The following is a 57180-nucleotide window of genomic DNA, read 5'->3' on the forward strand; positions in this document are numbered from 1 at the left end:
GGCGACCCTGCATGCGAACAGCGCCAACCAGGCCATCGACCGGATCATCAATTTCTTCCCCGAGGAGCGCCGGCAGCAGTTGTTGATGGATCTGTCGCTCAACTTGCGGGCGATGATTTCGCAGCGGCTGTTACCGAAAAAGGACGGCAAGGGGCGGCGGGCGGCGATTGAGGTGATGCTCAACTCGCCCTTGATCGCTGACCTGATCTTCAAGGGCGATGTGCATGAGATCAAGGAGATCATGAAGAAGTCGCGCGAGTTGGGCATGCAGACCTTCGATCAGGCCTTGTTCGACCTCTACGAGGCCGGTGAGATCAGCTATGAGGATGCGCTACGCAATGCCGATTCGCTCAATGACCTGCGCCTGCAGATCAAGCTGCATGGCAAGGAATCGCAAGACCGCGACCTGGCTTCCGGGATCGGTCATCTCGATATCGTTTGAGCGGCAATGTGCGTGACAAGGGAGTATTGAGATGTTGAAAAATGGCATTTTTGCCCTGTTTGCCTGGTTGACCGTGAATCTGGCCTGCGCTGCCGGCCTCGAAGGCATTTCCGGTGCCGATGCCGGCGCCGGGGTGCGCGAGGCGTTGGCCAAGGGCAGTGAATACGCGGTAGCCAGCCTGGGCAGGGACAATGGTTTCATGGGGAACGCCAAGGTCAGGATTCCGCTGCCCGGCTTCCTGCAAAAAGCCGAGAAAGGCTTGCGCATGTTCGGCATGGGCAAGCAGGCCGACCAACTGGTCGAAACCATGAACCACGCCGCCGAGCAGGCGGTGGCCGAGGCGCGGCCCATCCTCGGCGACGCCGTGCGCAAGATGACCCTGCAGGACGCCAAGGCCATCCTGACGGGGGGCGAGGACAGCGTCACGCAATATTTTCGTCGCACGTCCAGCGAGGCCTTGACCCAGAGGTTCGCGCCCATCGTCAAAGGTGCGACCGGGCGTCTGCAACTGGCCGAGAAGTACAACCAGTTTGCCGGCAAGGCAGCCGGTGCCGGGCTGATCGACCAGAAAGATGCAGACCTTGACGCCTACGTTACGCAGAAGGCTATCGATGGCCTGTTCCTGATGATTGCCGAGGAAGAAAAGCGCCTGCGCAGCAATCCACTTGAAGCCGGCAGCAGTCTGCTGAAAAAAGTGTTCAGCGCTCTCTGAGTTCGGTTGCGGAGCGGCGGCGCGGGCTGCTCAAGAAGGTTATGCGACGCTCCCTCGGCAGACCGGGGGGCGCCATCAGCCGTTCTGCGGCAAGAGCAAGCTTGTTCAGGCGATTCAAGTTTGCAGGTATTTGCGTCGTTGATTCGGGCAAGGAGTCTGCAATGAAACTCGAGCGCCTGGCCTCAACCACCGAAACCCTGAGTCGTGAAGCTCGCGAGCGAGCCCGCAACGCAGCCTCTGCGCCTCGGGTCGAGGCCATGGAAGGCGTCGAGGGCGACCGCCAGCGCAGCCTGCGGCAAGAGCTCGATAGCGTCGAAGCCTTGGCCGTCGGCGAATTTTCCGGACAATCCCGGCAGCTTGAGCAGGCCCGCCAGGTTGCAGATCAGTTGCGAGTGGTCTGTAGCGGCGGCGGTTGTCGCCTGCTCCAGTCGGCCGGACTGGTCGGGCGGGCTGTTCGTCTCTTGCACCTCGATACAAGTGCCTGATTTCAGATCATTCGCTGGCTATCGGCCGGTAGCGGCCCTGCGTTAGAATGCCGTCCCCTTCCCGACTCTTGCCTATCCCTTGTCGATGTCCGGTCTCAATCCGCAGCAATACGAAGCCATCCACTATCTGAACGGCCCCTTGCTGGTGCTGGCGGGGGCGGGCTCGGGCAAAACCCGGGTGATCACGCAGAAAATTGCCTACCTGGTTCAGGACTGCGGTTTCCAGCCCCGCAACATCGCGGCGATCACCTTTACCAACAAGGCCGCGAAGGAAATGCAGGAACGGATCGGCAAACTGCTCGGCAAGGCACAGGCGGGGGATTTGCAGATTTCGACTTTCCATTCGCTGGGCGTCCGTATTCTGCGTGAAGAGGCCAAGGTGCTGGGCTACAAGCCGCGCTTCTCGATCTTCGATTCGGCCGATTGTGCCGGGATCATCGGCGAGGCGGCCAAGACCGTGGATAAGGCGACCCTGCGGCAACTGCAGTCGATCATCTCGAACTGGAAGAATGCGTTGATCACGCCTGAGCGAGCCCTGCAGATCGCAACCAGCGAGCATGAAAAACTGGCAGCCCATGTTTTTCTGACGTATGAGGCAACGCTGAAAGCTTATCAGGCGGTCGATTTCGACGACCTGATCGGCCTCCCGGTCAAGCTTTTCTCGGAGCATCCGGAAGTCGCCGACAAGTGGCAGAACCGCCTGCGCTATCTGCTGGTTGACGAATACCAGGACACCAATGCCTGCCAGTACCAGTTGCTCAAGCTGCTGACCGGGGTGCGCGCCCAGTTCACCGCCGTGGGTGACGACGACCAGGCGATCTACGGCTGGCGCGGTGCCGACATCGAGAACCTCAAACGTTTGCCGGCCGAGTTTCCGACGCTCAAGGTGATCAAGCTGGAGCAGAACTATCGCTCGACCGAGCGCATCCTGCGTGCTGCCAACAACGTTATCGGCAACAACGAGAAATTGTTCGACAAGAAACTATGGTCGGATATCGGCGTCGGCGAGCAGATCGCCGTGCAGGCCTGTCGCGACAACGAGGCCGAAGCCGAAGGCGTGATCATGAAGCTGCAGTCGCATAAGTTCGAGAACCGCACCAAGTTCAAGGACTACGCGATCCTCTACCGTTCCAATCACCAGGCAAGGCTGTTCGAGACCCACCTGCGCAACCACAAGATTCCCTACCTGTTGTCCGGCGGCCAGTCCTTTTTCGACAAGGCCGAGATCAAGGACATCATTGCCTATTTGCGTTTGTTGACCAACGAGGACGACGATCCCGCCTTCATCCGCGCAGCGACTACTCCGAAGCGCGGAATTGGCGCCGCGACGCTGCAGGTGCTCGGCCAGTATGCCGGTGAGCGCCACGTCTCGTTGTTTCAGGCTGCCTTTGAAGAGGGTTTTGCCCAGCGAGTTCAGGCGCGCCAGCTGGAACCGTTGCACGAGTTCTGCCAGTTCATCAACCGCTTGCAGTCGCGCGCCAGTCGTGAGCCGGCCAACCAGGTCCTGCCCGATTTGCTCAAGGCCATCGATTACGAAGCCTGGCTTTACGACCAGGAGGAGCAGCGGGCGGCGCAGACGCGCTGGGCCAATGTCTGTGAATTTGCCGAGTGGATCAACAAAAAGGGCTCCGAGGACGGAAAAACCTTGATCGACCTGACGCAGAGCATTGCGCTGATCAACATGCTCGACAAGCAGGTGGCCGACGAATTCGATGGTGTTCAACTGTCGACCTTGCATGCCTCGAAGGGGCTGGAGTACCCGCATGTTTTTCTGGTGGGCGTCGAGGAGGGGATTCTGCCGCATCGCGAATCGCAGGAGGCGGACAAACTGCAGGAAGAGCGGCGGTTGATGTATGTCGGGATTACCCGGGCCAAGCGCTCATTGCATATCAGCTACTGCGAGCGGCGCAAGCAGGCGCGCGAATTCATCACCTGCGAGCCCTCCCGTTTTATCGATGAAATGGGCCGCGACGATGTCCGCTTTCTCGGCGGCAAGGCGGCCGAGAAGCCCGACCGGGCGACCGGCAATGCGCGGCTGGAGGCGATGAAGGCAATGCTGTCGGGCGGGCGTCCGAAAGGCGAAGAGAACTGACGGAGCTATTCGCCGGGGCGCTTGATCGGTCGGAGAGTAATAAAAAAGGACACCCGCAGGTGTCCTGTTGCCGGAGCCGGGTCGCTTACTTGACCTTGCCCAGAATGTAATCGACGGTAGCCTTGATTTCAGCGTCGGAGAGGTCGGCTGCGCCACCCTTCGGCGGCATGGCATTTTTGCCGTTCAGCGCGCTCTTGTAGAGCGCTTCCTTGCCCTGACCGACACGTGCTGCCCAGGCGCTCTTGTCGTCGACCTTGGGGGCGCCGGCGGCGCCGGAGTTGTGGCAGGCGCCACACACCGAGTTATAGATGGTGGCGGCATCTTTCGGGGCGCCGCCGCCGGCCGGTGCAGCCTTGGCCAGTTCGAAGCGGGCAACCGGCTGGATGCGTGCGTCGGCATCGTCCGCGCCCTTACTGTTGTCGGCAGCCGAGCCGTGATTACGGATCGAGAAGGGAACCACAACGGCCATCAGTACAACTGCGGCAACAATCGTCGCCCACATGATGCCTTTGGAAGAGTGTTGCTCAGCCATGCTGATTACCTCGCAGGAATGAATAAAGTCCGCAATTATAACGGCTGCACCCGGCGACTGAGCAAAAAAAACCCCGCCAGCGGCGGGGTGGGAATTCTCGAAAGGGGGGTTTCGAGAGGAGGGGTTCAATGCACAAGACGAAGTATAGGGAGGTTGCACAAGGGCGTCTGTCGTCCCTTTGTCGTCTTGTGTAACGGTCTGTAGCGGGGTCGCCGCATGCACCCGGGCGGTCTCAGCAGGCGAGATCGTCGAGGCTGTTGAAATTGGCGAAGGCAGCCGGATCGGGGAAATCAACGCTGACGGCTCCGGCTTGCTCGCACCACTGCATGACCCGTCGCCCTCCTCTTGCGAGGTAGTCGGCCAGATCGTCGGCGAGATCGCGATGGCAGAGGCAGAACACCGGATGGGCTTTACCTTCGGCCCGGGCGAAGGCGATTCGCTGGCCGTCGGCTTTGATGGCTGCGAACAGGCGGCTGGCCAGGTCGGCGGGGAAATGCGGCGAGTCGCAGGGCACGCTGAGTACCCAAGGGGTGCTGGCGGCACAGAGGCCGGCGTGCAGGCCGGCCAGCGGCCCCGGGTAGTCGGCAAAGGCATCGCCGATCAGCGGCAGGCCGAAGCCGGCATAGGCCGCACGGTCGTGATTGACGTTGAGCAGCAATGTTGCCACCTGTGGCTGCAGGCGTTCAATCACGTGCGCCAGCAAGGGGCGTCCGGCGTAGCGTTGCAGGCCTTTGGCGACCCCCCCCATGCGGCGGGCCAGACCGCCGGCAAGGATCACACCGGTCAGTTTTTGGCTCGGCTCAGCGGCCACGCGGGCGACCTCCGGTTGTGGTCCGGCCGGTCAGCTTGTTGCCGGGGGCGCCTGGTCGGGCTGCCGGGCCTGGGCGCGCACGCTTGATCCCGCCGGGGTGTCCCGGGGTTTTGCCCGCAGCGGCCGGTCGACCGTGGAAATCAGCGGTTTTGGTCGGCTTGCCCGGCTTTACCGGTGCGGCTTGCGGCAATTCGTGCCTGGGTTCGAAGCCGGGCTCTTCCTCGCGGCTCAGGCGGCGTTGGAGCAGACGTTCGATGGCGGCGAGTTGCGGGGCTTCGTCGGCGCAAACCAGTGAGACGGCGGTGCCGCTGGCACCGGCTCGGCCGCTGCGGCCGATGCGGTGCACATAGTCCTCGGCGGCGAGCGGCAGGTCGAAATTGATCACTAGCGGCAAGTCGTCGATGTCGAGTCCGCGCGCTGCCACATCGGTGGCGACCAGCAGGTCGACGCGGCGCTCGCGAAAAGCAGCCAGGACTTCGCGCCGTGTTTCCTGGTCGCGTTCGCCGTGCAAGGCGTCAGCGGCGAGTTCTTTGCCGCGCAGGTAGGTGACCAGATCGTCGGCGCCTTTGCGGCTTTTGACGAAAATCAGCGCCTGTCGCCAGCCACGGTCGCGCAGCATGAACAGCAGCAGGCCGGGTTTGCGTTTCTTGTCGACCGGCACGACCCATTGCTTGATTTTGGGGGCCGGGCGGTTGTGCGGGGTTGCGGAGATTTCGAGTGGTTGTCGCAGCCAATCCTGGGCCAGGCGGCGAATCGCCGGTGGAAAGGTTGCGGAAAAAAGCAGGCGCTGGCAGTGGTCTGGGAGTTGCTCGCCAATTGTTGCCAGTTCGCGGGCGAAGCCGAGCGCCAGCAGGCGGTCGGCTTCGTCGAGCACGACATGGTCGATCGCCGAAAGATCGAGAATTTCGTTGGCCAGCAGGTCAAGCAGGCGCCCGGGGGTGGCGACCAGCAGGTCGCAGCCGTCGCTCAAGGTTTCGACCTGCTCGGCCAGCGGCACGCCGCCATAAACTGCAACGCAGGCCAGGTCGAGATTGCGGGCGTAGGCGGTGCATGCGTCGGCGACCTGTTCGGCCAATTCGCGGGTCGGCACCAGGATCAGCGCCGCGCGTTCGTGCTGGCCGGCCAGACGCTGCAGGAGCGGCAGCGCGAAGGCGGCGGTCTTGCCACTGCCGGTGGCGGCTGAGGCCAGCAGGTCGCGCCCGGCGAGAATCGCCGGAATGGCCTGTTGCTGGACCAGGGTGGGCTGACGGTAATCCAGATGGTGCAAGGTCTGCTGCAGTTCGGGCAGGAGGCCGAGAGAGGTAAAACTCATAAGCGGATGGTGGGGGCAAAAACCGGGTTTAGTCGGCGAGTTCGATTTCGCCATGCACATTGACGCTGACCAGGCTTTCCCCGGCCTCCAGCGGCATCGGGGCGCGGGCCTTGGCTTCCATGGCCATCGCCATGCCGCGCAGCATCGGTGGCGCCATGCTTTCCTGGGCGATGTTCAGGCGTTTGAGCTTGTAGGCTTTGCCCAGAGTTTGGGCAATTTGTCCGGCGCGCGCCTCAAAGGCGCGGATGGCGTCTTCGGTAGCGCCTTCTTCGGCCGTTTTGCGGGTGGCTGCCGAAGGTTGCTGGCTGATTCCGGAAAGAGCAACCCGCTGCTGCTGCAAAGCAGTGACCGCCGCCGAGAGGGTGGCTGGGTCGTTGGCTTCGAGTTGCAATTCGCCGCGCATCCGCCAGCTTTCGATTTTCTGCTCGCGGTTGAATACCGGGTAGGCGTGCTGGTTGCCGCTGCGGACGGTCAGGTGGCGTGTCTGGCGCGCGATGCGCAAGGCTTCGCCGAGTTCGCGGTTTAGGCGGTTGGCCACCTCGGATGCATCGGCCGCGCTGGCTTCGACGTACAACTGGGCGTGGAAGCGGTCATTGGCCGCCGGACGACTGGCCGCCGCCGAAAGCTCGACGATGGTGCCGGCTTGGGCCGTGCCAATTAGCGCCACGAAGAGTGGAAGGCAGATGATGGGACCTGGCTTCATGGCGATTCTCCGCGAGGGTTAAAGATGCATTATCGCGGAAAACCCGGCGTTTACGTGTGGCGACCGGTCCGGTGCGGCGGCTGCGATGGTTAGAAACGCTTCGGCATTTGAATTGAGAATCCAGTGGTGGCTGGCTGCGCCAAGGAGGCAACCGGTTATCGACGGGCCAGGGCCGCCGGCGCTTGTTACCCCAGCCGCCGGCGCAGCCAGGCGCTACCCTGATCGACCGCGAGCGACAGTCCGAGCATCGCGAGGATGACTGTCGACGCTTGCGCGTGATGAAACAGCGACAGTTCGACATAGAGCAACTGGCCGAGACCACCGGCACCGACAAAGCCCAGCACTGCCGCCATGCGGATATTCATTTCCCAGCGGTAGAGGGTGTAAGCCAGCAGTTGCGGCAGGGCGCAGGGCAGGGTGCCGTAGAGAAAAGGCAGCGGCCCGCCGGCGCCGCTCAGGCGCAAGGCCTGTGCGGCTGCGGCAGGGGCGTTGTGGAGGGCTTCGGCGTAAAGTCGGCCGAGCACGCCGGCGGTATGCAATGCCAGCGCCAGGGCGCCGGCAAAGGGGCCGAGGCCGACCGCCAGCGCGGTGAGCGTGGCCCAGACCAGCTCCGGCACCGAACGCAGCAGGTTGAGCAGCAGGTTGCGCAGGGCTCCCAGCGGCGTCCCCGCCACCGGCAAGGCGAGGAGCAGCCCGGCGACGGCCGCGAGCAGGGTGCCGACGACCGAGATGGCCAGGGTTTCGCCGATGCCGTGTGCTACCCGCTGCAGCCAGTCCGGGTGCAGGTCAGGGGCAAGGAAGTCGCGGGCGAACTGGCCCATGCTGTCGGTCGCTTCCACGGTCAACAGCAGCGAAAGGTCGATTTCCAGGCCGCGAAAACTGGCCGCGATGGCGACTGGCAGGGCCGCCAGCAAGGCCAGGCTGCGGCCGCCAAGGGCTGCGGCACGGGCTGCCGGCGGCCGCTCCAGGCTGCGGCGCAACCAGGCCGAGAGTGCATCGGCGGCGAAGACCAGCGCCACGAAAGTGAGCAGGATGCTGGCGGCTTCGCCGCCATTGAGCATCTTCATCGCCTGATCCATCAGCTGGCCGAGGCCGCCGGCCCCGACAAAACCCATCACTACCGAGGCGCGAATCGCGCATTCCCAGCGGTAGACCGTGTATGAACTCAATTCCCGGGCGGCCAGCGGCAGCGCACCGTAGAGCAGGGCCAGCGGCCGGCTGGCGCCGGCCAGACGCAGCGCCCGGATCGGGGCCGCCGGCAGCGATTCGAGAATTTCGCCATATACCTTGCCCAGCATGCCGCCGTAAGTCAGCCCGAGCGCCAGGACCCCGGCGCTCGGGCCGAGGCCGAAAATGCGCACGAAGAGCAGCGCCCAGACCAGTTCTGGTACCCCGCGCAGCAAGGTCAGCAGCAGTCGGCTCAGCGGACTGAGGCTGGGGTGTTCGCGCCCGGCCGCGCTGGCGCAGTAGGCGAGCGGCACGGCCAGGACAAAGGCGAGGGCCAGGCCGGCAGTGGCGATGGCCAGGGTTTCCAGCGTGGCGCGGGCAAGCAGGGCGAGAAATTCCGGGCTGCGTTCTGGTGGCAGGAAAGCCGCAAGAAAGTTGCCGATGACTTTTAGGTTGCCTGGATCAAACAGCGTTGCCGGACGGACATCGGCGGCCTGGAACAGCGGCCAAAGGATGGCCAGCGCGCCAAGTACCCCCCAGACACGGGGAGGTGCAGCGGGGTCGCGCAGGGGGGCGGTTGTGTGCTGCATGTTCAGCAACAGGCGGCGCGGGCGGCGGCTAACTCGCCGGCGGCATAGCCGGCGCCTGGGGCAGCGTTGGCCGGGGCTGGGGTTTCGCCGGCGTACAAGTCTTGCAGCAGGGACTCGCTGACCTCTGCCGCCGGCAGATCGAACGCGATGCGTCCGGCCCGGAGGCCGACGATGCGGGAAAAATGCCCGAGTGCCAGGTCGACCGCGTGCAGGCTGGCGACCAGTGTGGCCTGGCGTTGCTCGGCCTCCGCCACCAGCAGCGCGATGCTCTGGCGAGCCAGTGTCGGGTCAAGGGCCGAGACCGGCTCGTCAGCGAGGATCAGTTCCGGCTGCTGGTAGAGCACGCGGGCGATGCCGACCCGTTGCAACTGGCCGCCGGACAACTGGTCGCAGCGGACAAACAGCTTGTCGGCGAGGTCGAGGCGGGCGAGTGCCGCCTGGGCCCCGGCCAGGTCCTGCGGGTAGAGTAGCGACGCGAGCGATTTCCACAGCGGCCAGCGGCCAAGGCGACCGGCGAGGACGGCGGTGACCACCCGCTGCCGGCCGGGCAGGGGCGGTGCCTGATGGATCAGGCCGAGGCGGGGGCGCAGGGTTTGCAGCCGATCCACGGTCGACGCGCGGTCGACCGTGACATCAAGTACCTGGCAGCGGCCCTGGCTGGCCCGCTGGGCGGTGGCCAGCAGCGACAGCAGGCTGGTCTTGCCGGCCCCGGAGGGGCCAATCAGCGCGATCCGCTCGCCGGCAACGGCCTTGAGCGAAATCTCGCTCAAGGCGGTAAAGCCGTTGGCGTGGGTCAGGCCCACGCCGTCGAGAGCAAAACTCATGCGCTTACTTGAGCAGGCCGGCCGCGTGGGCGGCCTTCTCGATCCCGTCGTAGTTCTCCTTCTTGCTCGGGATGAACTTGCTGGCGCGTTGCAGAGCCATGATCTCGGCGTGTTCCGGGTTCTTCGGGTCGAGCTTGAGGAAGGCGTCGGTCAGTTTCTTGACCAGGGCCGGGTCGAGGTCGCCGCGTACCGTCCAGTTGTAGTCGAAGTAGGTCGGGGTGGTGGCGAAGACGCGGACCTTGTCGGTATCCACTTTCCTGGCTTCGACCAGCTTGTCCCAGACCGAGGTGTTGAGCACGCCGGCCTCGGCCTTGCCGGCCGCGACGAAAGCGACGGTGGCGTCATGGGCGCCGGAGAAGGCAATGTTCTTGAAATCCTTTTCCGGGTTGAGGCCGGCCTGCTGCAGGAAGAAACGCGGCATCAGGCTACCCGAGGTGGAAGACGGCGCGCCAAAGGCGAAAGTCTTGCCCTTGAGGTCGGCCAGCGACTTGATCGTCGGGTCGGCGGTAATGAACTTGGAGGTGAACTTGGCGTCTTCCTCGCGCTGGACGATGGGGATCGCCGTACCGTTGGTGCGGATCTTGGCCTGGACGAAGGTGAAACCACCCAGCCAGGCGAGATCGAGCTTGCGGGTCGCCAGCGATTCGACCACGGCAGCGTAGTCAGAAACCGGGGTGAAGATGACCTTCATGCCGGTCTGCGCTTCGAGGTACTTGCCCAGTGGCGCGAACTTGCGCTGCAGTTCGGTTGGCGCTTCGTCGGGAATCGCCGAGACACGCAACACGTCGGCAGCGGCATGGGCGGAGAGGGAAAGACCGGTGCTGAGGGCGCAGGCAAACGCCCCCTTGAGCGCCATGCGGCGCAAGGAGAAGGACGACATCGACAGGACTCCGTTTTCGACAACAACCGTCGCCGCGCGGAATCGCGGCAACTTACATGGCGCCGGGGGCACCGCTCGGGTGCGGTACGCAGACCGCGCCGGGATTATACGCCGGGTCCTGCGATGCTCTTCCTTCGGGTTTTTGCCATCTGTGTCAAAATGGCGTAATTCGACAGGCGTATAGTTTTTTACGGATTTCCCATGTTGCAGCGCACGCTGGCTTACCTGACGCAAACCCTGCGCGGTTTCGTGTTCTCATCGACCATGGTCGTTGCCGTGCTCGCATTTACCGGTGCGGCCCTGTCGGCTACCCTGCTCTATGAACATCTGCTCGATCAGCGGGCGCGCGACACCTCGGCACAGATCACCCGCCAGACCTATCTCGCAGTGCAGGATGCCTTGCGCCAGCCGGATGGGCACCGCGAGGCGCAGCAGTTGATCGATACCTTTCGCCTGGTCTTTCCGCAGAATCTGAGCCGCCTCCGCATTCAGGGTATCGATGGCGAGATGGCGGCACTGCTGCAGGCACAAGGCGTGGTGGTTGAGGCGCTGGGGGATACCCTGCGCTATTCCTATCCGCTGGCGCCGGCGGCCCAGTGCCAGTCTTGTCATCGGCAGCTCGACAGCGGCCAGTTGCCGTTCGGAGCGGTGGTGATCGACTATGCCCGGCCGCGCCTGACCGACGAATCGCGCCTGCATTACATTGCCTTGTTTGTTGGGCTGGGGGCTCTGGCCCTGCTGACCTCGCTGGCTGTTTCGTTGTCGTCCACGCGCAAGATACATCGGTCGCTTGACCTGCTTGCGGCGCGGGTTGCCGAGGTGAACAGCATCCGCGATGTCGAGCGCTTGCAGTTTGGCGATGTCGATCTGGGTTTCCGCGAATTGAACGATACCTTCGCGCAGGTCAGTCAGCTGGTTCAGCGGCTCAAGGATGTGGCTGTCGACCGCGACATCCTCGAATTTGAAATCAGCTTGCTCGAAAAACTGATCATCACCACCAACGTGGTCAAGGACTGGCGGGCCTTCATCAAGAATCTGCTGGTCGAGATCAACCAGATCGTCGATGCCTACGCCCTGGTCACCATCTTCAAGGTGGATGAGGAGGCTTACGAGTGCGAGGTGTTCTGGCGCTACCCGCCGAGCGAGAGCACCCGCCGCCAGTTCGAGACCGTGCTGCAGCGGCGCCTCGACGAAACTCCGTTCATGGCTGGTGCGGTGTTTCTGCCGGTGGCGCACAACATCGCCGAGGAGGGCGGGGTGGTCGAACTCGACGAACGTCAGATCGAATTGCAGACCAAATCGCTGGTGCTCGAAACGCCGCGGATTGGCGGGATCGCCGGGATTGGCCTGCAGACCACCATCCTGGCGACCGATAACGTGCGCAAGATGGTGATCGGCAGCATCCTCACGGCAATGCTCAACTTGGTCGGCTCGGTCAAGGCGATCTACAAGTACACCAAGGATCTGGAACACTATGCGACTCGCGACCCGCTGACCGGTCTCTACAACCAGCGGATGTTCTGGGAGTTGCTGGCCGCCGAGGAGAAGCGCGTGCAGCGCAGCGCCGATTCCTTTGCGCTGATGGTGATCGACCTCGACAACTTCAAGCAGATCAACGACGGTTATGGTCACCATATCGGCGATATTTTCCTGCAGAGCTTTGCCGGTGGCCTCAAGCAGGCTGTGCGCCAGGCCGACCAGCTGTGCCGTTATGGCGGCGACGAGTTTTGCGTGATCCTGCCGCAGGCCGACGAGGCCGAGGCCCACGGGGTGGCCAAGCGGGTTGCCGAAATGCTCGAAAGCTTTGTCTGCCAGGCGCCGGACGGTACCCCGCTGAAAGCCACCGCATCGATCGGGATCGCTGTTTATCCGCAGCACGGCAATACCCCCAAGGACATTTTCCTGATTGCCGACAACATGATGTACAAGGCCAAGCGCTCGGGGAAGAACGCGATTGCCGCGCCCAACGCCGATGAACTGGCCGAGGCCTTCCGCAAGCTGGCGGAAAAAATGGCAATGATTCAGCGGGCGTTGGAGCAGAAACGCATCGTCCCGTATTTCCAGCCGATTTGCGCGGTCGGCGACGGACAGGTGGCGATCCACGAACTGCTGATGCGGATCGACATCGACGGGCGGATCGTCCCCGCCGGCGAATTCATCGCCGAGGCCGAGCGGATGGGGCTGGTGCACCAGATGGATTATCTGCTGATCGAGCAGGCTTTTGCCCAGGTGCAGGCCTTCGGTTATCGCGGCATGCTGTTCATCAATCTCTCGCCCAAGTCGCTGATCATCGGCGAGTTTGTCAGCAAGGTCCGGCATCTGGCTGAACACTACGGGGTTCAGCCGGGGCAGATCGTGTTCGAGATCACCGAACGCGAAACGGTCGGCAACCTTGCCGTACTTGAAGCCTTTGTGCTGGAGCTCAAGGAGCAAGGCTTCTGCTTTGCGATCGACGACTTCGGTTCAGGCTATTCGAGCTTCCATTACATCAAGCATTTCCCGGTCGATTTCATCAAGATCGAAGGCGAATTTGTCCGTAATATTGTCGATGATGAGGTCTACCGCGCCTTTATCAAGAGCATTGCGACCCTGGCGCAGGAGTTGGGCATGCGCACCATCGCCGAATTCGTCGAGGATCGGGCGATTCTCGACGAATTGCAGACGTATGGGATCGACTATGCCCAAGGCTATTACCTGGGGCGGCCGCAGGCTTCCCTGCATCCGGCCGGCACCCGCTTGCCGGTAAACAGCGAGGGGGGCTGATGACGACTTCTCCGGCAGTTCTGGTCGAATCGTTGGCTGCGCTGCTGCTGGCGCGTGGCGAATGGCTGGCGGTCGCTGAATCCTGTACCGGCGGCTGGCTGGCGCAGGAACTGACGGCCGTTGCCGGCAGCTCACAGTGGTTCGAGCGTGGCCTGGTGACCTATTCGAACGCCGCCAAGCGAGACTTGCTCGGGGTTGGCGAAGAAACGCTGGCAGCGCATGGGGCGGTTTCCGAGGCAACAGTCGCGGCGATGGCGCAGGGCCTGCTGCAGCGGGCGCCGGTGCACTGGAGCGTGGCGATCAGCGGTGTTGCCGGTCCTGCCGGTGGTTCGCCGGAAAAACCGGTGGGAACGGTCTGCTTGGCCTGGGCGGGAAAGGATTGGGGGTGCGAAGTGAGTACCTGCCATTTTTCCGGTAACCGTGAAGCCGTCCGCCGGCAAGCCGTGGCGCATGCCTTGCAGGGTTTGCTGGCGCGAGTCGGGAATGCCGGAGTGAGCGCCTGACCGCGAGGGGGGGCTACCGCTCGGCAGATTTCTCCCGAATTGACGGTTGACCGTGGCGGACAGAGGCGGCGGCTGGCTCAGGTCAGAGGAGGCGCCAGCACGACGCGCCCCTTGCCCGCACGTTTGGCCATGTACATGGCGCTGTCGGCGGCGGTCAGCAGGACCGTGCGCGAGTGCCCGTGCATGCCGCCAAGGGCAACGCCGATGCTGGCGCCGAGGCGGCAGGTGATGGCTTCCGGCCCCAACTGCATCGGTGGTTGCAGGGCCGCAATAATGGCATGGCCGGCGTCGATGGCAGCTTGCGGGCCGCTCACATCAAGCAGTACGACGACGAACTCATCGCCGCCAAGACGGCCGACAAAGGCCTCGTTGCCGAGCCCGGCCTGCAGGCGCCGGGCGACCTCGATCAGGGCCTGGTCACCGATTTCGTGACCGTGGTTGTCGTTGATCGGCTTGAAGCCGTCGAGGTCGATGAAAAGGATTGCATCGCAGGGCGGATTGCGGCCGCAGAGGCGCTGGTCGAGCAGTTCGCCGAGGCGGGCGCGGTTGGGCAACCCGGTCAGCGCGTCGTGCATGGCCAGGTATTCGATCCGTTCGCGCGCCGCTTCCTCTTCCGAGATGTCGCGGATCAGGCCGATGAACAGACTGCCGTTGTCGCGCTCGATTTCGGTCACTGAGAGCTGCATCGGAAAGATTTCGCCGTTGCGCCGGCGGCCACGCACCTTGCGGCCGGCGCCAATGATGTGCGGCGTGCGCTCGCGCTGGTAGCGGGCAAGGTAACCGTCGTGTTCGTTGCGGTAAGGCTGCGGCATCAGCAGCTTGACGTTCTGGCCGATGACTTCTTGCGGGCGGTAAGCGAAGATTTTCTCGGCGGCTTGGTTGAAGGTTTTGATGATGCCGCGTTCGTTAATCGCAACGATGCCTTCGAACACATTGTCGAGAATGCCGAACAGGCTGTCCTGGATCAATTTGATCCGTTGCATCACGTTGATCCGTGCCTGCAACACGGCGAAATTGATCGGCTTGGTCAGGTAGTCGTCGGCACCGGCATCAAGGCCCGCCACCACTTCCTCGGTCGAATTGAGCGCCGTGATCAACAGCAGCGGTACCCAGCGGTCGCTACCCTGCGCCTTGATCTGCCGGGTCGCTTCGATTCCATCCATTTCCGGCATCACCACGTCGAGCAGGACCAGATCGGGGCGGGCCTGCTGATAGGCGTCCACCGCTGCGCGTCCGTCCATCACGTAGGTCACCTCGTGCCCCCACTCCTCAAGTGTCCGGGTGATGTGCAGTCCAATGGCTTTGGAGTCTTCGGCGAGCAGGATTTTCATCGCGGGAGCCTGGGAGTGTCGCCTTGACGGGCGGAAATGGTCGGTTGTGGATTATAAGGATGGCGGCTACCGCAGCGCGAGGTGTGCTGTGGATTTTGTCATTTTTTGCGGTTGACCGTGAATGGCGGGGACGGTCAGCCCGGTAGCGGCTCGAACAATGCTGCCAGGTCGTCGTTGCCGAATTTGACATCGACCTGATGATCTTCCGACAGAATCCCGGCAGCCAGTTCGGCCTTGCGCTCCTGCAGGGCGAGGATTTTTTCCTCGATGCTGCCCTGGACGATCAGCTTGTAGACGAACACCGGTTTGTCCTGGCCGAGGCGGTGGGCGCGATCGGTGGCCTGGTTTTCGACTGCCGGGTTCCACCACGGGTCGTAGTGGATGACGGTATCGGCAGCGGTCAGGTTGAGGCCGACGCCGCCGGCTTTCAGGCTGATCAGGAAGATCGGTACTTCGTTGTTCTGGAAGCGGCGGATCGGAGTTTCGCGGTCGCTGGTGTCGCCGGTCAGGGTGACATAGGTGAGGCCAGCACGGGTGAGCTCGTCCTCGATCAGCGCCAGCATGCTGGTGAATTGCGAGAAGAGCAGGATGCGGCGTCCTTCCTCGACCAGTTCGGGCAACATCTCCATCAGCAGGTCGAGCTTGGCGCGCTCCTTGACCTTGCGCGCGGTGGTGCCTTTGACCAGGCGCGGGTCGCAACAGACCTGGCGCAGCTTGAGCAGGGCGTCGAGGATCACGATCTGGCTGCGGGCAAAGCCCTTGCTGGCGATTTCCTCGCGGACCCGGGCATCCATCGCGGCACGCACGGTTTCGTAGAGGTCGCGCTGGCTGCCTTCGAGCTCGACGCTGCGCACGATGATGGTTTTCGGCGGCAGTTCGGTGGCCACGTCTTCCTTCTTGCGGCGCAGAATGAAGGGACGGATGCGGCGGGCGAGCAGGTCGCGGCGGGCAGTGTCGCCCTGCTTTTCGACCGGCGTGCGCCAGAATTTGGTGAATTGGCGGCTGCTGCCGAGAAAGCCGGGGAGCAGGAAGTCGAACTGGCTCCACAGTTCGCCGAGGTGGTTTTCCAGCGGCGTGCCGGTCAGGCACAGGCGGTGCCGCGCATCCATCTTGCGCACCGCTTCGGCACTCTGGCTCTGGGCGTTCTTGACGGTTTGCGCTTCGTCGAGGATCAGCAGGTGGTAGCTGTACTTCATCAACTCGTCGGCGTCGCGCCAGAGCAGCGGATAGGTGGTCAGCACCACATCATGCTCGGCGATCTCGGCAAAGCGCGTCTTGCGTTCCGGACCGTGCAGCGAGAGTACGCGCAGTTCGGGGGCGAAGCGTGCGGCTTCGTTCTTCCAGTTGAAGATCAGCGAGGTCGGCAGGATGATCAGTGCCGGTTTGTCGAGACGGCCGCTTTCCTTTTCGAGCAGCAGGTGGGCCAGCGTCTGGGCCGTTTTGCCCAGGCCCATGTCGTCGGCCAGAATGCCGGAAAGGCCTTGCTCGCGCAGGAACTGCAGCCAGGCCAGGCCTTCCTTCTGGTAGGGGCGCAGTTCCAGGCCGAGGCCGGCCGGTGGCTGGATGTCGCGGATGCCCTGGGCCGCGACCAGGCGTTCGGCCATCGCCATCACATCGCGCTCGCCGCGGAACTGCCAGCGCGCAGTGTCGGTCAGCTCGGCCAGGCGCGGTGCGTCGAAGCGCGAAACGCGCAAGGTGTTGCCGCCGCTGAAGCCGTCGAACAGGTCGATCAACGTTGCCGCCAGCGGCTTGATCCGCCCGGCCGGTGCGCGCAGGCGCTGGCCGCGCGGCGAAATCAGTTCGACTGCTTCGTCGTCCGGGATGTAAGACAACTCGATGGCATCGAGCCAGCGCGCGTCCTGGCGGAACAGGTTGGCGAGCAACGGCGCCAGAGCCAGACGTTCGCCTTCGACGACAATCCCCATGTCGAGGTTGAACCAGCCGTTCTCTCCCTCGTAGAGGTCGGCCTCCCAGGTCTCGACTTCGATCACATAGTGGCGGAAGTCGGGCGGGAAATCGATTTCCCAGCCGGCCGCTGTCAGGGCGTCGAGGCCATGCTGCATGAAGGTGGCCCAGCTGTCTTCGCCAGCCAGTCCGTAAATGCCCTCCGGTGGCGTCCCGAAGGTGTGCAGGGTATAGGGAGGGACGGCTGCAAAGCCGCGTTCGGCAAGCTGTTGCAGGGCCGCTTTTTCGCTGTCCGGGCGCCGCTTGATGCGCACCGTTTCGCCCTCGGGCAGGGTTACGTATTCCCCCTGATCGCCGGCTCGCACCTCGGCATCGGCGTAGCGGAAAAAGACCTGGCCGAGATCGAACAGGCCGCCGGTGAAGTTCTGCATATAGCCGCGCCAGGCCCGTTGACCGTGGATGTGCAGGGTTTGCAGGCGCAGCACCGGCTGTGGCGGGCTGTCGATCAGGCGCAGTCGCTCGTTGGCATCCTCGGCCGGCGGCGGCAATTCCGGCGCCAGTTCGGACAACGCCTCGGCAACCAGGGCGGCTTCCTTGGCCGACAGCGGCGGCAGCGTGAACAGCCGACGCAGTACGGTCGGGTTGCCGCTGACTTCCAGCGGCCCGGTTTCGCCGCCGTCCGGGTCGATATACCAGGGTGGGTCACAGGCAACAATCAGCTCCGCCGCCGGTTCCGGGCGCAGGCAGGGGCGCTGCAGGCCGCGGTTGTCGATCTGCCAGCCGACGCTGGCCGGGCGCGAGGCCGCCAGGTTGAGCGGCAGGCTGAGATCATCCTGCAGATAGAGGCGATGGCTGTCGGCCATCCGGCGCAGCAGTTCGGCACCGTGCTTTTCGCCCAGGGCAAAGGCCCGCAGGCCATGGTCGTTGCCGCGTGCGGCCCAGAGCAGGCGGAGGATGCCGAGATCTTCTTCGGCGACGAATTGCGGCGGCGTCATCAGCGCCCGGTCGACCTTCCACCATTCTTCGGCAGTTTCCGGGTGTTTGCCTTTGCGTAGCTCGATCCCGAAATGACGCTTGTCCGGAGTCCATTTGAGGATGTAGTACAGCTGCTGTCGGGCACCGGCCGGCCTGGCCTTTTTCTTGGCCACGGCAATCGAGGTGCGGCGCAGGTCTTCGACCCAGGACAGCACGCCAGGGCGGACATTGTGGCTGACCGAGCGCTCGGCAATCGCCCGCAGCAGGATCGCGGCAACGTGCTTGCAATGGCCGCCGACTGGGCACGAGCAGGCGCTGTACAGTTCACCGTCGGCAAGGCTGGCGACGGTCAGGTAGGGTTCGCGGGCGGTACCGGGAACGCTGGCCCGGATGCGGTGCCCTTCGACTTCCAGATTGCGCACCAGGTCGACGTAGGGGCGGGCTTTGGCGACTTCGCCGGCGCCCAGCCAGGCCAGGACGTCATCTTCGTCGTGGGACAGCAGGGTGGTGGCCATGGGATTCAGTAGGGAGCAAACAGGAAGGGTTCAAGCAGCAGCAGGGCTAGCAGGAGCGCAATCAGCGCCAGCCAGCGGTTGCGCCGCTGCTCGCTGCGCAGTAGTTGCTGCAGCAGTGGCGTCGGGTCTTGGCGCTGCGGTTGGGCCAGGACCTGGTGAATCAGGCGCGGCAGTTGCGGCAGGTTGCGCGCGAAATACGGGGCTTCATGCTTGAGTCCGCGCCACAGGCCGCGCCAGCCGACCTGTTCGCTCATCCAGCGCTCGAGGAAGGGTTTGGCGGTTTTCCACAAGTCGAGTTCGGGGTCGAGCTGGCGGCCGAGGCCTTCGATGTTGAGCAGGGTCTTTTGCAGCATCACCAGTTGCGGCTGGATTTCGACATTGAAACGGCGCGAGGTCTGAAACAGGCGCAGCAGCACCTTGCCGAAGGAAATATCCTTGAGCGGCCGGTCGAAAATCGGTTCGCAGACCGCGCGGATCGCCGCTTCGAACTCGTCGACGCGGGTGTCCTTGGGCGCCCAGCCGGACTCGATGTGGGCCTCGGCGACGCGTTTGTAGTCACGGCGGAAGAAGGCGAGGAAATTCTGCGCCAGATAATTCTTGTCGATGTCGGTGAGGGTGCCGACGATGCCGAAATCGAGCGCGATATAGCGGCCATCCGGGGCGACGAAGATGTTGCCGGGGTGCATGTCGGCATGGAAAAAGCCGTCGCGGAAGACCTGGGTGAAGAAGATCTCGACTCCGGCAGCCGACAGTTTCTTGAGGTCGATACCGTCGGCGACCAGGCGTTCTGTCTGCGAAATCGGCACGCCCTTCATCCGTTCCATGACCATCACGGTCGACGTGCAGAAATCCCAATAAACCTCGGGCACGATCAGCAGTTCGGAGCCGGTGAAATTGCGCCGCAGCTGCGAGGCATTGGCCGCCTCGCGCATCAGGTCGAGCTCGTCGCGCAGGTATTTGCCGAATTCGGCGACCACCTCGCGTGGCTTGAGGCGCTTGCCGTCCGACCACAGGGTTTCGAGCAGCAGCGCGAAATTGTCCATCAGCGCCAGATCGTGCTCGATCACCGAAAGCATGTTCGGCCGCAGGATCTTGACCGCCACTTCGTGGCCGCCGTCCTCGTCGCGCAGGCGGGCGAAATGCACCTGGGCGATTGACGCCGAAGCGACCGGGACTGGATCAAATTCGGCAAACACCTGATCGGCCGGGCGGCCGTAGGCTTTTTCGATTTCCTTGAGCGCCAGTTCCGAGCCGAAGGGGGGGACGCGGTCCTGCAGCTTGGCCAGTTCGTCGGCAATATCGGCAGGCATGAGATCGCGGCGGGTCGACAGGACTTGCCCGAACTTGACGAAGATCGGTCCGAGGGCTTCAAGTGCCAGGCGCAGGCGTTCGGCCCGGGGAGCCGACAGATTGCGCCAGAACTGCAAAGCCTTGGCCAGGCGCACCAGGCGCCCGCTGGGCTCGTGCTCGAGCACCATTTCATCGAGGCCGAAACGGCTGGCGACGGCGGCAATCTTGAGCAGGCGGAAGAGGCGCATGGGCGGCGGTTCGGGAAAAACAGCGATGTTAACACGCTCGCTACCAGCGGTCCGGCATTTCCACTGTTTTGGCTGCTGTGGACAGGTGTTTACGCTGTGCCCAGGTCGGTGCATGTCGCACCAGCCCGCTTATGCGTTACGATAGCCAATCAGTGTGATGACTGGCCAAAAGCATAATGTCCGATACGGAAAACCCTCTGGAAATCGCCCGCAAAGCCCTCCGGTTGCTGGCCGGGCAGCATTGCGCGCCGACCCCGGAGAATTTCCAGCGGGCCTATGCGCAAGTGGCAGGCCTGCCACTTGCGCCGTCGGCGATGAACGGGACTTTGCCGGATGAGTTGTCGGGAGTCCTGGCTGATCTCTGTCAGCAATTGCAGCCCCTGTTCGAGGATCTGGCCGGTAGTACCGCCGGCGGGGAGTTCCTGCCCCTGTTGAGCCTGTTGCGGCAGCCACCGGTCGCGGTTGAGCGGGTGCAGCAGCGGCTGCTGCGTCTGACCCGGCAGTTGCCCATGGCAGTCAGCGAGCAACTCGAGGTGCGTCGGGCTTTGTTCGACCTGCTGCATTTGCTGGTTGAGAATATTGCCGACCTGGCCACCGAGGACCAGTGGCTGCGCGGGCAACTGGACCGGGTGCGCGGGGCGATGCGGCCACCGTTCATGTTGCGGGCCATCGATGAGGCACGCGAGCGCTTGCAGGACGTCGTGCTCAAGCAGCGTCAGGCGCGGCAGGGCGCGGATGCGATCCATGCCGAGATGCAGCAGATGCTGGATGCGTTTATTCATCGGCTGGCAACGATGAGCGAATCGAGCAGCGGCTTTCATAACGAACTTGAGGACGCGGCGACCCGGGTCGAGCGGGCCAGTTCGTTGGCCGAGTTACGCCCGCTGCTCGGCGAGGTCGTGGGCACCGCGCGCCAGATGGCGGCCCAGTCGGCCGAAGCCGGCAAGGAACTGCAAGGGATGCAGCAGCGGGTGCAGGAGGCCGAGTCGCGGCTGCAGCAGTTGCGTCTGGAGCTCGATCAGGCGAGTGCGCAGGCTCGGCACGATCCGTTGACCGATGCACTCAACCGGCGCGGTCTCGACGAGGCGCTGGAACGGGAAATTTCCCGGATGCGCAGGCAGGACGGGGTGTTGTCGCTGTGCCTGCTGGATATCGATAACTTCAAAAAGCTCAACGATCGGCTCGGGCACCGCGCGGGCGATGCCGCCCTGCAGCATCTGGTTGAAGTGGCGCGTGGCTGCATCCGGCCTACCGACTCGCTGGCGCGCTACGGTGGTGAGGAGTTCGTCATCCTGATGCCGGCTACGCCGCAGAGTGAGGCGGTCGATGTGATCGTCCGGCTGCAGCGTGAATTGACCCGGCGTATCTATCTCTCCGGGCGTGAGCATGTATTGATCACCTTCAGCGCCGGTCTGGTGCAATTGCTGCCAGAGGAGAGCGGTGATGCGGCACTCCAGCGTGCCGATGCGGCCATGTATCTGGCCAAGCGCTCGGGCAAGAACCGGGTAGTTACGGCTTGAACGAGGTGCGCTGTTTTGCGCCGGCGGTGCAGGCCGGCGCCCGGGTATTGATCCTTGGCAGCATGCCCGGCGAGGCCTCGCTACGTGCCGGTGAGTATTATGCGCATCCGCGCAATGCCTTCTGGATGTTGATCGACGACTTGCTGGGGATCGAACGGCATTGGCCCTATGCGCAGCGGCTGGCCGCATTGAATGCGGCAGGCGTGGCGCTGTGGGATGTGATTGCCGGTTGCCGGCGAGAGGGGAGTCTGGATGCCGCGATTGTCGGAGAGAGCGTGGCGGTTAACGACTTTGCGGCGTTTTTCACGGTCCACCCGGGAATCCGGCAAATCTTTTTTAACGGTGCCGCCGCCGAACATGCCTTCCGGCGGCATCTGGTGGTTCGTCCCGACTGGCCGGCTGCGCAGCGCCTGCCTTCTACCAGCCCGGCGCACGCTGCCTTGTCGTATGCTGCCAAGCGGGCAGCCTGGGCCGTGCTGCCCGCCGCCCTGGCGCGATTGAGTCCTAGCCCTTGAGGGTTTGACGCATCGAATTCATTTGCGCCTGCAGTTTCTGCAGGGTGGCCTGGGTTGCGGCGGTGGCGTCGTAGATCAGGATCAGCTTCTGGGTTTTCTGTTCGATCAGGTCGAGGATGCTGTCTTCCTGCAGTTGGTTCATCCCCAGATGGGCAAAGGTGCCGTGCATTTCCTCGGTGAGTTCGCGCATTACCTCGCGGCCGGCGGTTTGAGCAGTGCGCTGGCGCAGGGTGAACTCCTCGGTGGCGGTCGCCAGCAACTGCAGGGTTTCGTTCAGGTTATGGTCGGCGCGGCTGTTGGCCGAAGCTGCCAACAGCCCGGCGAGGCGGGCGTCGGCGGTTTCGATGGCGATTGCCAGGTGGTCGCGCAGGCGGCCGCAGCGCTCGGGGTCATCGACCGGCATGTTGTCGACAATCATCGTGATCCGTTCGAAGTTGTAGACGCCGCGCTTCTTGAATTCGAAAATCCGGTTCATCAGCCGCACATGGTTAAGGATGGAGGCGACGATCGGTGTTGCCTCGCCGTCGGCCGAGGTGTTCAGGGTGGTGTCCGGCAGGCGCAGCTGGACCGCGCCGGAGAGGCCGAAGCCACGCAGCATGGCATGCGTCATCTGCGCCATTTCCTGCGGCGAGGTGCACGAGTTCAGGTCGCGCAGGTACTTGAGCACGACTGCGTATTCGTCGAGATTGGACAGAATCAGCGTCGTCAGCAGATCCGATTCTTCCAGCCGGGTATTCAGGCCGGCGCGTTCGCGCAGGCTGTCGAGCAGGCGGCTGATCTTGCTGCGGACTTCGGTGACGTCGAACGGCTTGACGATGAAGTCGTGGGCGCCGAGCTCGTAGGCGCGAATCCGGGCTTCCATTTCAACATGGCCCGAAATGAAGATCACCGGGATGTCGGCGGTATCGGGGCGCTGCTTGAGCTGTTCGCACAGCGCATAACCGTCGATGCCGGGCAGCCCGACGTCGAGCAGGACGATGCTGGGTTTGCCTTCTTCCAGGCGCATCAGGCAGTCTTCTGCCTGTTCGAACACTTCGATCTCGGCCTCGTTTTTCAGCATCATCTGCAGCAGGCGGGCTGAGGCAGGGTCGTCTTCAATCAGAAAAATGGTCGGGTTCATGGTCGTGCTGTTCCTGAATTAGGCGGTTTTTTCCGATGTTAGCCTTTTTGGCGGGGGCTGTCCGTGCTTCATTGGTAATAGTGCTGCGGCTGCGGCCCGATGGTCGGCAATCCGGAACGTTGCCCGGCCGGCAGCGTATAATTGGCGTTTTGCTTTTTTCCGCCGAATTCCGATGGCCCAAGACGTCAAAACCCAACTGACCGCATTGCTGCAGCAGGCCCTGGCCAGCGTTGCCCCGACCGCTGCCGATACGCCGATTCAACTCGAACGCCCGCGTGACCCGTCGCACGGCGATTTCGCCACCAACCTGGCGATGCAGCTGGCGCGTGCGCTGAAGAAGAACCCGCGCGAAATCGCTCAGCAACTGGTCAACGAACTGCCGGTGTCGACGCTGGTGACGGCGGCCGAAGTGGCCGGCGCCGGTTTTATCAATTTTCGTCTTGATGCAGGCAGCAAGACCGACGTGGTCAAGGCCGTGCTCGCCGAAAAAGCCGATTTTGGCCGGTCGACCGTGGGCGGTGGCCTGAAGATCCAGGTTGAATTCGTTTCCGCCAATCCGACCGGCCCGCTCCACGTCGGCCACGGCCGTGGTGCTGCCTACGGCGCCTCGCTGTCCAGCCTGCTCGCGTTTGCCGGTTGGGACGTGACCCGCGAATACTATGTGAACGACGCCGGCCGGCAGATGGATATCCTCGGCCTGTCGACCTGGTTGCGCTACCTCGACCAGCACGGTCAGAGCGTGCCTTTCCCGCCCAATGCCTACCAGGGCGACTACGTGCGCGAAATGGCCCGGCAGATGACCGTGGCTCACGGCGACAAGTTCGTCCGTGCCGCGGCCGAGGTGGTCGCCGGTACGCCGGGCCTGCCGGAAGCCGAGCGCGCCGACGACGAGGCCAAGAAGCAGCGTGAGCTGCATCTCGATGCACTGATCGCCCAGGCCAAGGAACTGCTCGGCGGCGACTGGCACTACGTGCACCAGCACGCGCTCAACGAGCAGTTGGAAGACTGCCGCGACGACCTCAAGGAATTCGGCGTCGAATTCGAAGTCTGGTATTCCGAAAAATCGCTCTACGACACCGGCCTGGTGGCCCGCTGCGTGGCTCTGCTTGAAGAGAAGGGGCATATCTATGTGCAGAACGGCGCCAAGTGGTTCCGCTCGACCGCCTTCGGCGACGAGAAGGACCGCGTCGTCCAGCGCGAAAATGGCCTGTACACCTATTTCGCCTCCGACATCGCCTACCACCTGAACAAGTTCGAGCGCGGTTTCGACAAGGTGATCAACATCTGGGGCGCCGACCACCACGGCTACATTCCGCGTGTGACCGGCGCGATCAAGGCGCTGGACCTCGACAGCGACAAGCTGCAGGTGGCGCTGGTCCAGTTCGCGGTGCTCTACCGTAACGGCCAGAAAGCCTCGATGTCCACGCGCTCCGGCGAATTCGTCACCCTGCGCGAATTGCGCCGCGAAGTCGGCAACGATGCCTGCCGCTTCTTCTACGCGCTGCGCAAGTCCGACCAGCATCTGGACTTCGACCTTGATCTGGCCAAGAGCCAGACCAACGAAAACCCGGTCTACTACATCCAGTACGCGCATGCTCGTGTCTGCTCGGTGATCAACCAGTGGACCGAACAACTGGGTGGCGATCTGGCCGAATTGGCCGCTGCCGATTTGTCGCTGCTGAGCAACGAGCGCGAGTTGGCGATTGCCAACCAGCTGGCGCAGTTCCGCGAAGTGGTCGAGACCGCCGCGCGCGATCTGGCCCCGCACCAGATTGCCTTCTACCTCAAGGATCTGGCCGGCGAGTTCCACGGCTGGTACAACGCCGAGCGGATGCTGGTCGATGACGAGAAGCTGCGTGCTGCCCGCGTCGCCCTCGCCGCTGCCGTGCGTCAGGTGATCCGTAACGGTATGGCGATTCTCGGCACCAGCTGCCCTGAGTCGATGTAATTCGCGCAGGGAGAGACGATGAGTCGCGACATGAAGCCGCCGCGCCGCCAGGCACAGCCGGCCAGGAAAAAGTCCGGCGGCGGTACGCTGGTTGGCATGTTCATCGGCCTGGTGCTCGGGGTCGGGATCGCTGCCGGCGTGGTCTGGTATCTCAACAAATCGCCGCTGCCTTTTGCCAACAAGGTGCCCTTGCCGACCCGCGCCGATCACAGCCAGGCCGCCAATGGCCAGCCGGCGCAGCCGATGGCGCTGCCCGGCAAGCCCGGTGATCCGGTGCCGGAAAAGCGCTTCCAGTTCTACGACATCCTGCCCGGCAAGAGCGAGGCGGCGATGGACAAGGGGGCGGCGGTTCCGGCCAAGCCTGAAGTGAAGAAGGACGAGGCCAGGAAAGAGGAAGCGAAGAAGGAAGAGCCGAAGAAGGAAGAAAAGAAGGAAGAGGCCAAGAAGGACGAGGTCAAGGAAAGCAAGACGCCGCTGTTTCTCCAGGCCGGGTCCTTCAGCACTGCGCAGGATGCCGACAACCAGAAGGCCAAGCTGGCGTTCATGGGGGTCGAGGCGGTGGTGCAGCAAGTGATGGTGCAGGACAAGACCTACTACCGGGTGCGCGTCGGTCCCTATCCGCGTATCGAGGATGTGAACAAGGTGCGTGCCGAACTGGCACGTTCGGGCATCGATGCCCAGCTCGCCAAGTAAAGGAGTATTCGGGATGGTTTTCAATCGTCGTAGCTTCGTTGCCGCGCTTTTTGCTGCCGGCAGCCTGTTGGCCGTACCTGCCCTGGCCCAGACCGCCGCCAAGGATTTCACCGCGATCGTGCCGGTGCAGCCGACCGAAGAGCCGGGCAAGATCGAGGTACTGGAGTTTTTCAGCTATGGCTGCCCGCATTGCGCCGAATTCGAGCCGCTGCTTTCGCCCTGGGTGGCCAGGCAGGGCCCCGACGTGGTCGTGCGCAAGGTGCCCGTCAGCTTTGGCCGGGCCGCCTGGGCCAATGTCGCCCGCCTGTATTACGCGCTGGAAGCCACCGGCGACCTGAAGCGCCTGGAGGCCGATATCTTTAAGGCGATCCACGCCGAGCGGATCAATCTCTTCGACGAGAAGACGATGCAGGAGTGGCTGGTCAAGAAGGGCGTCGATGCCCGTAAGTTCTCCGAGGTCTTCTCGTCCTTCGGGATCATGAGCAAGGTCAAGCGCGGCGATCAGCTGGCGCAAGCCTACAAGATCCAGGGCGTACCGGCGCTGGCGGTCGAGGGCAAGTATCTGGTCGGCGGCAAGGATTTCGGCGAAGCGCTGGCGATCACTGACAAGCTGATCGCCAAGTCGCGCAGCGAGAAGAGCGGCAAGAAGTAATTGGCGCTGAAGGTCTTCATCACGGGCGCCTCGTCGGGAATCGGCGAGGCGCTTGCCGTTTACTACGCGGCACAAGGCGCCTGCCTCGGCCTGGCGGCCCGGCGCGGCGAAGTGCTGCAGGCGCTGAATGAGCGTCTCGGCGGCGGGCATGCCTGCTACCCGCTTGATGTTGCCGATGCGCCGGCGTTGCAGGCCGCCGCCGCCGATTTCATCGCCCGTTTCGGCGCGCCCGACATCGTGATTGCCTCGGCCGGTGTTTCGGCCGGCACCTTGACCGAATGCGCCGAAGATCTGGCGGTGATCCGGCGGATTCTCGACATCAACGTCTATGGCATGGCCGTGACCTTCGCGCCGTTCATCCCGGCGATGCGTGCCGCCGACGAGCCCGCCCGGCGGCGGCTGGTCGGGATCGCGTCGGTCGCCGGCATTCGCGGATTGCCGGGGGCGGAAGCCTACTCGGCGTCAAAGGCGGCGGCCATCGCCTACCTGGAGAGCCTGCGCCTGGAAATGCGCGGCGAAAACGGCCCGCAGGTGGTGACCATCGCCCCCGGCTACATCGCAACACCGATGACCACGGTCAACCCCTACAAAATGCCGTTTTTAATGCCGGCCGAGCGGGCCGCCGAGCGTTTTGCCGCCGCCATCGCGCGCGGCACCAGCTACACCGTGATTCCCTGGCAGATGGGTCTCGTCGCCAAACTGCTGCGGCTATTGCCCAACTGGCTCTACGACCGGCTGTTCACCAAGGCTCCGCGCAAGCCGCGCGGGCTGCTCTAAGCCCCCGCAGCTGCCTTACTGTCCCTGTCCGGTAAGGTAGAAGGCCGCCCAGTAAAACGGGTCCGGATGCGTCTTCTGCAAACCCAGTTGCGCCTGCCTCAGCGCTTCGCGCTTGCTGGCACCCTGGCGCATCCGCTGGTAGAAATCCTTCATCAGCAGCGACGTGGCTTCGTCGTCGACTTCCCACAGGCTGGCGACGATGTTGCTGGCGCCGGCGTAGAGAAAGCCGCGGGTCAGGCCGATCAGGTCATCGCCGCTGAGCCGCTTGCCCAGCCCCGTTTCGCACGCCGAGAGAGTGACCAGGTCGGCATTAAGGCGGGTTTCGTAGAGTTCGGCGACGGTCAGCGAGCCGTCGTTGCTCTCGTCCTTTGCCAGCAGCAGCCGTGATTCCAGCGCATTCTCAGCCTTGAACTGGCCGTGCGATGCGATATGCAGGTGGCCGAACTGTCCGGCCTGCTGCTTGAATGCGGTTTCGGTCGCCTGCTTGCGTGTCAGGAGCCTGGCTTTTGGCAGCAGCGAGGCCAGGCTTTTGGCCTCGTCTTCGGCGCTGGGAAGATCGAGGCGGCTGTCGCCGAGATCCGGGTTGCCGTAGATCAGCAAATTATCGAGCGGGGCTCGGCCGCTCGGGCGCAAATACTTCTGCAGGCTGGAACTGGGCAGGAAGCGCAGGCTACGCTTACCGATCAGCGATTCGTTGCCGTCGTGCAGGGCGGCGAAGGGCAGGTAGTGCAGCGGGCCGTGCGGGACGATCAGCAGGTTGCGGGTACCGATCCGCTGCGCCGCCGGGGCGAGCAACTGGCGATAGAGTTGCTGCGCCGTAGCGCGTGCATCCGGGAGCTGTTCCTGGATCTGGTGGCGGAATTCGCGGATGGCAGCTTCCGGCGAACCGCCTTCGAGCCGGATCAGGGCTTGCCCCTGGCGATCAAGCACGAACAGATATAAGGCCTCGCCGAGGCCGAAGTATTCGAGCAAAACTTCGTCGGCCTGCAGCATTTCGCGGATTTCGTTGCTGGACAAGGCGTTGACCGTGATCAGCGAAGCCAGTTGCGGATCCCGCTGCTGCAACTCGCGGCTTTCCTGGCTGCCTTGCTGCCGGGTTTTACTTGAGCCTTCCTGCGCCATATCGACGGGATGCTGCAGGCTGGCTTCCTGGCGCGCGGCGAGAAGTTTTTCCAGCTTCTGGCGGCTGTCGCTGCTCTTGGCTGCCGCCAGTGGCATGCTGTCGCGAGCGGCCAGCAGGTCGACCAGGGCGCGCGACTTGGCGCGCTCGATGAATTCGAAGGCGGCCTGTTCCTGGCCCAGCTTGCGCGCAGCTTCGACCGCGCGGGAGTAGAGCGCCTGCTTGTCGCCGACGAAGCCGATCTTGCTGGCTTCGGTATTGATGCTGGCGCGCTGTTGCTCGACCTGCTCGATCGCTTCCCGGTAGTAACGCAGCGCCTCGCTAGTCTGGCCGTCGCCGTCGGCGATGCGGCCTCGGTCGGCGAGCAGCAGCCAGTAAATCTCGCCGTTTTCCTTGACTTGGCGAATCTCCAGCAAGCGGTCGAAACCGCGCCGTGCCTCGTCGATCTGGCCGCTTTCCAGCAGGGCCTTGTTGAGCATGAAAGCGCGCGGCAGTTCGGCCCAGACCCAGTTGTTGACCCCGGTCAGGAAGCTGCCGCTGACCAGCCGGTCGAGGAAGACGTTGAGGGCGAAGGTCTTGTCGCCGCGGATCGCCGCGATTACGCCGGGGTAGTCCTTGAGCGCCATCCGGGCGCGCGCCAGGGCGAAGGCTTTGGCGTTGGCATAGTCGCTGAGCGGACCGACGCGGATTTTCTGCAATTCCTTTTCCGCCTTCCAGCCCTGCTCCTCGTCACCGGCCAGGGTATATCCCAGGGAGAGCGCGGCATAGGCGTTGCACCACATGTCGAGGTCGTCGCTATCGTCGTCCTTGAGCCAGGCCAGCGCCTTCTCGGCTTCCTTGACCGCTTCGCCGTAGCGTCCGAGCTCAAGGTAGGCTTCAGTACGCATGATGTGGACCGCCGGCGTCGCGTCGTTGAGGCCGAACAGCCGGGTGCGCTTGTCGCCCTGGCGGACCTTGCCTTCCAGCGTATCGAGGCAGTCGAGCAGGCGGTTGTAGCGCTTGGTTTTCGAATAGGCGTAGCAGAGCGCGTGCTGGTCGCGGGTGCCGAGCGGTTTGCTGCGCGCTTGCTCTTCGATGGTTTTTTCCAGCAGGTCGAAGCGGCCGGTTGCGGCCATCTGGATCTGCTCGGTTGAGTAATCGGCGAGCGCAGTGCCGGCGGCCAGGCTGCCGGCGAGGAACAGGAAAGCGAGGTGACGACGCATGTTGAGCACCAGAAGAAACGGCCACCCGCAGGTGGCCGTTGAATACGCCAGGAAACTGCGGGTTTAGAACCAGTAGCCGATGTTGGCGGTGAAGCCCTGGGTGTTGGGGCCGCGCATGAAGGTGACGCCGCCGCGCACGAAGCTGCGGGCATCCTGGGCGCTCTTGTTGGTCCCGATGGTGATCCCGAATTCCTGGAAGTTGTCGAGGAAGGGCTTGTCGCCACCGAAGTAGCGGGTGTCGATCAGCGAGTATTCGACGGTCATCTTCTTGCCGAAGTTGACCGGCTGCGACAGCATCACGCCGTTGCGCATCGCCATGCTCTTGATCGCCGGATCGAAGGAGTAGTCGCCGGCGCTGAACTTGCCGGTCTGGTAGTAACCGAGCATGTTGCCGATGGCGATGTCGAAGCCGGACATCGGGATCACGTAGTTGCTGGCGACCGATGCCGAGTAGAGCGTAGCCACCGTTGCCCGGTCGGCCGAGGCGACGGCCGAGTAACGGGCGCTCGGGGTGATCGTCCAGTTGTCGCTGACCGGCAGGCGGTAGGAAACGCCAAGGCCGGAGTGCACGGTCTTCGCGCTGCCGACTTCGACGACGGTGATCGGCATGCTGAAGCTCAGCTGGCGACGCGGGTCAATGTCGTTGCGGATGGTGTAGGAGAGGGGGATCGAGGCGGTGGTGACCTTGTCGCCGCTGTTGCTGACGTTGTAGGAACCGTAGCTGAGGCCGACGCCGATCAGGTTGTTGTTGCTTCCAGCGCTGGTGGCGGCTGCGGCAACGGCGGTCGGCGAGGCGGTGAACGAGGCGTTGAAATCAGCCGTCATCATCATCGGAATCATCCCGCCGACACCGGTGATCGGGCTGGTCGCCGAATGCTGCGCCTGGTAGTTCATGATCTTGCCGATGATCCCGTTCTTCTTGATGTAATCCTCAAGCATGCGCTGGGATTCTTTACGGGTGGCGCCGGTGAAGCTGCCCTTGTCGCCGAGCTCGACGAAATCGAAATTCAGCCGGGTCGAACTGTCGAGGTAGTTGAGCTTGATATTGACGTCGCTGAAGCGGCTGAGGACGCTGGCGACCGAGGTCTCTGTGTAATTGATGTTGCTGGTGGAGAAATTCTTCAGCGCATCGATGAAGCTGGTCGATTTCGAGTCACAGATCAGCGACCCCTGGTTGCCGTTGACGGCGACCTGAAAACCATAGGACTTGTCGCAGCTCAGTTGAGCATGTGCGGAAGCAGCGACCAGAGACGATGCTGCAATGGTAAAGACGGCCAAACCCCTCTTCATTGTTAACCCCCTGATATTATTGAACTGTTTGTGGCCGGAACAAGGCCTGTGCCGGCAAATTCGAATTTGCTTATTTTTTTCGTCAGCGTCAAGCGGCGGAGGAAAGCAATTGACGCTGGGTTGCTGTTTTTGTCGGTTTTTCCGCAGTCGGTTTCGGCCCCGATCGGCTAAAATAATCCGATGCTGAATCTCAAGATCAATGGCGAAGCACGCCAGTTTGCAGAAGCCCTGACCGTGGCCGGCCTCATCGAGGTGCTTGGCTATGCGGGCAAGCGCATTGCCGTCGAGAAGAACGGTGAAATCGTCCCTAAAAGCCAGCATGCAACGACCCCGCTGGCCTCGGGCGATCAACTCGAAATTGTCGTCGCCGTCGGCGGTGGCTAGGCGAGGAGCGACTGCAGTCCTCTTGTCGTCAGCCGCCTGCGCTTACTAACAGCTAATCGCTAACATCTAGGCAACTAATGAATATATGCATCAACTGACCATTGCCGGTAAGACCTATCGTTCCCGTTTGCTGGTCGGCACCGGCAAATACAAGGATTTTGCCGAAACCCGCGCGGCGATCGACGCCTCCGGCGCCGAGATCGTCACCGTCGCCGTGCGCCGGGTGAATATCGGCCAGGATGCCAGCCAGCCCAGCCTGCTCGATGCCGTGCCGCCGTCGCAGTTCACCATCCTGCCCAATACCGCCGGCTGCTACACCGCCGACGACGCCGTGCGCACCCTGCGTTTGGCGCGCGAACTGCTCGACGGCCATCCGCTGTGCAAGCTCGAAGTCCTGGGCGACCCGACCAACCTGTTCCCGAACATGCCGGAAACCCTGAAGGCGGCCGAGACGCTGGTCAAGGAAGGGTTCGAGGTGATGGTCTACTGTGCCGACGATCCCATCCAGTGCAAGATGCTCGAAGAAATCGGCTGCGTCGCGGTGATGCCGCTGGCCTCGCTGATCGGCTCGGGCATGGGGATCGTGAACCCGTGGAACCTGCGCTTGATCATCGATAACGCCAAGGTGCCGATCATCGTCGATGCCGGCGTCGGCACCGCCTCGGACGCGACCATCGCCATGGAACTGGGTTGCGACGGCGTGCTGATGAACACCGCCATCGCCCACGCCAAGGATCCCGTGCTGATGGCCAGCGCCATGAAGAAGGGTATCGAAGCCGGGCGTGAAGCTTTCCTCGCCGGCCGCATGGCCCGTAAATACTATTCGGCCGATCCCTCGTCGCCGACCACCGGATTGATCGGCTCATGAGCAAGGACCTGTTGATCGAATCTGCCGCTGCACACGACGACGGCGTGTATACCGAAGGCCGCGAAGGTCACGACGGTCACGGCCACATCAAGAGCTTCGTGCGCCGTGCCGGCCGCATGTCGGAGGCGCAGCACCGTTACTTTGACGAGATGATGCCTAAGATCGGCATCGCCTATCGGCCGGAAAACATCGACCTGAACACGGTCTACGGCCGAACTGCCCCGAAAATCCTCGAAATCGGCTGCGGCATGGGCGAAACCACGGCGCGCATCGCCGAGGCGCATCCCGAGAACGACTACTTCGGGCTCGAAGTGCACGTGCCGGGCGTTGGCGCACTGTGCAAGCTGATCGCCGAAAAGAACCTCGGCAACCTGCGCATCGGCAATCACGATGCGGTCGAGATCGTCCGCGACATGCTGCCCGAAGGTTCGCTCGACGGCATCCATGTCTTCTTCCCCGATCCCTGGCACAAGACCCGGCACAAGAAACGCCGTCTGATCCAGCCGCCGTTTGTTGCACTGCTTGCCTCTCGCCTGAAGCCGGGCGGCTACATCCACTGTGCCACTGACTGGGAAAACTATGCGCTGCAGATGCTCGACGTACTCGGGCGCGAGTCCAGCCTGGAAAACAGCGTCGCTAACCCGTCGACCGTCGATTTGGCCGCCGCGCTGGATGCCGATAGTGCCGCCGGTCTGGCCGGCTTTGCGCCACGTCCGGAATACCGGCCGCTGACCAAGTTCGAGAATCGCGGTCTGCGTCTCGGTCACGGGGTTTGGGATCTGGTGTTCCGCAAGAAGGCTATCTGATTTTCTTGTCGGGGCGCTTCGGTTGCCTCGCTGCAAGCCGCCCGTGGGGAGTCAGTCCGCCGGGCGGCTTTTTCTTGGCGCGGCCGTCAGGTGCCGAGCGTGCCGCTGCGTAGTTGTTCGGCCAGGGCTTCGGGCGTCAGCGGTTTGCTGTAGAGAAAGCCCTGGAAGACCTGGCAGCCGGCATCGCGCAGGCAGTCCCGCTGGGCTTCGGTTTCGACCCCTTCAGCCAGCACTTCGAGCTTGAGATTGAGGCCGAGGGCGATCACCGTTTGCGAGATGGCGCGGTCGCTATCGTTGTCCGGCAGGTCGCGGACGAACGCGCGGTCGATCTTCAGCCGGTTGATCGGGAACAGCTTGAGGTAGGCCAGCGACGAATAGCCAGTACCGAAATCGTCGAGTGCCGTACGCACGCCCATGAAATGCAGGCCGCGGATGGTGTCGATGGCGCTGATCGGGTCAGCCATCAGCAGGCCTTCGGTGATTTCCAGTTCGAGCAGGTGGTTGGGCAGGCCGGTTTCGTCGAGGACTGCCTGGACCGAGGTCAGCAGGTCGGTACGCTGGAACTGGCGAGCCGAGAGGTTGACCGCCACCGGAATCTCGAGGCCGAGTTCGCGGCGCCAGGCTTCCGCCTGACGACAGGCGGTGCGCATCACCCATTCGCCGATCTGGACGATCAGCCCGGTTTCTTCGGCGACCGGGATGAACTGTACCGGTGAAACCGGCCCCAGCTCGGGGTTGTGCCAGCGCAACAAGGCTTCAACGCCGACCAGTCGGCCATTGTGGGCATCGATCTGCGGCTGGTAAACCAGCGAAAACTCGCCGTTGTCGAGCGCCTGGCGCAGCATCCGCTCCAGCTTGAACATGCGGGCGCCCAGTTCGTTCATTTCGTGCGAGAAGAACTTGTACAGGTTGCGACCGTCGGCCTTGGCGCTATAAAGCGCCGATTCGGCCGCCATCAGCAGGGTTTTGGCTTCCTCGCCGTCGTTCGGATAGAGGGCGATGCCGATGCTGGCGGTGACGTGCGCGCTGCAGTTGTCACCCAGATCGAAAGGGCGGGCAAAGGCTGCCAGCAGTTTTTCGCAGATGGTGCCGATGCTTTGTGGATCGGTGACTTCGTAAAGCAGGATCGAGAAGCGGTTGCCGCCGGGACGGGCGACGATGTCCTGCTTGCGCTGACTGTGGCGCAGGCGATGGGCAACCTCGACCAGTACCTTGTCGCCCATCAGGTGGCCGAGCGAGTCGTTGATCACCTTGAATCGGTCGAGGTCGATTTCGAGGATTGCAAACGGGCTCCGGTTGCGCTGGCCATTGGCCACGGCCTGGTCCAGGGTGGAGAGCCAGGCGTCGCGATTGGGCAGGCCGGTGAGACCGTCGAAGGTACGTAGCTGCTCCATCAGCGCTTCGATCTTCTGATGCTGGCTGAGGTCGAAAATCATCCCGGTGTAATGGCTGATTGCACCGTCGCGGTTGCGTACCGCAGCAATCGACAATAGGGCCGGATAGATGTCGCCATTCTTGCGCCGGTTCCAGACTTCACCTTCCCAGTGGTCGGTTGCGGCAATCCGCTGCCACATGTGCTGATAGAAGGCCTCGTCATGCTTGCCCGAGCGGAGCAGGCGCGGGTGCTGGCCGAGAATTTCGTCGCGGCTGTAGCCGCTGATCTGGCTGAAGGCCGGGTTGACCTCAACGATCTTCAGGTCGGCATCGGTGACCATGATCGATTCGACGCTGTTGAGGAAGACCGCGTCGGCCAGGTCGAGTTGCTCTTCGGCAGCGCGCCGGCCGCGCTGCAATTGCTCAATCAGGGCAGCGGCCAGGACAAAGGAGACAATGGTCAGGAAGGCGTTGAGAAACAGTTCGCGGCGAGCCGCACGTTCAAGTTGTCCGGCATCCTCGGCCAGGTGGCTGGCCATCGTATCCTCGAACAGCTTCATTGCATCGATCAATGCGCTGGCGACCGCGAACCAGTCGCCGGGGGCGGGCAAAGGCGTGCTGTCGCCGGTCGGGTTGCCGTGCATGCTGCGCAGGCCGGCGGCAACGACCCGTTGGCGGATTTTCTGGGCTTTGCTTGCTTCTGGCAGGTTCTGCAACTGGTGGTAGCGGTCGTGTACCTCGCTGCCGGCCAAGCGGAGGAAGGCGGTGCGGTAGGTTTCCTCGGCTGCGCGGATGCGTTGCAGGGTTTCGATGCGGCCGGCGCTGAAATTATGGTCCGAGAGCATGGCCGAAAGCAGGGCACGTTCGCGTCCGCTGTACTCCTTGGCTTCCATGAAGTTGAGCAGGGCCAGTTGCTGGCGGTACAGCGTGGTATCGGCATTGGTATTGCTGAAGCGGATCTGCAGGTCGAACAACTGTTCAATGATCCCGGTGTAGCGGTCGACCGCGTATTCGCGTGAAATTCGCAGGGGCAGCACGGCCTCGCGGAGCAGATTGAGGTCGCGCAGTTCGCGGTTGATACTTCCCAACTGTTCGCCCGGGATATTTTCCTGAAGTTCGAGGCTGTGGTTCAGTTCGTTCAGCAGTTCCCGGGAACGCGCCTGCTGGCGGGGGAGTTCGCTGGCGAAGGTTTGCCCGTCGGAGGCGATGTAGCCGCTGGTCAGGCCTCGCTCCTTCTGGATTTCATGGACAAAACGGTTGATTGCCTGGCTGGTGCGAATCCAGGAGTGCACACCCAGGGCATTGTTTAGATCCTGCCCCTTTTCGATCAGGTTGCGCATCGCGAACAGCGATAGCAGCAGCAGGAATGCGGGCAACAGCCAGGCCAGATAACGGCGCGCGACTTCGAGTTTCTGGTTGTTTGCGGTTCCGGCTTCGGACATGCGGTAGCCACGCTGGATGGGAGACCGCATAATATAACTTTTGCCGTACTCACGCATTGCGCCGAGCGGCTTATTTCTTTGGAAGGAGAGGCGATCATGGGACTCGTCTGGCGCGCCGAAATGGCGACCGGAATCCGGGCCGTCGATCTGCAGCATGAAGAACTGGTCGCGATGATCAACGCCCTGGCCGAAGCGGTGGTTGCGCAGGCCGATTCGGCGGCGCTGGACGCCCTGGCTCAGCGCCTGGATGCCTACATCGTTTTCCACTTCGGGACCGAGGAAAACCTGATGAGCACCTTGCCGCGCGGTAGCGAACATGTCACCTTGCACCGTCAGCAACATCGCGAATTCGTTGCCGAACTGGCCCGCTTGCGCCAGTCCGGTGCATTTCGCGAATTGCTGTCCTACCTCGAAAACTGGATCGTCGCCCACATCATGAAGACCGACCGCGCATTGGCCTTGCAATTGCGCCAAGGCGGGCGCTGAAGCGGTCTTCTCCCGGCCTTTTCCCTTCCCTTTTCCCCATTGGCCGCCGCGTGCGGCCTGTCTTGTTTCGGAAAATTGCATTCATGTGGTTCAAGAACCTGCAACTCTATCGCCTGCCAGCCCCTTGGGCGCTTGACCTCGCCCGTCTCGACGAACAACTCGCGCGCGGCAGCTTCCGCCGCTGTGCCAGCCATGAGCCGATCAGCCGTGGCTGGGTGTCGCCGCGCGGCGACGGCAGCCTGATCTACTCGCTCGGTCAGCAATGGCTGCTGGCTCTGGCCATCGAGCAGCGCCTGCTGCCTGCCTCGGTGGTCAGCCAGGAAACCCAGGAGCGGGCCGAAGCCTTCGAGGTCGAGCATGGGTATTTCCCCGGGCGCAAGCAACTGCGCGAATTGAAGGAACGGGTGACCGAGGAACTGATGCCGCGCGCCTTTACCCGCTTGCGCAAGACCTTTGTCTGGATCGACCCGCAAAACGGCTGGTTCGCCGTCGATGCTGGCAGCCAGGGCAAGGCCGAGGAGGTGATCGAGCATCTCCGCCAGTGTCTCGACGAATTCCCGCTCAAGCCGCTGCACACCCAGTTGTCGCCGATTTCGGCGATGGCCGACTGGCTGGCCGGCGGCGATGCCCCGGCCGGATTCACGGTCGACCGCGATTGCGAGCTGAAAGCGGTCGACGAGGAAAAGCAGACCGTGCGCTACGTGCGCCATCCGCTCGACGGCGACGAAGTGCGCGGCCACCTCGCCGCCGGCAAGCTGCCGACGCGCCTGGCGCTGACCTGGGACGACCGGATTTCCTTTGTCCTCACCGACAAGCTGGAAGTCAAGCGACTGGCCTTCCTCGACGTGTTGAAAGAAGAGGCCGAGAAGGGTGCCGAACATGCCGATGAGCAGTTCGATTCCGATTTCGCCCTGATGACCGGCGAGTTGGCGCGCTTCCTGCCCGATCTGGTGGCCGCGCTCGGCGGCGAGGCGGTCGAGTCCGATGGCGGCGCGCTGGTCGCGGCGGTCAATGCGGCGACCTCGGCTACTAAGCCAGCCTCTGCGCCGGCGGCAGCCCAAGCTGCCGCGACTCCCGCCGTCGACCACTCGGTGCCGCCGTGGGAAGCCTGAACGCCGCCGCCGCTTGCCCCTGCGGCAGCGGCGTGAATTACGCGGCCTGCTGCGGCCGCCTGCATCGTGGCGATGCGGTCGCGGCAACCGCCGAAGCGTTGATGCGTTCGCGTTACAGCGCCTTCGTCGCCGGTCTGGCCGATTATCTGCAGGCGACCTGGCACGCCAGCACCCGGCCGGCCGAACTCGACCTCAGCGCCGACGCGGCCACCAAATGGCTGGGGTTGGAAGTGCGGGCGCACCGGCAGCAGGATGCAAGCCATGCCACGGTCGAATTCGTTGCCCGTTGGCGCGTCTCCGGGCGTGGCCAGCGTCTGCACGAAACCAGCCGCTTCGTCCGCGAAGCCGACGGCCGCTGGTACTACCTCGACGGCGACCTGCACTGAGGCCAGCCACCTTGATGCAGGCCGATGCCGGGCCTGAATGAAAAATGCCCTTGCTTACGGTCGACCGTGAGCAAGGGCAAAATTGCCGGCAACGAGCAGCTAACGGCGCCTAACCACTAACGCCTGAATCCTTGAGCCTCGCGCTCCAGCTCACTCCGCGAGAAAACGCTCCAGCAGCACGTTGAGGAAACGCCGTCCCTTCAGCGTCGGGGCGATCTGCTCGGCCGAAACCGTGAGCAGGCCATCGGCTTCCGCCGCCTTGAGTTGCGGCACGATGACGCTGATCGGCAGCGAGGTGCGCTGCTCGAACAGGTCGGGGTCGAAGCCGTCGGCGAGGCGCAGCGCATTCATCAGGAATTCGAAGGGCAGGTCGCGTGCGGCGACCTGCTGTTCGTCCTGGACCGGCGTGCCGGCAGCGACCTGCTCGAAATAGGCCTTGGGATGCTTCCAGCGCATCTGGCGCAGGACCCGGTCGTGCAGCGTCAGCTTGGAGTGGGCACCGGCGCCGATCCCGAGATAGTCGCCGAACTGCCAGTAGTTGAGGTTGTGGCGGCACAGCCATTCCGGGCGGGCGAAGGCCGAGGTTTCGTAATTGCGGAACCCGGCGGTGGCGAGCCGGGCTTCGATCGTTTCCTGCATGTCGGCACAGTGATCGCTTTCCGGCAACTCCGGCGGGAAAGCGGCGAAGCGGGTGTTCGGCTCCAGCGTCAGCTGGTAGCAGGAGAGATGCGTCGGCTTGAAGGCGAGCGCCTGTTCGACGTCGGCCAGTGCTTGAGCCTGGGTTTGACCGGGCAGGCCGTACATCAGGTCGAGATTGAAGGTCTCGAAATGGCGGGCGGCGAGTTCGGCGGCGTGGCGTGCCTCGGCGCTGTCGTGAACCCGGCCGAGCGCCTGCAGATGCGCGTCGTTGAAGCTCTGGATGCCGAGCGACAGGCGGCTGACGCCGGCGGCGCGGAAGGCGGCGAAGCGCCCGGCTTCGGCGGTGCCGGGATTGGCTTCGAGGGTGATTTCGGCGTCCGGGGTCAGCCGCGCCAGCGCGCGGAAGGCGGCGAGCAGTTCGTCGATGGCCGCCGGCGAAAGCAGGCTGGGGGTACCGCCGCCGAAGAAGACGCTGACCACCGGCCGGCCCCAGATCAGCGGCAGCGCGCTTTGCAAATCCTGCAGCAGCGCAGCGACGTAGTCGCGTTCGGGAATCTCGCCCGCTGCCTCGTGCGAGTTGAAATCGCAGTAGGGACATTTGCGGATGCACCACGGCACATGCACGTAGAGCGATAAGGGCGGCGAAGCGCGAAATTCGAGCGTTTCCACGGTCGACCGTGGTTTTTCGGCAAAAATGGGGATAGTGCGCATGATTCCGGGGCGGGGATGACGACGGCGGACAGGGCTGCGGCCAAGCCGCAGCGGCTTGGCTCGGACCTATTCGGCGGTCAGTCGTTCCAGCAATCTGGCCATCGCCTGGCCGCGGTGCGACAGACGGTTTTTGGTTTCGGCGGCGAGTTCGGCGGCGGTCTGCTGTTTGCCGGGGACGAAGAACAGCGGGTCGTAGCCGAAGCCCTCGGCGCCGCGCGGCGCAGCGAGGATTTCGCCGTGCCACTCGCCTTCGGCGATGATCGGCTGCGGATCGTCGGCAGTCCGACAAAGCACCAGCACGCTGACGAAGTGGGCGCGGCGGTCGCGCTCTCCGGCGAGGTCGGCGAGCAGCTTTTCGTTGTTGCGGGCGTCCGATTTGGGTTCACCCGCATAGCGGGCCGAGATCACGCCGGGGGCGCCGCCCAAGGCGCGCACGCAGAGGCCGGAGTCGTCGGCCAGGGCCGGCAGGCCGCTATGCTGTGCGGCGTGGCGAGCCTTGGCCAGGGCGTTTTCAACAAAGGTGGCATGCGGTTCTTCGGCTTCGGGAATGCCGAGCTGGCCCTGCGGGATGACTTCGATGCCGAGCGGCGCCAGCAGCGCGTTGAGTTCCTTGATCTTCTTGGCGTTGTTCGAGGCGAGGACGAGTTGTTTCATGGTGCGGGTCCGAAAAATGCCGGCTTTCACGGTCGACCGTGAAAGCCGGCAAAAACGCGCGCCGTCAGGCCTAGAACAGCTCGATCGCCGCCTTGCCGCCTTGGCGGTCGGTCGGAGCCAGGCTGCCCGCCTGTTGATGGTGGGCGCGTTCATGATCGACAAAGGAGCCGAGGATACTCTTGATTGCCTGTCCGCCAAAGTTGACCGTGCCTTCTTCCAGGCGCAGTTCCTGGCGCATTTGCTCAAGCACGGCGTCTTTGTCGCTTTGCGCCCGGTCGAGGCGTTCGAGCATCTGGCGGATGATGTCCTGATACTGGACACTGGCGAGCATGGCATTGATCTGGTCGGCCAGCTCAGCGTTGATTGCGGCGCCTTCGCTCACCCGGTGACGCAGGTTCTGGCTTTCTGTTTCGCTTTGCTGCTGCAGGATTTCGACCGAATGGAGCAGGTGCAGCGCATGTTCGAGTTCGCGCTGGGCGGTTTCCTGGTGTTCCTTGCTGAAGGCGTTGGCAACGCTGCGCTGGGCACGCTCGATGCCTTGCCAGACTTCGTCCGCCGCTTCGCTGGAGCGATTGGCGAGCTTGCGCACCTCGTCGGCGACGACGGCAAAGCCGCGTCCCTGTTCGCCGGCCCGGGCGGCTTCGATGGCGGCGTTAAGCGCCAGCAGGTTGGTCTGGGCGCTGATGTCCTTGATGATCTCGACCAGTTTGCCGAGTTCGCTGACGCTGGCGATGATGTGGGTGAATTGTTCGCGCTCGGCCTCCATCCGTTCCGGCAACTGGCCGAGGAAATCCTTGATCTCACCAATGGCCCGCCCGGGGTTCGTGGCGTCGTCAGCGTGCGTCTGATGTACGTCGCGCAGCAACGTGATCAGGCGGTTGCTTTGCTGGTCCAGCGCCAGGATGCGTTCGACGATCTGGGTCGCCGATGATTCGGTAAACCGGACCACTTCTTCGTGTGCGGCAAAAAAACGGGTTTCCAGCGTGTGCACCTGCTCCAGCGTGGCCGCCGTGTCCTCGCATTTTTCCTGCAGCAGGTTGCGTTCCATCAGTAGCAGCGACATGTATGACAAGCTGCTGAGAAAGGTGGTTTCGACGCCGCCCCACTGGCCGATGCGGTAGCGCGACAGGGCGTAGAACAGCAGGCTGCCGACGGCCAGGATTGCCAGTGCGGTAACCAGCGGTGCCAGAACGTGCGGCGAGATGCCGAGGCGGGCGCCGGACTGCGCCAGCGCCTCCGAGAAAACCAGGCCGCCGAGGGCCACGATGATCGCATTGCCGATCAGGAAGGAGAAGAAAAAACGGCGGATCTGCGACAGCAGACGGTAGGCGTTTTCATTCCACTGGCGTTCAAGTTCGCGATTCATGGTTTTCCCGTCGGATTTTGATGTTGTTGTAATGAATTCTGCAATTGTACGACCTCGGCTGCACTCTGCGGCTTGCCAAACAGATAACCCTGGACAATCTCGCAGCCGGCAGCGCGGATGTGTTCGAGTTCGCCGGCATGCTCGACCCCTTCGGCAACAATCTCCAGCCCCATCAGTCGCCCCAGGCCGGCGATCAGATGCACCACGCCCTGCGATTTTTCCGAGTGCGGCAGGGTGCGGACAAAGGAGCGGTCGATTTTCAGCGTGGCAATCGGCAAGCGGGTCAGGTAGGAGAGCGAAGAGTAACCGGTGCCGAAATCGTCAAGCGCGCTACGGATGCCCAGGGCGCGCAGTTGTCCGAGCAGGTTCACCATGTGCTCGATGTCGAGCAGGGCCATTCGCTCGGTCACCTCCAGCTCCAGCAAATAGGGCGGAATCCGGTGCTTGGCCAAGGCGGCGGTGATCCGGTCGATCAGTTCCGGGTCGTTGAATTCGCTGGCCGAGACATTGATCGACATGACCAATTCAGGCATGCCGGCATCGAGCCAGCGGCGCAGCTGCCCCAGGCTTTCGTCGAGCAGCCAGGCGCCGACCTGGCGGATCAGGCCAGTGTCTTCCAGCAAGGGGATGAACTCGTCTGGCGGCACCAGGCCACGGGTCGGCGATTGCCAGCGCATCAGGGCTTCGACGCCGCGCAGGCTGTGTCCGTCGGCATCGAGTTGCGGCTGGTAGACCAGGAAAAATTCCCGTTCATCAACTGCCTGCTGCAGGTCGTGGCCGAGTTCGAAGCGTTTGCGCACTTCGGTGTCCATGGCCGGTGCAAAAAAGTGGTAACGGTTGCGCCCGGCCTTTTTCGCCGAGTACATCGCGATGTCTGCCAGCTTGATCAGTTCCTCGGCATGCCTGGCGTCGGCGGGGTAGCAGGCCAGTCCGACGCTGGTGGAGACAATATGCTTCTGCCCGGCGAGCAGGACCGGTTGCCGGCGCTTTTCGATGATTTGCTCGGCAATCCGCTCCAGTACCTGTGGATGCTCGAGATCGCGGATGATCACCACGAATTCGTCGCCGGCCAGACGGCCGACAAAATCGCTCTGGCGAACGCTGTGGCGCAGGGTGTCGGCGACGTGGCGGAGCAATTCATCGCCAACCGGGTGACCCAGGGCATCGTTGATGTCCTTGAAGCCGTCGAGGTCGAGAAAGGCGAGTCCAAGACTGTTCCCCTTGCGTTCTGCTTCCTGCAGCGATTCGGCGAGGCACTCCTCGAAGGCCCGGCGGTTGGGCAGGCCGGTCAGCGGGTCGCTGTGCGCCTGCTGGGCCAACTCTTCGCGGCTGACGCGCAGCTCGGCTTCGTTTTGCACCAGTGCGGTGATGTCGTGAAAGCTTTCAATCACACCGGTGACCTTGCCGTCGAGGTCGCAGAGCGGGCTGGCGGCAACGTCGTAAAGGATCGGCTGATCGTTGGCCCCTGTCCCGACGTGGGTCAGACGGATGATTTCTCCCTGGGCAGCAATCTCCTTCAGCGGGCAGCGGCGCTGATGTTCCTGGCAGGGCGAGGCAAGTCCGTGAATCACGTAGTGGCAAAGGTTGTCCCGGTCGTTCCGGAAACGTGTGCCGCAGCGTTCGCGCAGTGCCCGGTTGTGGCTGACGATGCGGTAATTGCTGTCAATCACCAGTACCGGGTCGTGCAGGTTCTCCAGCACGGTATCGAGAAACAGCTTCTGGTGTTCGATATGGCGGGCTTTTTCGGAGAGCAGGCGTTCGCGCTGGCTGATTGCTTCGACCATTTCGTTGAACTTGCCGATCACCCGGTCCACTTCGTCGTGTCGGGCAGAAATCGGCAGGATCGGAAACTGGCCTTCGCCGCAGTCTTCGACCGCCGCAGCCAGTGTGCGCAGCCGGCGTAGCTGGAAGCGCTCAAAAGCTGTCAGCAGGGTAAGGAAGAGCACGGCGCCGGTGACGGTGATTGCCAGCAGGCGGGTCCAGATCAGTTCGCTTTGTTCGGCCCGACGATTCTCGATCCGGGTATACAGGACGCCGCGCAAGTCGCCATTCCGGTAATCGAAACCTCCGGCTTCGGCGTAGCGGGCCTGGATCAGCGGCAGGGTTTCGCCACGTGGACCGTGGCAGGCGAGGCAGGCTGGCTCGATCCAGAGCGGCGCCGACATCTGGTAGCCGGGCTGGCCGTCGGGCAGGCGGATGCTCTGGAAGTGCAGTTTTTCTTGCGGATGCGCCTTGAAATGCTCGATCGCCGTCTGGCTGTAAGCATCGGCCCGGTTCCGGGGGTTGCGCGGATTGTCGGAGACGTTGGCAAACGTGGCGAGGTTGTCCGTCTCGGCCTGATGACGCTGGGCCATTTCACTGATCGTGCTGCCCGGGCAAAGGCGGATTGTCTGTTCGTTGAGGGGCAACTCCGCTTGCTGTACGCGTTCGCGGTAAGTCTGGCGCATCAGCAGCAGCAGATGGGTGCTGTCCTCCAGGGTTCTGCGGGCGGTTTGCTCGGTGGTCTGGCGGAGCGTCACCATGTCGAAAAGCAAGGAGACGACCAGCAGGCAGGCTACAGCCAGGGCAGTGATTTTGAGGATCAGGGAGCGCATGTCGTAAGGCAGAGAAACGCCGAAGTCCAAGATTAGCGTTTGCCGATGATGGCTGCCAAGCCAACTCCCGCCTTATTCGGGAGGCGGTTGACGTGTGTCAACCGGAGGCGAGGCTCGCCGTTGCGGCGTACCTCGCGGTCAACCGCTTCAACTGGCGAGCGCGGTCCGCTGCGCGGCGAGCAGGCGCGTGATGCCGAGTTCTGCCAGATCAACCAGAACGTTCATCTGCGGGCGGGTAAACGGGGTGCCTTCGGCGGTGCCCTGGATTTCGACGATGCCGCCCTGGCCGGTCATGATCACGTTCATGTCGGTGTCGCAGTCGGAGTCTTCCGGGTAGTCGAGGTCAAGGACCGGGGTGCCGGCAAAAATCCCGACCGAGACGGCGGCGACCTGGTCGCGCAGCGGATTCACGGTCAACTTGCCAGATTGCACCAATTTCTCGCAGGCATCGTGCAGCGCCACCCAGGCGCCGGTGATGGCGGCGCAGCGGGTGCCGCCGTCGGCCTGCAGCACATCGCAGTCAAGGGTGATCTGGCGCTCGCCAAGTGCGCTCAGGTCGGTCACTGCGCGCAGGCTGCGCCCGATCAGGCGCTGGATTTCCTGCGTGCGCCCGGTTTGCTTGCCCTTGGCTGCTTCGCGCGCCGAGCGGGTGTGGGTCGAACGGGGCAGCATGCCGTACTCGGCGGTGACCCAGCCCTGGCCTTTGCCGCGCAGAAAGGGGGGGACATTTTCTTCGACCGAGGCGGTGCACAACACTCGGGTGTCGCCCATTTCGATCAGGACCGAGCCTTCGGCGTGACGGGTGAAGTTGCGGGTGATCCGTACCGTGCGGAGTTGGTCGGCTTGGCGTTGGCTGGGGCGCATGTTTATTGTCCTGGTTTTTTCGGGTTGTATTTTTCGATGGCGGCACGGATTTCCTCGATCGCTTTTTCGATCTCGTCATCCGACAATTCGCCCTTGTAAGCCGGAGTCCGGCCAAATTCTTCCATTTGCGTTGCCACTTCGTGCAGCGCCATGGTCTGGGTCGAAATCGAGCTTGCGCTGTCTTCCGGGGTTTCTTCCCAGCGGATCGCAACCACCGACAGGTTGTCGCCGTGCGGGCCGCCCTTGACCTCGGCCTGGGCCATCAACATCGGTACCGCCTGCAGCAGGTTGGCCCCCTTCAGGGCTACCGCCATCAGGTCGCCGGAAGTGACGCCCCACAGGCCGTCGGTGGCCAGGAGCAGTACGTCGCCGTGCTCGAGTGGAGTTTTGCGCGAATATTCGATTTCCGGCGGCGTGCTGCCGCCCAGGCAACTGTAAATCTTGTTGCGGTCCGGGTGGTGGGCGGCCTGGGCTTCGGAAATCATCCCTTCTTCAAGCAGCAGGCGAATCCGCGAATGGTCGCGGGTTTGCGCCATGACCCGACCGCCGCGCAGCAGGAACAGGCGTGAGTCGCCGGCGTGCGCCCAATAGGCGACGCCGTCCTGGACTACACAGGTGACGATGGTGGTGCGCGGTGATTCGGCAAGCTGTTTGTGCGCCGTGTAGTCGATGATCGCCCGGTGCCCATGATTGATTGCCCGTTGCAGGAACATGAACGGGTCGGGGAGTTGCGGCTTGGCTTCACGCTGGAAGCTGTTGACCAAGGTCTGGACGGCAATTTGTGCGGCGATTTCGCCGTGATGGTGGCCGCCCATGCCGTCGGCGATGACCAGTAACAGGGCGTCGCGGGTATAGCTGTAGGCCGTGCGGTCCTCGTTGTTGCCGCGGCCACCCTGGCGACTTTCCTGATAGACGGTGAATTTCATTTATTCTGATTCCTGAATATTCCGACCAGCCGGTCAAACCAGCCTCCTTCTTCCGGTTCGGCGCTGGCTTTGGGCGGGACCTGCTCGACCAAAGCCTTTTGCAGGGCAAAAACGCTTTGCGGACGTTGCAGGTGGTCAAGGTGCAGACACCAGTCGATGGTCTGCAACAGATGTTCGCTGTAGCGGCCCTGCCAGCGTTCGACCGCAGGCAGGTAGCACTCTTCCTTCTGGCGCTCATCGGCGGCTGGCGGAGCTTTGCCGGCAATGCAGGCATACATCGAGGCCCCGACGCTGTAAATGTCGCTCCATGGGCCAAGGTCGCGGCGTTCGCCGTAATGTTCGGGCGAGGCGTAACCGGGGGTGTACATCGGCTTCAGCATCGGCTGGTCCTGGACCAGTGTCTGGCGGGCCGCACCGAAGTCGATCAGTACTGGCGAATTGTTGCCGCGCAGGTAAATGTTGGACGGCTTGAGGTCGAGGTGCAGCAGTTTGTGAGCATGCACTTCGCGCAGGCCGTTGAGCATCCGGGTGAATAGCCCGCGAATGAAACGTTCCGAAACCTTGTCGCGATGCTTCAGGATGTGTTCCTGCAGTGTGCGGCCCTTTTCGTATTCCATCACCATGTAAACGGTGTCGTTGGCGCGGAAGAAATTGAGCACGCGTACTACATTGGGGTGAGACAGGCGGGCCAGCGCCCGGCCTTCCTCGAAAAAACATTTCATGCCATAGCGAAAGGCGCCGAGATGTTCTTCCGTGATGTTCGGGCGCAACTCGCCGGCCGCACGCAGCGCCAGGCTGTTCGGCAGGTATTCCTTGATCGCTACCTGGTGGCCGGCCGGGTCGCTGGCGAGATAGACGATCGAAAACCCGCCCAGCGAGAGCTGGCGTTCAATCGTATATTCTTCGAGGCGGTGGCCGTCGGGGAGCGGGTGATTGGCTTGTTGCGCCATCAATCTCACGGTTATGATGCAGTTTCGGGCATTTTCGGGCGTGTTGCCCGCCCTGTAAAGCTGGAGACCTTCCCCTGATGATTAGCAGCATGACCGGATATGCAGTGAAGACCCGCGATGTCGAGCGTGGCACGCTGCAGTTTGAACTCAAAAGCGTGAATTCGCGCTACCTCGATTTTCATTTCAGGGTCATGGAAGAGTTGCGGGCACTGGAGATGCCCTTGCGCGAACTGCTCGCTGCCAAGCTCACTCGGGGCAAGGTCGAGTGCCGCCTGTCGTTCAACCAGAACGGCGGGCGCAGCGAACATCTTGAAGCCAATCCGGCATTGCTCGACACGCTCAAGGCCCTCCAAGGGCAGGTACTTGCCTCTCTGCCCGGGGCTCAGCCGCTGAGCGTTGGCGAGGTTCTGCGCTGGCCGGGCATGCTGGGCGATCAAAGCGTTGATTTTGCCGCCCTGACGCCCGAAGTGCTGGCGCTGGCCCGCGAGGTGCTGGCCGAATTTTCCGCCAGTCGTGCGCGCGAAGGGGCAAAACTGGCGCAGTTGATCGTTGACCGTGTCAATGCGATGCGCGACATCGTGCGCGCCGTTGCGCCGCGCATTCCCGAAGCCCAGGCCTTGTTTACCGATCGCTTGCGCCAGCGCCTGCGCGAGGCGCTGGAAAGCGAGGCCGGTGAGGAACGGATTCTGCAGGAAGTTGCGGTGTTTGCCGCCCGGATCGATGTGGCCGAGGAAATCGGTCGGTTGATGACTCACCTCGATGAGGTCGAGCGTGTTCTCAAGCAAGGCGGGGCTTGTGGCAAGCGGCTGGATTTCCTGATGCAGGAGCTCAATCGCGAGGCCAATACACTTGGGTCAAAGTCTGCGCTGGTCGAGGTTTCCCAGGCCTCGATGGATCTCAAGCTGCTGATTGAGCAGATGCGCGAACAGATTCAGAACCTCGAATAGGATCTTCCCGATGCCAGCTTCCGTGATCGAAACCTCTCGGCTTTCTTCACGGGCGTTGGCCTTGCGTCTGCTGCTTGGCGGGCTATTTTTGGCTATTGCGGTGGCCAGCCTGGCCGCCTATTTTTTGCACCTCGGTCTGCGTCAGGCCGAGGAGCGGACCCGGATCGAAGTCGAAAACCTCGCGTTGGTGCTGGACCGGGAAATCGCATCGTCGTTTGACAAGGTTAATTTGCTGCTCGGGGCGGTAGGCGACGATTTTCTCCGGCGACGCAGCCAGGGGCAGTTTGCCGGACACGGTCTCTATCTTGACGAGTTGCGTCAGCGCTTGCCGATTCTGGCCCTGCTTGGCGTGGCCGATAGCCGCGGAATCGTCGCGCCGGGGAGTGCCAGCCAGGCGCGCGGAGCCACTTCGATCGGTGATCGCGATTATTTCCGTACCCTGCGCGATAACCCGCATCGCCTCTGGGTGATCTCCGAACCCCTGCGCGGTCGTATCAGCGGCCGGTGGGCGATCATCATTGCCCGTCGGCTGACCGACGCCGAGGGGCAATTCGCCGGGGTTGCCTACGCCAGTGTCGATCTGGCGCATTTTGAAAAACAGTTTTCCGAACTGCGCCTTGGCGAAAAAGGGGCGATTTCTTTTCGTGATGAACAATTGCGGGTGATTGCCCGGATGCCCTACGAGGCGGCCGGCTCAACCCAGATTTCCGAGGAGTTCCGGGCCGCCCTGGCGCGGGATAACCGACAAGGATGGTACGTTTCAGGGACGTCTACGGTCGACGGCGTAGCTCGGCTGTATGCTTACCGCTTCAACCCGCAGTATCGCTATTACCTTAATGTCGGGATGGAACTCGCCACCTTTCGTGATGCCTGGATGGCGCAGTTGCAAGGGACCTTTGTCCTGCTCGGGGTGCTGTTCCTGCTGATCGGCGCCGGGGCCTGGGGGGCTCATCGTGCGGCACGGCGGATCGCACTGCGTGAGCGGACCTTGCAAACCCTCTTCGATACGTCCGATGCGGCAATCTTCATGCTTGACCTCGGAGGGCGGATCGTTCAGGCCAATCGGCGGATGGCCGAAATCTGGGGAATGGCTTACGAGCAACTCCAGGGGTGTGAATATCTGACCCTGCTGGCAAGCGGGGGTGAGGCCGAAAAACTGCGGCTGGAGCGCGTGCTGACTGGCGGGAGTGAGCAGTTGCGCAGCGAAAACGAGTATCGGCGGGCTGACGGCAGTCACTTCGTCGGGCTGCATTGCAGTCGTCTGCTGCATGGTGAAGGCGGCAGGCCGCTGGGGGCGGTTTGTCTGGTTACCGACATTACGGCCGAGCGACATAACAGTCGTGAGCTTGAGCGTTACCGCGATCGTCTCGAGGAACTGGTTGCCGAGCGAACGGCCGAACTGGAGTTGGCCAAGGAGTATGCCGAGGGAGCAAGTCGGGCCAAGAGTCGTTTTCTGGCCAATATGAGTCATGAAATCCGGACCCCGATGAATGCGATCATTGGCTTGACCCATCTGCTCCAGCGCGATCAGCCGACGTCGCAGCAGGGTGAGCGTTTGCGCAAGATCGGCGTGGCCGCCGAACACCTGCTGGCCGTGCTCAATGACATTCTCGATATTTCCAAGATCGAATCGGGCAAGCTCAACTTGCAGGCCGAACCCTTCGTGCCGCAACATCTGCTTGAACGGGTGCTGGCCTTGTGCAGCGAGCGGGCGCAAGCCAAGGGGCTGACGCTGGTTGGCGAGTTTGCCGGGTTGCCGCCATGCCTGTTGGGCGACGCAACTCGGCTGAGTCAGGCTCTGCTCAACTATCTGAGCAATGCGATCAAGTTTACCGAGCAAGGAAAAATTACCTTGCGGGTGACTTGCCCTGACGCTGATACACAGTTCGTGGTGTTGCGCTTTGAGGTCGAGGATAGCGGGATCGGCATCGCGCCTGAGGTGATGCCCCGCCTGTTCCATGCCTTCGAGCAGGTCGACGATTCAACCACCAGGCGTTTTGGCGGTACTGGCCTGGGTTTGGCGATCACCCGCCATCTGGCGCGTCTGATGGGAGGGGATGCCGGTGCCGAAAGCCGGCCGGGGCTGGGCAGCATCTTCTGGATGACGGTCCGACTGGCGCGTGCCGGCGCAGTTCAGGCTCCGACCGAGGCACCAGTCGCGCGTCCGGCAACGCAGCGCTATCCCTCGGCGCGGGTGCTGCTGGTCGAGGACGATGCGGTGAGTCGCGAAGTCGCGGCGGATTTGCTGCGTGAATTCGCTGGGATCGAGCCGGAAGTCGCCGAGAGTGGCGAACAGGCCCTGGCCAGGCTGGCACTGGCGAGTTACGACCTGGTCTTGCTCGATCTGGCGATGCCCGGGATCGATGGCTTTGAAACGGCCCGCCGGATGCGCCGCTTGCCGCACGGGCGTACGCTGCCGATCGTTGCCTTGACCGCGAATGTCTTTGCCGATGACCGGCGACGCTGTCTGGAAGCCGGGATGAATGACCATCTGGCCAAGCCTTTGGGGCCGGCGGCACTGGAGCAGGTGTTGCAGCAATGGCTAGGGGCAGCTTCGGTACAATAAGCTTTTTTTGCAGGGAAGGAAGACATGGCCGGGAATCTTTATGTCGTCGCGGCGCCTTCGGGGGCGGGCAAGACCACCTTGGTGCGGCTGTTGCTGGAGCGCGAGCCGGCGGTTCGCTTGTCGATTTCCTGGACCACGCGCGGGCCCCGTCCGGGCGAGGAGAACGGTCGTGAATACCATTTCACTGCGGTCGACGAGTTCAAAGCGATGATTTCGCGGCAGGAGTTCCTGGAGTGGGCGGAAGTTCACGGCAACTACTACGGGACTTCGAAAAAATGGATTGCCGACCGCCTGGCCGAGGGCGCGGACGTGTTGCTGGAAATCGACTGGCAAGGCGCGCAGCAGGTAAGAGCCGAGTTTCCCGGTGCGATCGGCGTGTTTATCCTGCCGCCCTCCATGGAAGAATTGACCCGGCGCCTGACCGGTCGCGGGACCGATGCCCCGGAGGTGATTGCCCGGCGGTTGGCGGCGGCGCAAGCCGAGATGCGGCATGTCGGCGAATTCGACTATGTTATAGTTAACGACCGGCTTGAGCAGGCGCTGGATGACTTGTGCGCGGTGGTTCGCGCCTCCCGTCTGGCACTGCCCGCGCAACGTGCGCGGCACGCCGAACTCTTTGCCCGACTTGTCTGATGGGCTATTACTGCCCGCTTTTGAGGTTTCCCCCATGGCTCGTGTTACCGTTGATGATTGCCTGAAACGTATTCCCAACCGCTTCCAGATGACGCTGGCAGCTGCGCACCGTGCGCGCCAGATCGCCAACGGCGCAACGCCGCTGGTCGATCCTGAGAAGGACAAGCCGACGGTGGTCGCATTGCGCGAACTGGCCATCGGCAAAGTCGGCCTGGAAGTGCTGAACCGCGGCCAGGCTTGATCGCCGGGGCGGGAGGCTGCGCATGGACAACCATCCGACGACTTTCCCGCCTGCCGAAGAAGACCCGGCGTACCTGGTCTTCCTGGATAGTCTTGACTATCTGCCGAGCGACGATGTGGCTCGGATCAAGGCCGCCTACGCCTATGCTGCCAAGGCCCATGCGCATCAAAAGCGGATGTCGGGCGAGCCTTATATCACCCATCCGCTCGCAGTTGCCGGTGCCATCGTCGAATGGCAGATGGACGCCGATGCGGTTTGCGCCGCGCTGCTGCACGATGTGATGGAGGATGCCGGGGCGTGCAAGCACGAACTGGCGGAAAAGTTCGGCAAGCCGGTGGCCGAACTGGTGGATGGGCTTTCCAAGCTCGACAAGATGGAGTTCGCCTCGTACCAGGAGGCGCAGGCGGAAAATTTCCGCAAGATGCTGATGGCGATGGCGCGCGATCTGCGCGTGGTGCTGATCAAGCTGGCCGACCGTCATCACAATGTGCAGACGATGTCGGCGATGCGCCCGGACAAGCGGCGACGGATCGCGTATGAAACCCTGGAAATTTACGCCCCGATTGCCCTGCGCCTGGGCCTCAACAAGCTCTATCGCGAACTGCAGGACATTTCCTTCCGCCTGATCTATCCGCATCGGGCCGAGGTGCTGGCCAAGGCATTGCGGGCGGCGCGTGGCAACCGCAAGGAACTGCTGACGCGGATTCTCGAGAATATCCGTGGCAAGCTCGAGCATGCCGGTTTGCGTGCCGAAGTATTCGGGCGTGAGAAAAGCCTGTATTCGATCTTCCGCAAGATGCAGGAGAAGCGCCTGTCGTTTTCGCAGGTGCTCGATATTTACGGTTTTCGTGTCGTCGTCGAGAACGTGCCCACCTGCTATCTGGCGCTCGGTGCCCTGCACGCGTTGTACAAGCCGGTGCCGGGCAAGTTCAAGGACTACGTTGCCATCCCCAAGGCCAACGGCTACCAGTCGCTGCACACGACGCTGATCGGTCCTTACGGAACGCCGGTTGAAGTCCAGATCCGTACCCGCGAAATGCATAACGTTGCGCAGGAAGGGGTTGCCGCTCACTGGCTGTACAAGGACGGCAACGAGTCGAGTGCCGAACTGCAGATCAAGACTCATAAATGGCTGCAGTCTCTGCTCGAAATGCAGACCAGCGATTCGGCCGAGTTCTTCGAGAACGTCAAGATCGACCTCTTCCCCGATGAGGTCTATGTGTTTACGCCCAAGGGCAAGATCATGGCGATGCCGCGCGGCGCGACGGTGGTCGATTTCGCTTACGCGGTGCATACCGATGTCGGCAATCACTGTTCGTCGGCACGCATCAACCATGAGCTGGCACCGTTGCGAACCGAACTGCGCAATGGTGATCTGGTCGAGATCATCACCGCCCAGAATGCCCAGCCCAATCCGGTGTGGCTGAGTTACGTCAAGACCGGACGGGCACGCAGCAAGATTCGTCATCATCTGCGCACGATGCAGAACGAAGAGTCGGCGCGCCTGGGCGAGCGGATGTTGCGTCAGGAACTGCTGTCGCTGGGCGTGGTTCCGATTTCGATTCCGGCGGCCGCCTGGGACAGCCTGGTCAAGGCCAGCGGCCAGAAGAGCCTCGACGAGGTGTATACCGACATCGGCCTGGGCAAGCGTCTGCCTTCGGTGGTCGCCCGCCGGCTCCTGGCGCGTGAGGACATGGCCGGCGATGCCGGCAGCAACATGACCCTGGCGATTCACGGGACGGAGGGGATGGCGATCCAGTTGGCGCACTGCTGCCAGCCGATTCCGGGTGATCCGATCATCGGCTCGATCAAGAAGGGTAGCGGCCTGGTCATCCATACCCACGATTGTCCGGTGATCCGTAAATCGCGTTCGACCGATCCGCAGAAATGGATCGATGTCGAATGGGAGCCGGAAGAAGGCAAGCTGTTCGATATTCGCATCCGGGTCGAGGTGAAAAATACTCGTGGGGTGCTGGCACAGGTGGCGGCGGCGATTGCCGAAGCTGGTTCGAACATCGAGCATGTCGCCATGGATGCCGATCCTGAACGCTTGATGACCTCGTTGCGGTTTACTATCCAGGTCGCTCACCGCACCCATCTGGCGGCAGTGATGCGCGGCTTGCGCCATATTCCGGAGGTCGCCCGCATTCATCGCGAACGCGGAGGCGAAGCTTGAGGATTGCGGTTCTCGGCGCCGGCGTGGTCGGAACGACCAGTGCCTGGTACCTGGCCCGGGCTGGCCATCAGGTGACGGTGATCGAGCGTCAGCCGGTGGCGGGTAATGAAACAAGTTTTGCCAATGGCGGCCAGATCTCGGTTTCGCACGCCGAGCCCTGGGCCAATCCGCATGTCCTGCCCCGGGTGCTCAAATGGCTGGGGCGTGAGGATGCTCCCTTGCTCTGGCGCTGGCGTGCAGACCCGGAGCAGTTGGCCTGGGGCCTGCAGTTTTTGCGCGAATGCCTGCCCGGGCGGACGCGAGCCAATATCGCGGCGATCGTTGCCCTGGCGCTCTACAGCCGGCGCTGTCTGCAGGAGTTGCGCCAGGATTTCAACGCCAGTGGCCAGCCTTTGGCCTACGATCACCTGCAGCGCGGAATTCTGCATATTTACAGCGATCCGGCCGAGTTCGAGCTGGCGCAAAGGGCGGCGGCGACCATGCGCAGCTTCGGACTTGATCGTCACACGGTCGACGCTGCCGAATGCCGAAAAATCGAACCGGCGCTGGCAGCCAGCGAGTTGCCGCTGGTCGGTGGCGACTACACCGCCTCCGACGAATCCGGCGATGCCCACCGCTTTACGCGGGCGCTGGCCGAACGGGCAGCGGCGGCCGGTGTCGTTTTTCGTTATGAAACCCGGGTCGACCGGATCGAGGTCGTTGCCGGCGAGGTCCAGGGCGTCTGGCTGCAAGCGGCGGGCGCTCCCGCTGAGTATCTGCAGGCCGACGCCTACGTTCTGGCGCTCGGCAGTTATTCGCCGCAATTGCTCAAACCGCTCGGCTTGCGCCTGCCGGTCTATCCGGCCAAGGGCTATTCGGCCACGCTGCCGTTGGCGAGCGGTGACGGGGCGCCGACGGTTAGTCTGACCGACGACGAGCGCAAGCTGGTCTTTTCGCGGCTCGGTGACCGGCTACGGGTCGCCGGTACGGCTGAATTCAACGGCTACAACCTCGAACTCAACCCGGTCCGCTGCCAAAGCCTGTGGACGCGTACCCGGCAAATCTTCCCGCAACTCCAACTGGCGGGCGAAGCGCAATTCTGGTGTGGCCTGCGTCCGGCCACGCCCTCCAACCTGCCTCTGATCGGGCGCACTCCGCTGCGTCGGCTGTGGCTCAACACCGGGCACGGCACACTGGGCTGGACAATGTCCTGCGGTTCGGCGGCGGCGCTCGCGGATTTGCTTTCCGGGCGACAACCGGAGCCGGTTTTTCCCTTTTTGCCGCGTTGACCGTGATGATCGCCTGCGACTGCGGTCCAAGGGCGTAGGGGCGAATCTGCCATGCTCGTCGATACCCATTGCCATCTCGATGCCGCCGAGTTCGCTGCCGACCGCGACGCGGTCCATGCCGCCGCCCTTGCCGCCGGCGTCGGGCGCATCATCGTTCCGGCGGTGACGGTGGATAACTGTCTGGCAGTCAAGCGTACCTGCCAGCGTTACGCCGGCTGTTATCCGGCCTACGGCATTCATCCGCTCTACGTGGACCAGACCGGGCCCGAAGACCTGGCGCGCTTACGGCGGCTGTTGCAGCAGGACCGGCCGTTGGCGGTTGGCGAAATCGGGCTCGATTTCTATATTGCCGATGCCGACATCGACCGTCAGGAGTATTTCTATCTGGAGCAGTTGAAACTGGCACGCGAGTTCGACCTGCCGGTGCTGTTGCATGTCCGGCGTGCCGTCGATCCGATTCTCAGGGGCTTGCGCCGGATTCGCGTCCGCGGCGGTATCGCGCACGCTTTCAATGGCAGTCGGCAGCAGGCCGAGGAGTTGATCAAGCTCGGCTTCAAGCTGGGTTTTGGCGGGACCCTGACCTATCCCGGTTCGCGCCGGATTCGGCAACTGGCAACGGAGTTGCCGCTGGCCAGCCTGGTCCTCGAAACCGATGCCCCGGACATCCCGCCGGTTTGGCGGGCGGGCGGGCGGAACGATCCGGCACAACTGCCGGCAATCGGGAAGGAGTTGGCGGTTTTGCGGGGGGTGCCGCCTGCCGATCTGCAAGCGGCGCTACTGGCCAACTGCCGGGAGTTGTTTCCCGCACTTTGATCTGGCGCAAAGGGGGGGCTTTTCCTTACAAATCCTGTGGTTATTTTGATTTTCGCTAAAAACATTGTTTGCTGATCCGCGTAGCCTGCTCTGACTCATTACCAGGGAGCGGTAATCCATGGACCGACAAGCAGCGGCGGGCGTCAATATTTCCAGCCTGATTCTCGGTGTCGCGCCGACTGCCCGCGACGAGGTGGCGGCTCTGCTCGTGCGCCTTGCCGGTGTCGATATCCATGCCAATGAGGCGGATGGACGGATGATTGTCACCGTCGAGTCAGCCTCGGAATCCGCCACGGTAGAAACCTTTGAAACCATTCGCCAGTTGCCCGGGGTGCTCTCCGCCGCGCTGGTGTATCACCAGTTTGAATCCGATCCAGACGAGGAGGCGTGAGATGGTCGAAGTGAAAATTACCCGGCGGGATTTCATCAAGAGCAATGCGGCGGCAGCCGCTGCCAGCGTTGCAGGCATCAGCGTGCCGGGGCTGGCCGCTGCTCAGGGCAAGGACGATGGGGTGCGCTGGGACAAAGGCGTGTGTCGCTATTGCGGGACGGGGTGCGGCGTCCTGGTCGGGGTCAAGGATGGGCGGGTGGTTGCAACCCAGGGTGATCCGGAGGCACCGGTCAATCGCGGTCTGAATTGCATCAAGGGCTATTTCCTGTCCAAAATCATGTACGGCAAGGACCGCCTGACCCAGCCACTGCTCCGGATGAAGGATGGCAAGTACGACAAGAGCGGCGACTTCAAGCCGGTTTCCTGGAGGCAGGCCTTCGACATCATGGAAGAAAAGTGCAAGGCTGCACTGAAGGAGGGCGGGCCGCGCAATGTTGCGATGTTCGGCTCCGGGCAATGGACGGTCTGGGAAGGCTATGCCGCCGCCAAGCTGTTCAAGGCCGGGTTCCGCTCCAACAACCTCGACCCCAATGCCCGTCATTGCATGGCCTCGGCAGTGGCCGGGTTCATGCGGACTTTCGGTATCGATGAGCCAATGGGGTGCTATGACGATGCCGAGCATGCCGATGCCTTCGTGCTGTGGGGCTCGAACATGGCCGAAATGCACCCGATCCTGTGGTCACGGATCACCGATCGGCGGCTCAGTGCCAAGCACGTCAAGGTGCATGTGTTGTCTACCTTCAGCCATCGCTCGTGCGAATTGGCCGACAACGAACTGATTTTCAAGCCGCAGTCCGATCTGGCAATTCTCAACTACATTTGCAATCACATTATCCAGAGCGGAGCGGTTAACAAGGATTTCATCGGCAAGCACGTCAAGTTCGCCAAGGGGGTGACCGACATCGGCTACGGTCTACGCCCGAATCATCCGCTGGAAAAAGTGGCGCTGAACAATGGCTACCCCGGCGAAGACGGCAAGCCCAAGGGCAACCCGAATAATTCGACGCCGCTGAGCTTCGATGAATTTGCCGCCTTCGTTTCAGAATACACGCTCGACAAGGCGCACGAAATTTCCGGCGTGCCCAAGGATAGACTCGAAGCGTTGGCCAAGGCCTATGCCGATCCCAAGACCAAGGTCACTTCGTACTGGACCATGGGCTTCAACCAGCACACGCGCGGGACCTGGGTCAATAACATGATCTACAACGTGCACTTGCTGGTCGGCAAGATTTCCGAGCCGGGTAACAGTCCATTCTCGCTGACCGGCCAGCCTTCCGCTTGCGGCACTGCGCGCGAAGTCGGCACTTTTGCCCACCGCTTGCCGGCCGACATGGTGGTGATGAATCCCAAGCACCGCGAGTTGACCGAGAAAATCTGGAAACTGCCGGCCGGGACCATCCCCGACTGGATTGGTCTGCACGCAGTGGCGCAGAGCCGTGCCCTGAAGGACGGAAAATTGGCGTTCTACTGGTCGACCACGACCAACAACATGCAGGCCGGCCCCAACGTCAATGAGGAAATCTATCCCGGTTGGCGTAATCCGAAGGCTTTTGTCGTCCATTCCGATGTTTACCCGACTGTTTCGGCAATGTCCGCCGATCTGATTTTGCCTTCCGCGATGTGGATGGAAAAAGAGGGGATGTACGGCAATGCCGAGCGGCGCGGC

The 57180-nt window shown here is 62.9% G+C and carries 48 protein-coding genes (2 of these 48 only partly in view); 27 read left to right on the forward strand and 21 right to left on the reverse strand.

The window, feature by feature from the left end; genetic code table 11:
• The 4 genes from VX159_RS01610 to VX159_RS01625 form a co-directional block, all read left to right on the forward strand.
• Positions 1-442, forward strand: the 3' portion of a protein-coding gene (locus VX159_RS01610) for a PilT/PilU family type 4a pilus ATPase (RefSeq protein WP_371324241.1). The gene continues 695 nt to the left of window position 1, outside the view; 442 of the gene's 1137 nt are visible here — the last part of the coding sequence; its start codon lies off the left edge, out of view; it ends in the stop codon at positions 440-442.
• Positions 443-473: 31 nt separating this feature from the next.
• Positions 474-1154: a DUF4197 domain-containing protein gene (locus VX159_RS01615; RefSeq protein WP_371324242.1), complete on the forward strand. Its 681-nt coding sequence runs from the start codon at positions 474-476 to the stop codon at positions 1152-1154.
• Positions 1155-1315: 161 nt separating this feature from the next.
• On the forward strand, positions 1316-1639 hold the full coding sequence (locus tag VX159_RS01620) for a hypothetical protein (protein ID WP_371324243.1): 324 nt from the start codon (positions 1316-1318) through the stop codon (positions 1637-1639).
• A gap of 85 nt (positions 1640-1724) precedes the next feature.
• The gene (locus tag VX159_RS01625) at positions 1725-3731 is read left to right on the forward strand and encodes a UvrD-helicase domain-containing protein (RefSeq protein WP_371324244.1); all 2007 of its coding nucleotides are present in this window, start codon (positions 1725-1727) and stop codon (positions 3729-3731) included.
• An 85-nt stretch (positions 3732-3816) separates the two neighbouring features.
• Here VX159_RS01625 and VX159_RS01630 read toward each other — a convergent pair whose 3' ends face one another.
• The 7 genes from VX159_RS01630 to VX159_RS01660 form a co-directional block, all read right to left on the reverse strand.
• Positions 3817-4263: a cytochrome c5 family protein gene (locus VX159_RS01630; protein ID WP_371324245.1), complete on the reverse strand. Its 447-nt coding sequence runs from the start codon at positions 4261-4263 to the stop codon at positions 3817-3819.
• Between the two features lie 232 nt (positions 4264-4495).
• Complete coding sequence (mobA, locus tag VX159_RS01635) at positions 4496-5074, reverse strand: molybdenum cofactor guanylyltransferase MobA (protein ID WP_371324246.1); 579 nt, start codon at positions 5072-5074, stop codon at positions 4496-4498.
• Entirely contained in the window at positions 5064-6386 is a 1323-nt protein-coding gene (locus tag VX159_RS01640) for a DEAD/DEAH box helicase (protein ID WP_371324247.1), read from the reverse strand. Before VX159_RS01640 ends, mobA begins: the two co-directional genes overlap by 11 nt.
• Before the next feature lie 28 nt (positions 6387-6414).
• Positions 6415-7089, reverse strand: coding sequence for an SIMPL domain-containing protein (locus VX159_RS01645; RefSeq protein ID WP_371324248.1), 675 nt, complete (start codon positions 7087-7089; stop codon positions 6415-6417).
• Between the two features lie 185 nt (positions 7090-7274).
• The gene (locus VX159_RS01650) at positions 7275-8846 is read right to left on the reverse strand and encodes a PhnE/PtxC family ABC transporter permease (RefSeq protein WP_371324249.1); all 1572 of its coding nucleotides are present in this window, start codon (positions 8844-8846) and stop codon (positions 7275-7277) included.
• Positions 8847-8848: 2 nt separating this feature from the next.
• Positions 8849-9670: a phosphonate ABC transporter ATP-binding protein gene (locus VX159_RS01655; RefSeq protein WP_371324250.1), complete on the reverse strand. Its 822-nt coding sequence runs from the start codon at positions 9668-9670 to the stop codon at positions 8849-8851.
• Between the two features lie 4 nt (positions 9671-9674).
• Positions 9675-10550, reverse strand: a complete 876-nt coding sequence (locus VX159_RS01660; protein WP_371324251.1) for a putative selenate ABC transporter substrate-binding protein — start codon at positions 10548-10550, stop codon at positions 9675-9677.
• A 201-nt stretch (positions 10551-10751) separates the two neighbouring features.
• Between VX159_RS01660 and VX159_RS01665 the strand changes: the two genes are divergently transcribed.
• A complete protein-coding gene (locus tag VX159_RS01665) occupies positions 10752-13313 on the forward strand; it encodes a putative bifunctional diguanylate cyclase/phosphodiesterase (protein ID WP_371324252.1) in 2562 nt (853 codons plus the stop codon).
• A complete protein-coding gene (locus VX159_RS01670; RefSeq protein ID WP_371324253.1) occupies positions 13313-13816 on the forward strand; it encodes a CinA family protein in 504 nt (167 codons plus the stop codon). The genes VX159_RS01665 and VX159_RS01670 overlap by 1 nt, the downstream gene beginning before the upstream one ends.
• A gap of 77 nt (positions 13817-13893) precedes the next feature.
• On the opposite strand, the gene VX159_RS01675 is transcribed toward VX159_RS01670, so the two are convergent.
• The 3 genes from VX159_RS01675 to ubiB all read right to left on the reverse strand — a co-directional run bounded on the left by VX159_RS01675 (position 13894) and on the right by ubiB (position 20080).
• Positions 13894-15147 (reverse strand): diguanylate cyclase domain-containing protein, encoded by a 1254-nt coding sequence (locus VX159_RS01675; protein ID WP_371324254.1) that lies wholly within the window; start codon positions 15145-15147, stop codon positions 13894-13896.
• Positions 15148-15281: 134 nt separating this feature from the next.
• Positions 15282-18542, reverse strand: coding sequence for an SNF2-related protein (locus tag VX159_RS01680; RefSeq protein ID WP_371324255.1), 3261 nt, complete (start codon positions 18540-18542; stop codon positions 15282-15284).
• A gap of 5 nt (positions 18543-18547) precedes the next feature.
• Positions 18548-20080 carry a ubiquinone biosynthesis regulatory protein kinase UbiB gene (gene ubiB / locus VX159_RS01685; protein WP_371324256.1) on the reverse strand — a complete coding sequence of 511 codons (1533 nt, stop codon included), beginning with the start codon at positions 20078-20080 and terminating at the stop codon, positions 18548-18550.
• A gap of 176 nt (positions 20081-20256) precedes the next feature.
• Between ubiB and VX159_RS01690 the strand changes: the two genes are divergently transcribed.
• Together VX159_RS01690 and VX159_RS01695 are read left to right on the forward strand one after the other, a co-directional pair.
• Positions 20257-21600: a diguanylate cyclase gene (locus VX159_RS01690; protein WP_371324257.1), complete on the forward strand. Its 1344-nt coding sequence runs from the start codon at positions 20257-20259 to the stop codon at positions 21598-21600.
• A gap of 5 nt (positions 21601-21605) precedes the next feature.
• Complete coding sequence (locus tag VX159_RS01695) at positions 21606-22115, forward strand: DNA-deoxyinosine glycosylase (protein WP_371324258.1); 510 nt, start codon at positions 21606-21608, stop codon at positions 22113-22115.
• On the opposite strand, the gene VX159_RS01700 is transcribed toward VX159_RS01695, so the two are convergent.
• On the reverse strand, positions 22105-23235 hold the full coding sequence (locus VX159_RS01700; protein ID WP_371324259.1) for a response regulator: 1131 nt from the start codon (positions 23233-23235) through the stop codon (positions 22105-22107). The two genes, VX159_RS01695 and VX159_RS01700, sit on opposite strands and share 11 nt — an antisense overlap.
• A gap of 172 nt (positions 23236-23407) precedes the next feature.
• Between VX159_RS01700 and argS the strand changes: the two genes are divergently transcribed.
• The 4 genes from argS to VX159_RS01720 are packed head-to-tail and all read left to right on the forward strand — an operon-like array spanning position 23408 to position 27305.
• The gene (gene argS / locus VX159_RS01705; RefSeq protein WP_371324260.1) at positions 23408-25183 is read left to right on the forward strand and encodes an arginine--tRNA ligase; all 1776 of its coding nucleotides are present in this window, start codon (positions 23408-23410) and stop codon (positions 25181-25183) included.
• Positions 25184-25201: 18 nt separating this feature from the next.
• Positions 25202-25876 carry an SPOR domain-containing protein gene (locus VX159_RS01710; RefSeq protein WP_371324261.1) on the forward strand — a complete coding sequence of 225 codons (675 nt, stop codon included), beginning with the start codon at positions 25202-25204 and terminating at the stop codon, positions 25874-25876.
• A 13-nt stretch (positions 25877-25889) separates the two neighbouring features.
• Positions 25890-26528, forward strand: a complete 639-nt coding sequence (locus tag VX159_RS01715) for a thiol:disulfide interchange protein DsbA/DsbL (protein WP_371324262.1) — start codon at positions 25890-25892, stop codon at positions 26526-26528.
• Positions 26529-27305, forward strand: coding sequence for an SDR family oxidoreductase (locus VX159_RS01720; RefSeq protein ID WP_371324263.1), 777 nt, complete (start codon positions 26529-26531; stop codon positions 27303-27305).
• A gap of 15 nt (positions 27306-27320) precedes the next feature.
• On the opposite strand, the gene VX159_RS01725 is transcribed toward VX159_RS01720, so the two are convergent.
• Together VX159_RS01725 and VX159_RS01730 are read right to left on the reverse strand one after the other, a co-directional pair.
• On the reverse strand, positions 27321-29627 hold the full coding sequence (locus VX159_RS01725; RefSeq protein ID WP_371324264.1) for a CHAT domain-containing protein: 2307 nt from the start codon (positions 29625-29627) through the stop codon (positions 27321-27323).
• Positions 29628-29690: 63 nt separating this feature from the next.
• On the reverse strand, positions 29691-30917 hold the full coding sequence (locus tag VX159_RS01730) for a hypothetical protein (RefSeq protein ID WP_371324265.1): 1227 nt from the start codon (positions 30915-30917) through the stop codon (positions 29691-29693).
• A 180-nt stretch (positions 30918-31097) separates the two neighbouring features.
• Between VX159_RS01730 and thiS the strand changes: the two genes are divergently transcribed.
• The 3 genes from thiS to trmB all read left to right on the forward strand — a co-directional run bounded on the left by thiS (position 31098) and on the right by trmB (position 32975).
• Entirely contained in the window at positions 31098-31301 is a 204-nt protein-coding gene (thiS, locus tag VX159_RS01735; protein WP_371324266.1) for a sulfur carrier protein ThiS, read from the forward strand.
• Between the two features lie 85 nt (positions 31302-31386).
• Positions 31387-32169: a thiazole synthase gene (locus VX159_RS01740; RefSeq protein ID WP_371324267.1), complete on the forward strand. Its 783-nt coding sequence runs from the start codon at positions 31387-31389 to the stop codon at positions 32167-32169.
• Complete coding sequence (gene trmB / locus VX159_RS01745) at positions 32166-32975, forward strand: tRNA (guanosine(46)-N7)-methyltransferase TrmB (protein ID WP_371324268.1); 810 nt, start codon at positions 32166-32168, stop codon at positions 32973-32975. The genes VX159_RS01740 and trmB overlap by 4 nt, the downstream gene beginning before the upstream one ends.
• 86 nt (positions 32976-33061) lie before the next feature.
• Here the strand turns inward: trmB and VX159_RS01750 are convergent, their stop codons facing one another.
• Positions 33062-35791 (reverse strand): EAL domain-containing protein, encoded by a 2730-nt coding sequence (locus tag VX159_RS01750; RefSeq protein ID WP_371324269.1) that lies wholly within the window; start codon positions 35789-35791, stop codon positions 33062-33064.
• Between the two features lie 96 nt (positions 35792-35887).
• On the opposite strand from VX159_RS01750, the gene VX159_RS01755 reads away from it, so the two are divergent.
• The 3 genes from VX159_RS01755 (at position 35888) to VX159_RS01765 (ending at position 37775) form a co-directional block, all read left to right on the forward strand.
• Positions 35888-36277: a bacteriohemerythrin gene (locus VX159_RS01755; RefSeq protein ID WP_371324270.1), complete on the forward strand. Its 390-nt coding sequence runs from the start codon at positions 35888-35890 to the stop codon at positions 36275-36277.
• An 83-nt stretch (positions 36278-36360) separates the two neighbouring features.
• Complete coding sequence (locus VX159_RS01760; RefSeq protein WP_371324271.1) at positions 36361-37389, forward strand: recombination-associated protein RdgC; 1029 nt, start codon at positions 36361-36363, stop codon at positions 37387-37389.
• A complete protein-coding gene (locus VX159_RS01765) occupies positions 37377-37775 on the forward strand; it encodes a YchJ family protein (protein WP_371324272.1) in 399 nt (132 codons plus the stop codon). Before VX159_RS01760 ends, VX159_RS01765 begins: the two co-directional genes overlap by 13 nt.
• A gap of 150 nt (positions 37776-37925) precedes the next feature.
• Here the strand turns inward: VX159_RS01765 and hemW are convergent, their stop codons facing one another.
• The 7 genes from hemW to VX159_RS01800 form a co-directional block, all read right to left on the reverse strand.
• Complete coding sequence (gene hemW / locus VX159_RS01770) at positions 37926-39125, reverse strand: radical SAM family heme chaperone HemW (RefSeq protein ID WP_371324273.1); 1200 nt, start codon at positions 39123-39125, stop codon at positions 37926-37928.
• A gap of 66 nt (positions 39126-39191) precedes the next feature.
• Positions 39192-39779: an RdgB/HAM1 family non-canonical purine NTP pyrophosphatase gene (gene rdgB / locus VX159_RS01775; RefSeq protein ID WP_371324274.1), complete on the reverse strand. Its 588-nt coding sequence runs from the start codon at positions 39777-39779 to the stop codon at positions 39192-39194.
• Between the two features lie 70 nt (positions 39780-39849).
• Positions 39850-41145 carry a methyl-accepting chemotaxis protein gene (locus VX159_RS01780; protein ID WP_371324275.1) on the reverse strand — a complete coding sequence of 432 codons (1296 nt, stop codon included), beginning with the start codon at positions 41143-41145 and terminating at the stop codon, positions 39850-39852.
• The gene (locus tag VX159_RS01785) at positions 41142-43739 is read right to left on the reverse strand and encodes an EAL domain-containing protein (RefSeq protein ID WP_371324276.1); all 2598 of its coding nucleotides are present in this window, start codon (positions 43737-43739) and stop codon (positions 41142-41144) included. The genes VX159_RS01780 and VX159_RS01785 overlap by 4 nt, the downstream gene beginning before the upstream one ends.
• A gap of 147 nt (positions 43740-43886) precedes the next feature.
• On the reverse strand, positions 43887-44603 hold the full coding sequence (gene rph, locus VX159_RS01790; RefSeq protein ID WP_371324277.1) for a ribonuclease PH: 717 nt from the start codon (positions 44601-44603) through the stop codon (positions 43887-43889).
• Between the two features lie 2 nt (positions 44604-44605).
• The gene (locus tag VX159_RS01795) at positions 44606-45529 is read right to left on the reverse strand and encodes a PP2C family serine/threonine-protein phosphatase (protein ID WP_371324278.1); all 924 of its coding nucleotides are present in this window, start codon (positions 45527-45529) and stop codon (positions 44606-44608) included.
• On the reverse strand, positions 45526-46479 hold the full coding sequence (locus VX159_RS01800) for a serine/threonine protein kinase (protein WP_371324279.1): 954 nt from the start codon (positions 46477-46479) through the stop codon (positions 45526-45528). The genes VX159_RS01795 and VX159_RS01800 overlap by 4 nt, the downstream gene beginning before the upstream one ends.
• 77 nt (positions 46480-46556) lie before the next feature.
• Here VX159_RS01800 and VX159_RS01805 point away from each other — a divergent pair, with 77 nt between their 5' ends.
• The 9 genes from VX159_RS01805 to napA all read left to right on the forward strand — a co-directional run.
• Positions 46557-47426 carry a YicC/YloC family endoribonuclease gene (locus tag VX159_RS01805; protein WP_371324280.1) on the forward strand — a complete coding sequence of 290 codons (870 nt, stop codon included), beginning with the start codon at positions 46557-46559 and terminating at the stop codon, positions 47424-47426.
• 10 nt (positions 47427-47436) lie between these two features.
• Positions 47437-49992, forward strand: coding sequence for an ATP-binding protein (locus VX159_RS01810; RefSeq protein ID WP_371324281.1), 2556 nt, complete (start codon positions 47437-47439; stop codon positions 49990-49992).
• Positions 49993-50016: 24 nt separating this feature from the next.
• Entirely contained in the window at positions 50017-50625 is a 609-nt protein-coding gene (gene gmk / locus VX159_RS01815) for a guanylate kinase (RefSeq protein WP_371324282.1), read from the forward strand.
• Between the two features lie 34 nt (positions 50626-50659).
• Positions 50660-50866: a DNA-directed RNA polymerase subunit omega gene (gene rpoZ / locus VX159_RS01820; protein WP_371324283.1), complete on the forward strand. Its 207-nt coding sequence runs from the start codon at positions 50660-50662 to the stop codon at positions 50864-50866.
• A gap of 22 nt (positions 50867-50888) precedes the next feature.
• Positions 50889-53042 carry a bifunctional (p)ppGpp synthetase/guanosine-3',5'-bis(diphosphate) 3'-pyrophosphohydrolase gene (locus VX159_RS01825; RefSeq protein ID WP_371324284.1) on the forward strand — a complete coding sequence of 718 codons (2154 nt, stop codon included), beginning with the start codon at positions 50889-50891 and terminating at the stop codon, positions 53040-53042.
• On the forward strand, positions 53039-54310 hold the full coding sequence (locus tag VX159_RS01830; protein ID WP_371324285.1) for a D-amino acid dehydrogenase: 1272 nt from the start codon (positions 53039-53041) through the stop codon (positions 54308-54310). The genes VX159_RS01825 and VX159_RS01830 overlap by 4 nt, the downstream gene beginning before the upstream one ends.
• Positions 54311-54361: 51 nt before the next feature.
• Positions 54362-55123 carry a TatD family hydrolase gene (locus VX159_RS01835; RefSeq protein WP_371324286.1) on the forward strand — a complete coding sequence of 254 codons (762 nt, stop codon included), beginning with the start codon at positions 54362-54364 and terminating at the stop codon, positions 55121-55123.
• Positions 55124-55241: 118 nt separating this feature from the next.
• Complete coding sequence (locus VX159_RS01840; protein WP_371324287.1) at positions 55242-55514, forward strand: chaperone NapD; 273 nt, start codon at positions 55242-55244, stop codon at positions 55512-55514.
• A 1-nt stretch (position 55515) separates the two neighbouring features.
• Positions 55516-57180, forward strand: the 5' portion of a protein-coding gene (napA, locus tag VX159_RS01845; RefSeq protein ID WP_371324288.1) for a nitrate reductase catalytic subunit NapA. It continues 882 nt past the right edge of the window; the window shows 1665 of its 2547 coding nt (coding positions 1-1665); the start codon lies at positions 55516-55518; the stop codon falls past the right edge of the window.

The organism is Dechloromonas sp. ZY10 (assembly GCF_041378895.1).
In the GTDB taxonomy this organism is placed as follows: Bacteria; Pseudomonadota; Gammaproteobacteria; order Burkholderiales; family Rhodocyclaceae; genus Azonexus; species Azonexus aquae.

Excerpts from the sequence above, each read along its gene's own strand:
- VX159_RS01740 (WP_371324267.1), top strand. The coding sequence starts at position 31,387 with ATGCATCAACTGACCATTGCCGGTAAGACCTATCGTTCCCGTTTGCTG.
- hemW (WP_371324273.1), bottom strand. The coding sequence starts at position 39,125 with ATGCGCACTATCCCCATTTTTGCCGAAAAACCACGGTCGACCGTGGAA.
- VX159_RS01840 (WP_371324287.1), top strand. The coding sequence starts at position 55,242 with ATGGACCGACAAGCAGCGGCGGGCGTCAATATTTCCAGCCTGATTCTC.
- VX159_RS01700 (WP_371324259.1), bottom strand. The coding sequence starts at position 23,235 with ATGAACCCGACCATTTTTCTGATTGAAGACGACCCTGCCTCAGCCCGC.
- VX159_RS01780 (WP_371324275.1), bottom strand. The coding sequence starts at position 41,145 with ATGAATCGCGAACTTGAACGCCAGTGGAATGAAAACGCCTACCGTCTG.
- VX159_RS01825 (WP_371324284.1), top strand. The coding sequence starts at position 50,889 with ATGGACAACCATCCGACGACTTTCCCGCCTGCCGAAGAAGACCCGGCG.
- trmB (WP_371324268.1), top strand. The coding sequence starts at position 32,166 with ATGAGCAAGGACCTGTTGATCGAATCTGCCGCTGCACACGACGACGGC.
- VX159_RS01675 (WP_371324254.1), bottom strand. The coding sequence starts at position 15,147 with ATGAAAATCCTGCTCGCCGAAGACTCCAAAGCCATTGGACTGCACATC.
- VX159_RS01690 (WP_371324257.1), top strand. The coding sequence starts at position 20,257 with ATGTCCGATACGGAAAACCCTCTGGAAATCGCCCGCAAAGCCCTCCGG.
- VX159_RS01805 (WP_371324280.1), top strand. The coding sequence starts at position 46,557 with ATGATTAGCAGCATGACCGGATATGCAGTGAAGACCCGCGATGTCGAG.
- VX159_RS01640 (WP_371324247.1), bottom strand. The coding sequence starts at position 6,386 with ATGAGTTTTACCTCTCTCGGCCTCCTGCCCGAACTGCAGCAGACCTTG.
- VX159_RS01655 (WP_371324250.1), bottom strand. The coding sequence starts at position 9,670 with ATGAGTTTTGCTCTCGACGGCGTGGGCCTGACCCACGCCAACGGCTTT.
- VX159_RS01625 (WP_371324244.1), top strand. The coding sequence starts at position 1,725 with ATGTCCGGTCTCAATCCGCAGCAATACGAAGCCATCCACTATCTGAAC.
- VX159_RS01760 (WP_371324271.1), top strand. The coding sequence starts at position 36,361 with ATGTGGTTCAAGAACCTGCAACTCTATCGCCTGCCAGCCCCTTGGGCG.
- VX159_RS01795 (WP_371324278.1), bottom strand. The coding sequence starts at position 45,529 with ATGAAATTCACCGTCTATCAGGAAAGTCGCCAGGGTGGCCGCGGCAAC.
- rpoZ (WP_371324283.1), top strand. The coding sequence starts at position 50,660 with ATGGCTCGTGTTACCGTTGATGATTGCCTGAAACGTATTCCCAACCGC.
- ubiB (WP_371324256.1), bottom strand. The coding sequence starts at position 20,080 with ATGCGCCTCTTCCGCCTGCTCAAGATTGCCGCCGTCGCCAGCCGTTTC.
- rph (WP_371324277.1), bottom strand. The coding sequence starts at position 44,603 with ATGCGCCCCAGCCAACGCCAAGCCGACCAACTCCGCACGGTACGGATC.
- VX159_RS01750 (WP_371324269.1), bottom strand. The coding sequence starts at position 35,791 with ATGTCCGAAGCCGGAACCGCAAACAACCAGAAACTCGAAGTCGCGCGC.
- VX159_RS01715 (WP_371324262.1), top strand. The coding sequence starts at position 25,890 with ATGGTTTTCAATCGTCGTAGCTTCGTTGCCGCGCTTTTTGCTGCCGGC.
- VX159_RS01785 (WP_371324276.1), bottom strand. The coding sequence starts at position 43,739 with ATGCGCTCCCTGATCCTCAAAATCACTGCCCTGGCTGTAGCCTGCCTG.
- VX159_RS01725 (WP_371324264.1), bottom strand. The coding sequence starts at position 29,627 with ATGCGTCGTCACCTCGCTTTCCTGTTCCTCGCCGGCAGCCTGGCCGCC.
- VX159_RS01800 (WP_371324279.1), bottom strand. The coding sequence starts at position 46,479 with ATGGCGCAACAAGCCAATCACCCGCTCCCCGACGGCCACCGCCTCGAA.
- VX159_RS01645 (WP_371324248.1), bottom strand. The coding sequence starts at position 7,089 with ATGAAGCCAGGTCCCATCATCTGCCTTCCACTCTTCGTGGCGCTAATT.
- VX159_RS01810 (WP_371324281.1), top strand. The coding sequence starts at position 47,437 with ATGCCAGCTTCCGTGATCGAAACCTCTCGGCTTTCTTCACGGGCGTTG.
- VX159_RS01670 (WP_371324253.1), top strand. The coding sequence starts at position 13,313 with ATGACGACTTCTCCGGCAGTTCTGGTCGAATCGTTGGCTGCGCTGCTG.
- VX159_RS01650 (WP_371324249.1), bottom strand. The coding sequence starts at position 8,846 with ATGCAGCACACAACCGCCCCCCTGCGCGACCCCGCTGCACCTCCCCGT.
- VX159_RS01755 (WP_371324270.1), top strand. The coding sequence starts at position 35,888 with ATGGGACTCGTCTGGCGCGCCGAAATGGCGACCGGAATCCGGGCCGTC.
- VX159_RS01680 (WP_371324255.1), bottom strand. The coding sequence starts at position 18,542 with ATGGCCACCACCCTGCTGTCCCACGACGAAGATGACGTCCTGGCCTGG.
- VX159_RS01710 (WP_371324261.1), top strand. The coding sequence starts at position 25,202 with ATGAGTCGCGACATGAAGCCGCCGCGCCGCCAGGCACAGCCGGCCAGG.
- rdgB (WP_371324274.1), bottom strand. The coding sequence starts at position 39,779 with ATGAAACAACTCGTCCTCGCCTCGAACAACGCCAAGAAGATCAAGGAA.
- thiS (WP_371324266.1), top strand. The coding sequence starts at position 31,098 with ATGCTGAATCTCAAGATCAATGGCGAAGCACGCCAGTTTGCAGAAGCC.
- argS (WP_371324260.1), top strand. The coding sequence starts at position 23,408 with ATGGCCCAAGACGTCAAAACCCAACTGACCGCATTGCTGCAGCAGGCC.
- VX159_RS01835 (WP_371324286.1), top strand. The coding sequence starts at position 54,362 with ATGCTCGTCGATACCCATTGCCATCTCGATGCCGCCGAGTTCGCTGCC.
- VX159_RS01620 (WP_371324243.1), top strand. The coding sequence starts at position 1,316 with ATGAAACTCGAGCGCCTGGCCTCAACCACCGAAACCCTGAGTCGTGAA.
- VX159_RS01615 (WP_371324242.1), top strand. The coding sequence starts at position 474 with ATGTTGAAAAATGGCATTTTTGCCCTGTTTGCCTGGTTGACCGTGAAT.
- VX159_RS01665 (WP_371324252.1), top strand. The coding sequence starts at position 10,752 with ATGTTGCAGCGCACGCTGGCTTACCTGACGCAAACCCTGCGCGGTTTC.
- VX159_RS01630 (WP_371324245.1), bottom strand. The coding sequence starts at position 4,263 with ATGGCTGAGCAACACTCTTCCAAAGGCATCATGTGGGCGACGATTGTT.
- VX159_RS01730 (WP_371324265.1), bottom strand. The coding sequence starts at position 30,917 with ATGAAGAGGGGTTTGGCCGTCTTTACCATTGCAGCATCGTCTCTGGTC.
- VX159_RS01660 (WP_371324251.1), bottom strand. The coding sequence starts at position 10,550 with ATGTCGTCCTTCTCCTTGCGCCGCATGGCGCTCAAGGGGGCGTTTGCC.
- gmk (WP_371324282.1), top strand. The coding sequence starts at position 50,017 with ATGGCCGGGAATCTTTATGTCGTCGCGGCGCCTTCGGGGGCGGGCAAG.